Origin of the sequence: Ancylobacter sp. Lp-2 (assembly GCF_020523795.1) — a bacterium.
Classification (GTDB): domain Bacteria; phylum Pseudomonadota; class Alphaproteobacteria; order Rhizobiales; family Xanthobacteraceae; genus Ancylobacter.
On sequence record NZ_JAJALI010000002.1, the window covers coordinates 625946 to 682726 of the forward strand.

General features: G+C 69.5%; 52 protein-coding genes and 1 tRNA gene (2 of these 53 only partly in view). 41 read left to right on the top strand and 12 right to left on the bottom strand.

Features of this window, described 5'->3' with window-relative positions:
- The 22 genes from LGR54_RS07515 to LGR54_RS07620 all read left to right on the top strand — a co-directional run.
- Positions 1–157: the end of a UxaA family hydrolase gene (locus tag LGR54_RS07515; protein ID WP_230361321.1), read on the top strand. The gene continues 1367 nt to the left of window position 1, outside the view; only the last 157 of its 1524 coding nucleotides appear in the window; its start codon lies beyond the left edge, outside the window; the stop codon is at positions 155–157.
- 90 nt (positions 158–247) lie between these two features.
- Complete coding sequence (locus LGR54_RS07520) at positions 248–604, top strand: winged helix-turn-helix domain-containing protein (RefSeq protein WP_230361501.1); 357 nt, start codon at positions 248–250, stop codon at positions 602–604.
- A 145-nt stretch (positions 605–749) separates the two neighbouring features.
- Positions 750–1163, top strand: coding sequence for a VOC family protein (locus LGR54_RS07525; protein WP_230361322.1), 414 nt, complete (start codon positions 750–752; stop codon positions 1161–1163).
- Between the two features lie 12 nt (positions 1164–1175).
- A complete protein-coding gene (locus tag LGR54_RS07530; protein WP_230361323.1) occupies positions 1176–2261 on the top strand; it encodes an exo-alpha-sialidase in 1086 nt (361 codons plus the stop codon).
- A 112-nt stretch (positions 2262–2373) separates the two neighbouring features.
- Positions 2374–2694: a MoaD/ThiS family protein gene (locus LGR54_RS07535; RefSeq protein ID WP_230361324.1), complete on the top strand. Its 321-nt coding sequence runs from the start codon at positions 2374–2376 to the stop codon at positions 2692–2694.
- Between the two features lie 25 nt (positions 2695–2719).
- The gene (locus LGR54_RS07540) at positions 2720–3091 is read left to right on the top strand and encodes a YciI family protein (RefSeq protein WP_230361325.1); all 372 of its coding nucleotides are present in this window, start codon (positions 2720–2722) and stop codon (positions 3089–3091) included.
- Positions 3091–4350, top strand: a complete 1260-nt coding sequence (locus LGR54_RS07545) for an RNA polymerase sigma factor (RefSeq protein WP_230361326.1) — start codon at positions 3091–3093, stop codon at positions 4348–4350. The genes LGR54_RS07540 and LGR54_RS07545 overlap by 1 nt, the downstream gene beginning before the upstream one ends.
- 230 nt (positions 4351–4580) lie before the next feature.
- A complete protein-coding gene (locus LGR54_RS07550) occupies positions 4581–5729 on the top strand; it encodes a transporter substrate-binding domain-containing protein (protein ID WP_370638155.1) in 1149 nt (382 codons plus the stop codon).
- On the top strand, positions 5729–6385 hold the full coding sequence (locus LGR54_RS07555; protein ID WP_230361327.1) for an ANTAR domain-containing response regulator: 657 nt from the start codon (positions 5729–5731) through the stop codon (positions 6383–6385). The genes LGR54_RS07550 and LGR54_RS07555 overlap by 1 nt, the downstream gene beginning before the upstream one ends.
- Before the next feature lie 19 nt (positions 6386–6404).
- Entirely contained in the window at positions 6405–7655 is a 1251-nt protein-coding gene (locus LGR54_RS07560; protein WP_230361328.1) for an urea ABC transporter substrate-binding protein, read from the top strand.
- A 159-nt stretch (positions 7656–7814) separates the two neighbouring features.
- The gene (locus tag LGR54_RS07565; RefSeq protein ID WP_230361329.1) at positions 7815–8687 is read left to right on the top strand and encodes a branched-chain amino acid ABC transporter permease; all 873 of its coding nucleotides are present in this window, start codon (positions 7815–7817) and stop codon (positions 8685–8687) included.
- A 19-nt stretch (positions 8688–8706) separates the two neighbouring features.
- Positions 8707–9771, top strand: a complete 1065-nt coding sequence (locus LGR54_RS07570; protein ID WP_230361330.1) for a branched-chain amino acid ABC transporter permease — start codon at positions 8707–8709, stop codon at positions 9769–9771.
- Positions 9771–10526 carry an ABC transporter ATP-binding protein gene (locus LGR54_RS07575; RefSeq protein ID WP_230361331.1) on the top strand — a complete coding sequence of 252 codons (756 nt, stop codon included), beginning with the start codon at positions 9771–9773 and terminating at the stop codon, positions 10524–10526. Before LGR54_RS07570 ends, LGR54_RS07575 begins: the two co-directional genes overlap by 1 nt.
- Complete coding sequence (locus LGR54_RS07580; RefSeq protein ID WP_230361332.1) at positions 10519–11232, top strand: ABC transporter ATP-binding protein; 714 nt, start codon at positions 10519–10521, stop codon at positions 11230–11232. Before LGR54_RS07575 ends, LGR54_RS07580 begins: the two co-directional genes overlap by 8 nt.
- Before the next feature lie 29 nt (positions 11233–11261).
- Positions 11262–12251: an acetamidase/formamidase family protein gene (locus LGR54_RS07585; protein WP_230361333.1), complete on the top strand. Its 990-nt coding sequence runs from the start codon at positions 11262–11264 to the stop codon at positions 12249–12251.
- A gap of 342 nt (positions 12252–12593) precedes the next feature.
- Entirely contained in the window at positions 12594–14315 is a 1722-nt protein-coding gene (locus LGR54_RS07590) for a nitrilase-related carbon-nitrogen hydrolase (RefSeq protein WP_230361334.1), read from the top strand.
- Between the two features lie 199 nt (positions 14316–14514).
- Positions 14515–15162, top strand: coding sequence for a GntR family transcriptional regulator (locus tag LGR54_RS07595; RefSeq protein WP_230361335.1), 648 nt, complete (start codon positions 14515–14517; stop codon positions 15160–15162).
- Between the two features lie 69 nt (positions 15163–15231).
- Positions 15232–16110, top strand: a complete 879-nt coding sequence (gene ehuB / locus LGR54_RS07600) for an ectoine/hydroxyectoine ABC transporter substrate-binding protein EhuB (protein ID WP_230361336.1) — start codon at positions 15232–15234, stop codon at positions 16108–16110.
- A 79-nt stretch (positions 16111–16189) separates the two neighbouring features.
- Positions 16190–16864: an ectoine/hydroxyectoine ABC transporter permease subunit EhuC gene (gene ehuC, locus LGR54_RS07605; RefSeq protein WP_230361337.1), complete on the top strand. Its 675-nt coding sequence runs from the start codon at positions 16190–16192 to the stop codon at positions 16862–16864.
- A complete protein-coding gene (gene ehuD / locus LGR54_RS07610) occupies positions 16861–17517 on the top strand; it encodes an ectoine/hydroxyectoine ABC transporter permease subunit EhuD (protein ID WP_230361338.1) in 657 nt (218 codons plus the stop codon). Before ehuC ends, ehuD begins: the two co-directional genes overlap by 4 nt.
- Positions 17501–18301 (top strand): amino acid ABC transporter ATP-binding protein, encoded by an 801-nt coding sequence (locus tag LGR54_RS07615; protein WP_304511994.1) that lies wholly within the window; start codon positions 17501–17503, stop codon positions 18299–18301. Before ehuD ends, LGR54_RS07615 begins: the two co-directional genes overlap by 17 nt.
- 5 nt (positions 18302–18306) lie before the next feature.
- The gene (locus tag LGR54_RS07620; protein WP_230361339.1) at positions 18307–19473 is read left to right on the top strand and encodes an aminotransferase class V-fold PLP-dependent enzyme; all 1167 of its coding nucleotides are present in this window, start codon (positions 18307–18309) and stop codon (positions 19471–19473) included.
- Between the two features lie 32 nt (positions 19474–19505).
- On the opposite strand, the gene LGR54_RS07625 is transcribed toward LGR54_RS07620, so the two are convergent.
- Together LGR54_RS07625 and LGR54_RS07630 are read right to left on the bottom strand one after the other, a co-directional pair.
- Positions 19506–20894, bottom strand: coding sequence for an amidase (locus tag LGR54_RS07625; protein ID WP_230361340.1), 1389 nt, complete (start codon positions 20892–20894; stop codon positions 19506–19508).
- The gene (locus LGR54_RS07630) at positions 20891–21076 is read right to left on the bottom strand and encodes a hypothetical protein (protein ID WP_230361341.1); all 186 of its coding nucleotides are present in this window, start codon (positions 21074–21076) and stop codon (positions 20891–20893) included. The genes LGR54_RS07625 and LGR54_RS07630 overlap by 4 nt, the downstream gene beginning before the upstream one ends.
- 117 nt (positions 21077–21193) lie before the next feature.
- On the opposite strand from LGR54_RS07630, the gene LGR54_RS07635 reads away from it, so the two are divergent.
- From LGR54_RS07635 to LGR54_RS25995, 13 genes are all read left to right on the top strand, one after another.
- Positions 21194–22384 (top strand): Xaa-Pro peptidase family protein, encoded by a 1191-nt coding sequence (locus LGR54_RS07635; protein ID WP_230361342.1) that lies wholly within the window; start codon positions 21194–21196, stop codon positions 22382–22384.
- 350 nt (positions 22385–22734) lie between these two features.
- Positions 22735–23757: an iron ABC transporter substrate-binding protein gene (locus tag LGR54_RS07640; protein ID WP_230361343.1), complete on the top strand. Its 1023-nt coding sequence runs from the start codon at positions 22735–22737 to the stop codon at positions 23755–23757.
- Between the two features lie 45 nt (positions 23758–23802).
- Complete coding sequence (locus tag LGR54_RS07645; RefSeq protein WP_230361344.1) at positions 23803–25425, top strand: iron ABC transporter permease; 1623 nt, start codon at positions 23803–23805, stop codon at positions 25423–25425.
- Positions 25422–26471, top strand: a complete 1050-nt coding sequence (locus LGR54_RS07650; RefSeq protein WP_230361345.1) for an ABC transporter ATP-binding protein — start codon at positions 25422–25424, stop codon at positions 26469–26471. Before LGR54_RS07645 ends, LGR54_RS07650 begins: the two co-directional genes overlap by 4 nt.
- Positions 26472–26709: 238 nt before the next feature.
- Entirely contained in the window at positions 26710–28500 is a 1791-nt protein-coding gene (locus LGR54_RS07655; RefSeq protein WP_230361346.1) for a class I SAM-dependent methyltransferase, read from the top strand.
- Between the two features lie 320 nt (positions 28501–28820).
- The gene (locus tag LGR54_RS07660) at positions 28821–30560 is read left to right on the top strand and encodes a lipopolysaccharide assembly protein LapB (protein WP_230361347.1); all 1740 of its coding nucleotides are present in this window, start codon (positions 28821–28823) and stop codon (positions 30558–30560) included.
- Entirely contained in the window at positions 30557–31822 is a 1266-nt protein-coding gene (locus LGR54_RS07665; RefSeq protein WP_230361348.1) for a polysaccharide pyruvyl transferase family protein, read from the top strand. The genes LGR54_RS07660 and LGR54_RS07665 overlap by 4 nt, the downstream gene beginning before the upstream one ends.
- An 18-nt stretch (positions 31823–31840) precedes the next feature.
- On the top strand, positions 31841–32125 hold the full coding sequence (locus LGR54_RS07670) for an acyl carrier protein (RefSeq protein ID WP_230361349.1): 285 nt from the start codon (positions 31841–31843) through the stop codon (positions 32123–32125).
- Positions 32122–33003, top strand: coding sequence for a glycosyltransferase family A protein (locus LGR54_RS07675; protein ID WP_230361350.1), 882 nt, complete (start codon positions 32122–32124; stop codon positions 33001–33003). The genes LGR54_RS07670 and LGR54_RS07675 overlap by 4 nt, the downstream gene beginning before the upstream one ends.
- 2 nt (positions 33004–33005) lie before the next feature.
- On the top strand, positions 33006–33875 hold the full coding sequence (locus LGR54_RS07680) for a phytanoyl-CoA dioxygenase family protein (RefSeq protein ID WP_230361351.1): 870 nt from the start codon (positions 33006–33008) through the stop codon (positions 33873–33875).
- Positions 33872–35536, top strand: a complete 1665-nt coding sequence (locus LGR54_RS07685; RefSeq protein ID WP_230361352.1) for an AMP-binding protein — start codon at positions 33872–33874, stop codon at positions 35534–35536. Before LGR54_RS07680 ends, LGR54_RS07685 begins: the two co-directional genes overlap by 4 nt.
- On the top strand, positions 35521–36372 hold the full coding sequence (locus LGR54_RS07690) for a phytanoyl-CoA dioxygenase family protein (RefSeq protein WP_230361353.1): 852 nt from the start codon (positions 35521–35523) through the stop codon (positions 36370–36372). The genes LGR54_RS07685 and LGR54_RS07690 overlap by 16 nt, the downstream gene beginning before the upstream one ends.
- A complete protein-coding gene (locus LGR54_RS25995; protein ID WP_230361354.1) occupies positions 36369–37520 on the top strand; it encodes a cytochrome P450 in 1152 nt (383 codons plus the stop codon). The genes LGR54_RS07690 and LGR54_RS25995 overlap by 4 nt, the downstream gene beginning before the upstream one ends.
- A gap of 17 nt (positions 37521–37537) precedes the next feature.
- Here the strand turns inward: LGR54_RS25995 and LGR54_RS07700 are convergent, their stop codons facing one another.
- Positions 37538–40582, bottom strand: a complete 3045-nt coding sequence (locus tag LGR54_RS07700) for a glycosyltransferase (protein ID WP_230361355.1) — start codon at positions 40580–40582, stop codon at positions 37538–37540.
- A gap of 200 nt (positions 40583–40782) precedes the next feature.
- On the opposite strand from LGR54_RS07700, the gene LGR54_RS07705 reads away from it, so the two are divergent.
- The 3 genes from LGR54_RS07705 to LGR54_RS07715 all read left to right on the top strand — a co-directional run bounded on the left by LGR54_RS07705 (position 40783) and on the right by LGR54_RS07715 (position 44959).
- Positions 40783–42039, top strand: coding sequence for a polysaccharide pyruvyl transferase family protein (locus tag LGR54_RS07705; RefSeq protein WP_230361356.1), 1257 nt, complete (start codon positions 40783–40785; stop codon positions 42037–42039).
- A 46-nt stretch (positions 42040–42085) separates the two neighbouring features.
- The gene (locus LGR54_RS07710; RefSeq protein WP_230361357.1) at positions 42086–42754 is read left to right on the top strand and encodes a class I SAM-dependent methyltransferase; all 669 of its coding nucleotides are present in this window, start codon (positions 42086–42088) and stop codon (positions 42752–42754) included.
- A 222-nt stretch (positions 42755–42976) separates the two neighbouring features.
- The gene (locus LGR54_RS07715) at positions 42977–44959 is read left to right on the top strand and encodes a DEAD/DEAH box helicase (RefSeq protein WP_230361504.1); all 1983 of its coding nucleotides are present in this window, start codon (positions 42977–42979) and stop codon (positions 44957–44959) included.
- A gap of 48 nt (positions 44960–45007) precedes the next feature.
- Here the strand turns inward: LGR54_RS07715 and LGR54_RS07720 are convergent, their stop codons facing one another.
- The 7 genes from LGR54_RS07720 to LGR54_RS07750 form a co-directional block, all read right to left on the bottom strand.
- Positions 45008–46654, bottom strand: coding sequence for an ABC transporter permease (locus LGR54_RS07720; protein ID WP_370638156.1), 1647 nt, complete (start codon positions 46652–46654; stop codon positions 45008–45010).
- A 132-nt stretch (positions 46655–46786) separates the two neighbouring features.
- Positions 46787–47809, bottom strand: coding sequence for an extracellular solute-binding protein (locus LGR54_RS07725; protein WP_370638157.1), 1023 nt, complete (start codon positions 47807–47809; stop codon positions 46787–46789).
- Positions 47810–48001: 192 nt separating this feature from the next.
- A complete protein-coding gene (locus tag LGR54_RS07730; RefSeq protein WP_230361358.1) occupies positions 48002–49054 on the bottom strand; it encodes an ABC transporter ATP-binding protein in 1053 nt (350 codons plus the stop codon).
- 165 nt (positions 49055–49219) lie between these two features.
- Positions 49220–50515, bottom strand: coding sequence for a solute carrier family 23 protein (locus LGR54_RS07735; RefSeq protein WP_230361359.1), 1296 nt, complete (start codon positions 50513–50515; stop codon positions 49220–49222).
- Positions 50516–51326: 811 nt separating this feature from the next.
- Positions 51327–51418: transfer RNA gene (locus LGR54_RS07740), tRNA-Ser, on the bottom strand.
- Positions 51419–51694: 276 nt separating this feature from the next.
- Positions 51695–52402, bottom strand: a complete 708-nt coding sequence (locus LGR54_RS07745; protein WP_230361360.1) for a hypothetical protein — start codon at positions 52400–52402, stop codon at positions 51695–51697.
- 147 nt (positions 52403–52549) lie between these two features.
- The gene (locus LGR54_RS07750; protein WP_230361361.1) at positions 52550–53260 is read right to left on the bottom strand and encodes a glutathione S-transferase family protein; all 711 of its coding nucleotides are present in this window, start codon (positions 53258–53260) and stop codon (positions 52550–52552) included.
- A 330-nt stretch (positions 53261–53590) separates the two neighbouring features.
- On the opposite strand from LGR54_RS07750, the gene LGR54_RS07755 reads away from it, so the two are divergent.
- On the top strand, positions 53591–53899 hold the full coding sequence (locus tag LGR54_RS07755) for a hypothetical protein (protein ID WP_230361362.1): 309 nt from the start codon (positions 53591–53593) through the stop codon (positions 53897–53899).
- Between the two features lie 105 nt (positions 53900–54004).
- Here the strand turns inward: LGR54_RS07755 and LGR54_RS07760 are convergent, their stop codons facing one another.
- Both LGR54_RS07760 and gatB read right to left on the bottom strand, forming a co-directional pair.
- Entirely contained in the window at positions 54005–54526 is a 522-nt protein-coding gene (locus LGR54_RS07760; protein WP_230361363.1) for a GNAT family N-acetyltransferase, read from the bottom strand.
- A gap of 15 nt (positions 54527–54541) precedes the next feature.
- On the bottom strand, positions 54542–56035 hold the full coding sequence (gene gatB / locus LGR54_RS07765) for an Asp-tRNA(Asn)/Glu-tRNA(Gln) amidotransferase subunit GatB (RefSeq protein ID WP_230361364.1): 1494 nt from the start codon (positions 56033–56035) through the stop codon (positions 54542–54544).
- Between the two features lie 106 nt (positions 56036–56141).
- Here gatB and LGR54_RS07770 point away from each other — a divergent pair, with 106 nt between their 5' ends.
- Positions 56142–56699 carry a Uma2 family endonuclease gene (locus tag LGR54_RS07770; RefSeq protein WP_230361365.1) on the top strand — a complete coding sequence of 186 codons (558 nt, stop codon included), beginning with the start codon at positions 56142–56144 and terminating at the stop codon, positions 56697–56699.
- A 34-nt stretch (positions 56700–56733) separates the two neighbouring features.
- Positions 56734–56781, top strand: the 5' portion of a protein-coding gene (locus LGR54_RS07775; protein ID WP_230361366.1) for a GFA family protein. 357 nt of this gene lie beyond the right edge of the window; the window shows 48 of its 405 coding nt (coding positions 1–48); its start codon is at positions 56734–56736; its stop codon lies beyond the right edge, outside the window.

Below are 56781 nucleotides of genomic sequence, written 5' to 3' on the forward strand. Positions count from 1 at the left end.
TTGCGGCGACATCATCGACGGCGTCTCCATCGAGGAGAAGGGCCGGGAGATCTTCCAGCTGGTGCTGGACATCGCCTCCGGCACCCGCTCGAAATCGGAGCTGCTCGGCTATGGCCGCAACGAGTTCGTGCCCTGGCAGCTCGGCGCGGTGATGTAGCGGAGCGACGGGAGCGCGGCGGCGGGAATTGACGCCGCCGCTTTCGCGGGCATGCTGTCCGGCGACCTTCTCGACCAGCACCCGGATTCCATGGCCTCGCTCTCCATCCGCATCGATCTCGATTCCGAAGGCCGCATCGGGCCGGGCAAGATCGCGCTGCTCGAAGCCATCGCCCGCACCGGCTCGATCTCGGCGGCCGGGCGGGCGATGGAGATGTCCTACCGGCGCGCCTGGGACCTCGTCGACGAACTCGGCCGGATCTTCGGCACGCCGGTCGTCCTCTCGCAGACCGGCGGCAAGCATGGCGGCGGCGCCCGGCTGACCCCGTTCGGCACCGAGCTCGTCGAGCGCTACCGGCAGATCGAGGAACTGGCCGCCGCCGCCGCGCGCGCCCATCTCGACGCGCTACAGGCGCATGCCGCGCCGCCCCCGCCGGATGCCGGCTGAGCGCCACCGCGCGCCCGACGACGAATCTTGCGAAAAATTCCTGCCGTGATGTCGGGTTACGCTGCGCCCGTTCGTCCTCGCGTCATCGGTGCCGGCCGGAAGGGCCGAAGCGCCGGCGCAAGAGGATCGACCAGGGAGCGAAATCATGAACGTGCAGGCTTATCTGATGTTCAACGGCCGCACCGAAGAGGCCATCGACTTCTACAAGAAGGCCGTCGGCGCCGAAGTCACCGCGCTGATGCGCTTCAGCGACGCGCCGGAGCCGCCGCCGCCCGACATGGTCCCGGAGGGCTGGGGCGCCAAGATCATGCATTCCAGCTTCAAGGTCGGCGACGCCGAGCTGATGGCCTCCGACGGCTGCCAGTCCGACGGCGCGGCGTTCGCCGGCATCTCGCTGGCGCTGTCGGTCAAGTCCCCCGAGGAGGCGCAGGCGAAATTCGCCGCGCTTTCCGATGGCGGCAAGGTGACCATGCCGCTCGCCAAGACCTTCTTCTCGCCCGCCTTCGGCACGCTGACCGATCGTTTCGGCGTGTCGTGGATGATCGTCACCAACGAGTAGCGGGAGGGTGCCATGGGCAAGCAGGTCTTCCTCCTGGTCGGCACCCGCAAGGGCGCGTTCATCCTCGCGAGCGACGCCTCGCGCCGCTCCTGGGAGGTGCGCGGCCCGTTCTGCGAGACGTGGCCGACCAACCATGTCGTCGCCGATCCGGCGAGCGGCACCGTCTATGCCGGCGGCGGCAATGAGTGGTTCGGCCCGGCGGTGTGGAAGTCCACCGACTTCGGCGCCAGCTGGACGCACTCGAGCCAGGGCCTCGCCTATGAGGCCGGACAGCAGCCGGTGAAGGCGGTGTGGAGCCTCGCCGCCGGCGAGGATGGCAGCCTCTATGCCGGCGTCGAGCCGGCCGGGCTGTTCCGCAGCACCGATGGCGGCGAAAGCTGGACGCATGTCGACGGGTTGCAGAAGCATCCGACGCGGCCGGAATGGAACCCCGGCGGCGCCGGGCTGATCCTGCACTCGCTGGTGCTCGATCCCGCCGACCGCGACAGGATCTGGGTCGGCATCTCCGCCGCCGGCGTGTTCGCCACCGAGAATGGCGGCGCGAGCTGGGAGACCCGCAATCGCGGTACCCGTGCCGACTACATGCCGGAGGGACAGAACTATCCCGAATTCGGCCAGTGCGTGCACTGCCTCGTCAAGGCGCCGGGCGAGGGCGGGCGGCTCTACCAGCAGAACCATTGCGGCATGTACCGCTCCGACGATGGCGGCCGGCGATGGGAGAGCATCGAGACCGGCCTGCCCTCCTCCTTCGGCTTCCCGGCCGCCGCGCATCCGCGCGACCCGGACAGCCTCTATCTCATCCCGCTGAACGGCGACATCAAGGGCCGCTTCATGCCGGAGGGCAATACCGCCGTGTGGCGCACCCGCGACGCCGGGCGGAGCTGGCAGGCCATGCGCACGGGCCTGCCGCAGGGCGGCGCCTATTTCAACGTGTTGCGCCAGGCGATGGCGACCGACACCATGGAGCCGGCCGGGGTGTATTTCGGCACCAATGCCGGCGGGCTCTATGCCAGCATCGACGAGGGCGAAAGCTGGGACTGCGTCGCGCCGCACCTTCCCACCATCACCTCGGTGGAGACGCTGGTGATCGAGCGCTAGAGCATGCCCGGTGAATCACGGTTCACCGGGCATGCTCCAGATTGTTGTTCTGACGCATTTTCTTCACGCGAACCGGTACCCGCTTCGCTCGAAAATGCTCACGGAGGCTCGGATGGGCGAGGACGCGCTGCGGGAACGACCGGACGAAGCGTCGGCACCGCTGCCGGCCCCGGTGTTGGTGCGCCTGCCGGCGCATCTCATCGTGCTGTTTCCCGGCGCCGAGCGGCTGGTGTCGCTCCGCGCCGGCAACGTCGCGGAGCTGATGGACGGGCTCGACGCCCGCTGGCCGGGCATGCGCGAGCGGCTCTGCGACGAGACCCCGGCGATCCGCCGGCACATCAACGTGTTCGTCGACGGGCGCCGCGCCCGGCTGTCGACGCCGCTCGCCCCCGGCGCGGACGTCTTCGTGATCACCGCGATCAGCGGTGGCTGACCCCCGGCAAACCGAAAGGCAGCCCATGTTCTACGCCCTACTTTGCTACCATCAGGAAGACGTCGTCTGCGCCTGGACCAAGGAGGAGGACGAGGCGGTGATGCGCAAGCTCGCCGTCGTGCAGGAGCGCCTCGCCAAGGAGGGCCGGCTCGGCCCGGTGGCGCGGCTGCTGCCGACCACCGCCGCCACCACGCTGCGCAAGGACCAGGACCCACCGCTGGTGCTCGACGGCCCGTTCGCCGAGACCAAGGAGCAGTTGCTCGGCTTCTATCTGCTCGACTGCGCCGACCTCGAGGAAGCGCTCGGCATCGCCCGCGAGCTCGGCGCCGCCAATCCGGGCGGCTCCTACGAGATCCGCCCGGTCGGCCTGTTCGTCGACGGCGGCGCGAGGCCGTGATGGACGAGGCGCGCTGGATCGGCACCACCCTTGCCGCCGCGCGCCCGCAGGCGCTCGCCGCGCTGCTGCGCTATTTCCGCGACCTCGACCTCGCCGAGGAGGCGTACCAGGAGGCGTGCCTGCGGGCGCTGCGGACCTGGCCGCAGAACGGCCCGCCGCGCGATGCCGCCGCCTGGCTGGTGTTCGTCGGCCGTAACGTCGCGCTCGATTCGGTGCGCCGCCGGGCGAAGCAGACCGAGCTGCCGCCGGAGGACCTGCTCTCCGACACCGGTGACGCCGAGGCGGAGATCGCTGAGCGGCTGGACGGCGCGGATTACCGTGACGACGTGCTGCGGCTGCTGTTCATCTGCTGCCACCCGGACCTGCCGGCGACGCAGCAGATCGCGCTGGCGCTGCGCATCGTCTCCGGCCTCAGCGTGAAGCAGATCGCCCGCGCTTTCCTGGTCGGCGAGGCGGCGATGGAGCAGCGCATCACCCGCGCCAAGGCGCGCATCGGCCGTGCCCAGGCAAACGGCACCGGCGTGCCGTTCGAGTCGCCGGGCGCGGTGGAGCGCGCCGCGCGGCTCGGCGCGGTGGCGGCGATGATCTACCTCGTGTTCAACGAGGGTTATTCCGCCGCCGGTGACACCTCCGGCGCCCGCGAGCCGCTATGCGAGGAGGCGATCCGCCTTGCCCGCCTGCTGCTGCGGCTGTTCCCCGCCGAACCGGAGATCATGGGGCTCGCCGCGCTCATGCTGCTGCAGCACGCCCGCGCCGGCACCCGGTTCGACGCCGACGGCGCGCCGGTGCTGCTCGACCGGCAGGATCGCGGCCTGTGGAACCGGCCGATGATCGCCGAGGGGCTCGCTTTGCTCGACAAGGCGATGCGTCACCGCCAGCCCGGCCCCTACCAGGTGCAGGCGGCGATCGCCGCGCTGCATGCGCGGGCGCCGACACCGGAGGAGACCGACTGGGCGCAGATCGACCTGCTCTACGGCACGCTGGAGATCATGCAGCCCTCGCCGGTGGTGACGCTCAACCGCGCTGTGGCGGTCGCCAAGCTGCGCGGGCCGGAGGCGGCGCTCGCCATGGTCGAGCCGCTCGGCGACAAGCTGGCCGGCTATTTCCACTATCACGGCCTGCGCGGCGCGCTGCTGATGCAGCTCGGCCGGACGCGGGAAGCCCGCGACGGCTTCATGACCGCGATCGGCCTCGCCGGCACCGCGGCGGAGGCGGCGCACATACGCAGCCATCTCGACGGGCTGCGCGACGCCCCATAGGCCGGGCGGGGAAAATTGTGCAACGGATGTTCCCGAGAGGAAAACCGCTTGACAAAAAGGCGACTTCACGCGAGCCTAAGAAACGAGCGACGGGCAAGGATGCCTAATGTCGCGGCAATTTGGTGAACATTTCCAACGACGGCGCCCGTCTTGAGGCGCTGCGGGTTGGTGGCAAAGGCGCCCACGGTCAATCGACCGGCGGGCGCTTTTTGTTTTGGTCGGAGCGCAGAGTGTCGAAGCACTACCGCATAGGGGTCATGTTCTCGACCACGGGACCCTACAGCGTCGTTCCGCATTCCATGCTGAACGGGGCGCTGCTGGCGGTTGCCGAGCAGGCGGCGCCCGGCGTCACCATCGAGCCGGTGGTGGTCAATCCGGGCGGCGAGCTCACGCGCTATGCCGAGCTCAGCCGCGACTTGCTGCAATCCGGCATCCGCCACGTGGTCGGCTGCTACACCTCCTCCAGCCGCAAGGAGGTGATCCCCTATTTCGAGAAGCACGACGCGCTGCTGTGGTACCCCTCGCATTACGAGGGCTTCGAGAGCTCCAACAACGTCATCTACACCGGCGCCTCGCCGAACCAGCACGTGCTGCCGCTGGTCGATCACATGCTCGCCCATGTCGGGTCGAGCGCCTTCTGCATCGGCTCCAACTACATCTGGGCGTGGGAGAACACCCGCATCTTCCGCGAGGCGATGATGGCGCGCGGCGCGCGGGTGCTGGCCGAGCGTTACGTGCCGGTCGGCGACACCGAGTTCGACCAGGTGGTCGAGGCGATCCTCGAGGCGCGGCCGAGCTTCGTGTTCAACAACCTCATCGGCACCAGCAACTACGCGTTCTTCCGCGCTTTCCGCGCCGCCTGCCTCGCCCGCGGCATCGACCAGCCGCGCATCATCCCGGTCGCGAGCTGCACGCTGTCGGAGCCGGAGCTGGAAGAGATCGGCGCCGAGGCGGTGGACGGGCACCTGAGCTCCAGCGTGTACTTCTCCTCGCTCTCATCGCCGGCCAGCCTCGCCTTCACCCGCGCCTATCGCGAGCGGTTTCCGGGCGGCCCGTCCTCCTCGGCCGACGCCGAGGCCTCCTATATCGCGATGAAGCTGCTGATCCTGGCGCTGGCGGATGCAGGCACCGACGATGTCGAGGCGGTGAAGGACGCGGCGACGCGCCAGCATCTCCTCGCCCCGCAGGGCGAGGTGCGCATCGACCCGCAGACGCTGCACGCCTATCTCACGCCGCGCATCGGCATCTCCACCGCCGCCGCCCGCTTCGACGTCCTCGTCGAGGCCCCCGGCCCGGTGCGACCGGACCCCTATCTCGTGCAGTCTTCGCCGCGCTATGCAGTCGCTCCCCGCAACACGTCGCTGAAGGTGGTGAAGTGATGGCTCCTCGACTGCTCCAGAACTTCAATGGCGGCCGGGCGCATATCGTCACGTCCAACCCCACCGCCGTCGAGGCGCTGCACGTCACGCTCGGCAAGCTCGGGGTGAGCGCCTGCTTTCCCGCTTTGATCGACGGGCGCGCCGACCTCGACCCCGCGACGCTACAAGCTGAGCGCGACATCCTGTTCGTCGACGGCGACCTCGACAACCCGCTCGCCCTCGACATCGACGCCGGCTCGCGCCAGCCGCCGGTGCCGGTGATCGGCCTTGTCGGCGTCGAGGCGCCGAGCCGGCTGAAGCACCTAGTCAATCTCGGGGCGACGGCGTTCCTGCGCAAGCCGGTGCAGGGCGGCGCGGTCTACACCGCCCTGTTCCTCGGTATCAACCAGTTCCTGTTGCGCGGCGACCTCCGGGCGCGGCTCGACGACATGGATCGCCGCCGGCGCGGACGCCGCGCGGTGGTGAAGGCCATCATCGCCCACATGCAGGATGCGGGCGTCGATGACGACGAAGCCTATGAATGTCTTCGCCGCGAAAGCATGCGCTCGCGGCAGAGCCTCGAAGACTATTGCGAAGCCTTCATGAAGAAGCGGGCCGGCATTCACGGCCAGACGACGCAACCGCGCCTCATCGGACGAAGCGCGGAAAGAAGATAACCTTTCACAGGAGAGTAAGATGACTGGGAAGACCATGCGGGGGCTGCGTGCCGCAGCCCTCTCGGGGACGCTTTTGCTCGGCGTCGCCCACAGCTTCACGCCCGCCCTGGCCGCCGATCCGATCAAGCTCGGTGTGCTCGAGGATCAGTCCGGCGACTTCGCCGCCGCCACCATCGGCAAGGTGCACGCCATCCAGCTCGCCGCCGACGAGATCAACAAGGCCGGCGGCATCGACGGCCGCCCGCTGGAACTGGTGATCTACGACACCCAGTCCGACAACACCCGCTACCAGGAGTTCATGCGCCGTGTGCTCCAGCGCGACAAGGTCGACGCGGTGTTCGCCGGCTTCTCATCGGCCTCGCGCGAGGCCTACCGCCCGATTGTCAACCAGTTCGACGGGCTCGCCTTCTACAACAACCAGTATGAGGGCGGCGTCTGCGACGCCAACATGATCGTCACCGGCGCGGTGCCCGAGCAGCAGTTCTCCACCCTCATCCCGTGGATGATGGAGAAGTACGGCAAGAAGGTCTACACGCTCGCCGCCGACTATAATTTCGGCCAGATCTCCGCCGAATGGGTGCGCAACATCGTCAAGGAGCACGGCGGCGAGATGGTCGGCGAGGACTTCATCCCGCTTGGCGTGTCGCAGTTCTCGCAGAACATCCAGAACATCCAGAAGGCCAAGCCCGACTTCGTGGTGACGCTGCTGGTCGGCACCGCGCAGGCCTCCTATTACGAGCAGGCCGCTGCCGCCAGCGTGAACCTGCCGATGGCCTCCTCGGTGAATGTCGGCCAGGGCTATGAGCACAAGCGGTTCAAGCCGCCGTCGCTCAAGGACATGTACGTCACCACCAACTACATCGAGGAAGTCGATACCCCGGCCTCCAAGGCGTTCTTCGCCAAGTTCAAGGCGAAGTTCCCCGACGAGCCCTATGTCAACCAGGAAGCCGAGAACTCCTACCTCGCCGTCTATCTCTACAAGCAGATGGTGGAGCGGGCGAAGTCGACCAAGCGCGACGACCTGCGCAAGGAGATCGCCAAGGGCGACGTCTGCATGGACGCGCCGGAAGGCAAGGTCTGCCTCGATCCCAAGAGCCAGCACATGTCGCACACCATCTACCTGGCGAAGGTGGGCGAGGATCACTCGATCTCCTTCCCGAAGGTCTGGCAGGACATCAAGCCGTACTGGCTGGGCGAAGCCGGCTGCGACCTGACCAAGAGCGACCCGAGCGCGCAGTACACGCCCTCGAACCCGCCGCCGAAGCCCTGATAGCGGCGGCTCCGACGACAGCACTTCGGGCCTGACCGGTTCCCCGGTCCGGCCCGCCCTCTCGCGCGGCGGCGTCCCCTTGTCCGTCGCGCCCGTTGCCCCGGCCGACCCCCTCAAGCCGGGGCAACCCTTTCCTTCCAGCACAAGGCCGCTTCGCCGATGGATGTCGGAACCCTCGCCTTCTCCGCGCTCTACCAGTTCGGCGACGCCTTCGCCTTCCTGGTGCTGTCCGCCTGCGGGCTCGCCGTCATCTTCGGGATGATGGGCGTGATCAACCTCGCCCATGGCGAATTCATCATGTGCGGTGCCTATGTCACCGTCTCCGCCGCTCATGCCGGCCTGCCGCTGCCGCTGGCCATCGTGCTGGGCGCCCTGGTCGCCGGCATGGTCGGCGCGCTGGTGGAGATCGTCGTGGTCCGGCATCTCTACGACCGGCCACTCGACACCATCGTCGCCACCTGGGGCCTCAGCCTGATCGGCACCCAGGGCACGCTGATCCTGCTCGGCTCCACCATGGCCGGCGTCGGCACGCCGTTCGGCAGCTTCCAGGTCGGCGCCTATTCCTATTCGCTCTACCGCCTCGTGCTGTTCGTCATGGCCGTGGTGGTGCTCGCCGGGCTCTACGCGCTGTTCAACTGGACGCGCTTCGGCGTCATGGCCCGCGCCACCATCCAGGTGCCGCACATGGCGGCGGCGCTCGGCGTCGACACCCGCCGCGTCTACAGCCTCACCTTCGCGCTGGGCGCCGGCCTCGCCGGCCTCGCCGGCGGGCTCTACGCGCCGACCATGACGCTGGTGCCGACCATGGGCACCACCTTCATCATGGAAGCCTTCGTCACCGTGGTGGTCGGCGGCGCCGACGTCTTCCTCGGCACCGCGCCGGCGGCGGCGCTGCTCGCCGTGGTGAAGGCCACCATGACCTCCTGGTACGGCCAGCTCTTCGGCCAGATCGGCCTGCTGGTGGCCGTCATCGTCGTCATCCGGGTGCTGCCGCGCGGCATTTCCGGCTTCCTTCTGCGCGAGCGCGCCTGAGCGGGAACACGAGACACACATGAACGCGCTTACCCGCTTCCTCCGCCGCCTCGAAGGGCCGCAGACGCTGGGACGCGGCCCGCTCTTCTGGGCCGGCTTCCTCGTCACGCTCGCCGCCGCCTGCGCCTATCCGCTGTTCTCGGACGGCTACACGGTCGGCAACACGGTGTATTTCTTCACCTGGATCTTCATGGCGCTCGGCCTCTGCCTGATCTGGGGCTATGGCGGCTCGCTGAGCTTCGGGCAGACCGCCTTCTTCGGCATCGCCGGCTACAGCTACGGCATCCTCACCATCAATTTCGGCGCCGCCTACGGCTTCACCTTCGTGGCGCTGGTGTTCGCGGTGGCGGTCGCGGCGCTGTTCGCGGCGCTGCTCGGCTACTTCCTGTTCTTCGGGCGGATCTCCGGCGTGTTCCTCGGCATCGTCACTTTGTCGGTGACGCTGGTGCTGGAGCGCTTCATGGCGCAGACCGCCGGCCCGGAATGGCGCATCGGCGCCGCCCGGCTCAACGGCTTCAACGGCATGAGCAACATGCCACCGCTCACCTTGCCCTGGCCCGGCGGCGACATCGTGCTGTTCCCCGACGTCGAGCTCTATTACGTCGTGCTCGCCATGCTGGTCGTCGTCTATCTCGGCCTGCGCATCCTGGTGAACTCGCCGTTCGGCAACGTGCTGGTCGCCATCCGCGAGAATCCCGAGCGCGCCGAGATGCTCGGCTACGACATCCGCAAGTACCAGCTCGGTACCTTCGTCATCGGCGCGGCGCTGGCCGGCCTGTCGGGCGTGCTCTACACCAGCTGGGGCCAGTACATCACGCCGTCCAGCATGGGCATGACCGCCGCCGCTTTGCCCATCGTCTGGGTCGCGGTCGGCGGACGCTCCGACCTCACCACGACGCTGATCGGCACCGTCACCGTGCTCGCGGTGTTCCAGGCGCTCACCATCCACGGCAGCCAGTACGCGCTGGTGGTGATGGGCGTGATGCTGGTGCTCACCGTGCTGCTGGCGCCGAGCGGCCTCATCTTTGCGCTCGCCAGGCTCGTTGCTCGTCCCTTCACTAAACGCCTGCCGGGAGACGCGTGATGCCGCTGATCGAGACCCGGGCCCTCAACAAGCGCTTCGGCGGCCTGCACGTCACCAACAATGTCGACCTCGCGCTGGAGACCGGCGAGGTGCACTGCCTCATCGGGCCGAACGGCGCCGGCAAGTCGACGCTGTTCCGGCTGATCCTCGGCGAACACCTGCCGAGCTCGGGGGCCATCCTGTTCGCCGGCGAGGACATCACCGCGCTCAAATCCTTCCAGCGCATCCGCCGCGGCATGAGCGTGAAGTTCCAGGTGCCCGGCATCTTCAAGGCGCTGAGCGTGCGGCAGAACCTCGAAATCGCGATGCAGCACCATTACGAGCCCGCGCATCTCGCCGAGGAGATCGACAAGCTGCTCGCCTTCCTCAACCTCGCCGCCGATGCCGGCCGACTCGCCGGCAATCTCAGCCATGGCCAGAAGCAGTGGCTGGAGATCGGCATGGCGATCAGCCTCAAGCCGCGCCTGCTGCTGCTCGACGAGCCGACCGCCGGCATGTCGCCGGAGGAGACCCACGCCACCGGCGAGATGATCCAGCGCCTCAACGCCGACGGTATGACGGTGCTGGCGGTGGAGCACGACATGGCCTTCGTACGGCAGGTCGCCCACAAGGTCACGGTGCTGCATCTCGGCAAGGTTTTTGCTCAAGGCTCGATCGACGACATCGTCGCCAATGAGGACGTCGCCGCGATCTATCTCGGCCAGACGACGGCTCACGCGACGGCCCATCAGCAGCCGGGAGGGCTCCATGCGTAAGGAAGTCATGCTCTCCACCCTCGGCCTCCGGGCCGGCTATGGCGGCAAGCCGGTGCTGCAGGGCCTCGACCTCGAAGTGCGCGAGGGCGAGATCGTCGCGGTGATCGGCCGCAACGGCGTCGGCAAGTCGACGCTGATGAAGAGCCTGATCGGCCTCGTCCCCACCATGGACGGCTCCATCGTCTATCAGGGCAGCAAGGTCGAAGGGCTCTCCGCCTTCAAGCGGGCGCGGCTCGGCATCGGCTACGTGCCGCAGGGCCGCGACGTGTTCCCGCGCCTCACCGTGGGCGAGAACATCGCGGTCGGCGGCCTGCGGGCCGGCGGCGTCTCCGAGGCCGACCGCAAGCGGGTGCTCGGCTACTTCCCGATCCTGGAGGAGCGCTGGGGCCAGCGCGCCGGCACCATGTCCGGCGGCCAGCAGCAGCAGCTCGCCATCGGCCGGGTGCTGGTCGCCAACCCGTCGTTGATCCTGCTCGACGAGCCCTCCGAGGGCATCCAGCCGAACATCGTGCAGGACATCGCCCGCATCATGGTCCAGCTCAACAAGGACACCGGGGTCACCGTCGTCCTCGTCGAGCAGAACATCGACATGATCCGGGCGATGGCCCAGCGCTGCTACGTCATGGACAAGGGCCGCATCGTCGCCGCGCTCGGGCGCGAGGAGCTCGCCGACGGCGAGGCCATGCGCCGCCATCTCGCCGTCTAACCGAGACAGCCACTTTCAAGGAGAACAGCATGTCCTGGCTCGAAAACTCCATCATGGCGCGCAAGGGCCTTGCCAAGGGCAAGGAAGGCGCGCTCCACACCCTCACCGAGGCGGAGCAGGGTACCTACCACTATGTCTACGGCCCCTATGTCGACCCGGTGCTGAAGGTCCAGCCCGGCGCGGTGGTCGCCGCCGAGACGCACGACGCCTTCGAGGGCAAGATCAAGCACGAGACCGACAACCCGCTCGAGATCCTGAACTTCCCCTATCTCAACCCGCAGAACGGCCCGATCTTCGTCGAGGGCGCGGAAAAGGGCGACACGCTCGCCGTCCACATCCGCAGCATCGTCCCGCGCGGCGAACAGCCGGTCGGCACCACGCTGATCATGCCGGATTTCGGCGGCCTGGTGCCGACCAAGGACACGGCGATGCTCAACGCGCCGCTGCCGATCAAGGTCAAGAAGCTGCATGTCGACGCCGAGACCGGCACCAGGTGGAGCGACAAGCTCACCCTGCCCTATGTGCCGTTCATCGGCACCATCGGCACCTCGCCGGAGATCGAGGCGATCACCTCGCTGCAGCCGGACTATTACGGCGGCAACATGGACCTGCCGGACGTTGGCGTCGACGCGGTGATCTACCTGCCGGTGAACACCAAGGGCGGCCTGCTCTATCTCGGCGACTGCCACGCCACCCAGGGCGACGGCGAATTGTGCGGCGTAGCGCTGGAGCACCCGACCGTCACCACGATCCAGATCGACCTGATCAAGGGCTGGACCATCCACACGCCGCGACTGGAGACCAAGGACTTCATCATGTCCATCGGCTCCACCCGCCCGATGGAGGACGCCACCCGCATGGCCTATCGCGACCTGATCCGCTGGATGGCCGCCGATTTCGGCTTCGACGAGATCGAGGCCTACATGCTGCTGACCCAGTGCGGCCGCGTGCGCCTGGGCAACATGGTGGACCCCAAATACACGATGGGCGCCTCGATCCTGAAGTCGTATCTCGGCTGAGGAGCGACGGCCGAGCGACCTGCTCGCTCTCCCCGCACCGAACTCGGCTGTTGCCGAGTTCGGCCTCCGGCCAGATCAAAACCGGACGCGTCCGATTTTGCTGGAGAGGGGTGGGGTAAGGGGTCTTCTTCGGCTCCCAATGTCGTCGCCACTCACCGACCCGCTTCGCGGGCCGCCTCTCCGCCGAGGCCGGATGTTTCCGGCTTCGGCCTTGCCGGAACCGAACTCGGCAACAGCCGCGTTCGGGTGGGGAGAGGAAAAGCGTCTCAACAGATTGCCCAAAACCACGGCGCGCGCCCCCCCGCGACACGCCGGACGCCCCTTCTTGCCCGGAGAACGCCGATGACCACCCCGCTGAAGGTCGCCACCGTCCAGTTCGAACCGACCATGTTCGAGAAGGAGCGCAACATCGCCCGCCTCCTCGACCTGGTCGGCGAGGCCGCGCAGGCCGGCGCGAAACTGATCGTGACGCCGGAAATGGGCACCACCGGCTATTGCTGGTTCGACCGCGACGAGGTCGCCCCCTTCGTCGAGCCGGTGCCGGGCGCCACCACCGAGCGCTTCGCCGCGCTGGCGCGCCAGCACGGCTGCTACATCGTCGTCGGCATGCCCGAGGTCGATGCGACCACCAACCTCTATTACAACGCCGCCGTGCTGATCGGTCCGCAAGGCGTGGTCGGCACCCACCGCAAGACGCATCCCTACATCTCCGAACCGAAATGGTCGGCGCTGGGCGATCTCGGCCACCAGGTGTTCGACACCCCCATCGGCCGTATCGCCATGCTGGTGTGCATGGACATCCATTTCGTCGAGACCGCCCGGCTCGCCGGGCTCGGCGGCGCCGACATCATCTGCCACATCTCCAACTGGCTGGCCGAGCGCACGCCGGCGCCCTACTGGATCACCCGCGCGGTGGAGAACAGCTGCTACCTGATCGAGGCCAATCGCTGGGGGCTGGAGCGCACGGTGCAGTTCTCCGGTGGCAGCTGCGTCATCGGGCCGGACGGTGCCATCGAGGCGGTGATCGATTCCGGCGACGGCGTCGCCTATGCCGAACTCGACCTCGAACGCGCCCGCGAGCGGCGCATGCTCGGCGAGAAGGTGTTCGAGCAGCGCCGGCCGGAGCTCTACATGGAGCTGCCGACCCACACGCATAGCTGGAACCCGCTCGATTTCTTCAAGCTGTACGGCCACCGGCCGCTGCCGCCGGGCCGGCGCTCGCGCGTCGCCGTCGCGCAGTTCGCGCCGACCGGCGACGTCGGCGCCAACCTCGCCCGCATCGACGACCTGGCGGGACAGGCGGCGCGCGAACAGCGCGCCGAACTGGTGGTGTTTCCCGAGCGCGCCGTCACCGGGCTCGACGCCCCCGCCGCCGAGCGGCTCGACGGGCCGGCGGTCGCCCGGCTGGTCGCCATCGCCGCGCGCCACGGCCTGCACCTCGTCGCCGGCCTCGCCGAGGAGGCGGACGGCGCCTTGTACAACAGTGCCGTGCTGGTCGGGCCGCAGGGGGTGATCGGCAGCTACCGCAAGACCCATCTCGATGCCTCCGACCACAATTGGGCGACGCCGGGCGAGGAATGGGGCGTGTTCGACACCGCCTTCGGGCGCGTCGGCCTGCTGATCGGCCACGACGCCGCCTTCCCCGAGGCCGGGCGCGTGCTGGCGCTGCGCGGCTGCGACCTCGTCGCCTGCCCGGCGGCGCTGCGCGGCAGCCTGACCGCGCCGCATGCCGGCTCCAAGGTGGCGCAGAACTACCCGATCCCCACCGGCGCCGACCCGCATCACTGGCACCTGATGCGCGCCCGCGCCGGCGAGAACAATGTGCATCTCGCCTTCGCCAACGTGCTCGATCCCGCCGCCGGCTATCACGGCAAGAGCGGCGTGTTCGGGCCGGACACCTTCGAGTTCCCGCGCCGCGAGGCGATCCTCGGCGAGGGCGAAGGCATCATCACGACAGCCATCGACACCTCCAACCTCGACACGCCCTACCCGACCAATGTGGTGCGCCGCAAGGATCTGGTGGCGATGCGCCAGCCGCACCATTACGTGCCGCTGATCCGCTGAACGCCGGCGCGCACGGGCGCGCCGCACCATCGATGTCGACGCACGGCCATGCCCGGTGCGGCGCCCCTGAGCGCCCGCATCGGGCGTGGCCGCATCGTTTTCGCTGACCAATTTCGCTCCACCGGCTGACGCTTTTTTGGCCTTGCCTTCGGCATGCGCCTCCAAGAAACATACTGGAGATATATCTCAAGGATCTCAGATGCCCCGCCCCGATCTGCGCACCATGGTGCTGGAAACGCTGCGCAGCGACATTCTCGACCAGCGGATCCCGGTGGGCGAGATCCTGCTGGAGAAGGAGGTCGCCACCCGGCTGTCGGTGAGCAAGACCCCGGTGCGCGAGGCGCTGGCGCTGCTGTGCCAGGAAGGGCTGGTGCAGCTGTTCCCGCGTCGCGGCTACGTCGTGCGCGGGCTGAGCCTCAGGGACGTGCTCGACACGTTCGACCTGCGGGTGATCCTGGAGGGTGCCGCCGCCGAGCGGGCGGCGCTGCACCTCACCGTCGCCGAGCTCGATCTGCTGGCCGACCTCTGCGAGCACGATTGCTGCCGCACCTCGTCGCTCGACGACAGCGGCCAGCGTACGGACATGGCGCACAGCCTCGACTTCCACCTGATCATCGCCCGCGGCAGCCGCAACCAGCTGCTGGCCGACGACGTCGAGCGCCTGCTCCGGGCGTCGCGCCGGATCACCGCCATCGGCTTCACCTATGGCCATCACGCCGGCATCGTCGAGGCGCTGCGCGCGCGCGATCCGGCCGCCAGCCGCAAGGCGATGGAAGACCACATCATCGCCGGCCGCCAGTTGGCGTTGCAGACCCTGGCCCAGCGCCATGACGAGATCGCCGGCTGACCGCCGCCGAGAAAGAGAGTGCCGAACGGCACCAATTCAAAAAGCAACCTTCCGACAGAGGAGCCTTCCATGACGTTTTCCATCGACCGCCGCGGCCTTCTCAAGCTGGGTGCCGGCGCCGGCCTCATCGGCACCGGGCTCGGCAGCCTCATCGCCGCCCCGCGCGCCGAGGCCGCCGCCCTGCCCGCCACCCTCAAGGTCGGCCTGTCCAACCAGCTGCCCTACGCCTTCCTCGACGACAAGGGCGTGCTCACCGGCCAGTCGCCCGACGTGCTGAAGGCGGCGATGGAAGGCAGCGGCGTCACCAAGGTCGAGCCGGTGGTCGCCGAGTTCAGCGCCCTCATTCCCGGCCTGCTGGCCAAGCGCTTCGACGTGATCTGCACCGGGCTCTACATCCGCCCGAAGCGCTGCGAGGTGCTGGCCTATGGCAACCCGGATTCGATGAGCCGCGAGACCATGGTGGTGAAGGCCGGCAACCCGCTCGGCATCAAGAGCCTCGACGACGTCAAGAAGAACCCGGCCATCAAGATGGCGGTGCTGCGCGGCGGCGTCGAGGAGGCCTATGCCAAGGCCGCCGGCGTGCCGGAATCGCAGTGGGTGGTGCTGCCCGACACCGCGCCGCTGCTGGCCGCCGTGCAGGGCGGGCGCGCCGACGTCGCCTTCTGCTCGCTGGTCATCATCTACCCGACGCTGCAGACCATGACGGATTCCGGCCTGGAGATCGTCAAGGACTTCGCCGACCCGATCGTCGACGGCAAGCCGGCGATCGACTACGCCGCCATGGGCTTCCGCAAGGAGGACAATGCGCTGCGCGAGGCCTATGACGCCGGCCTCGCCAAGCTGATCGCCTCGGGCCAGCTTGCCGCGATCAACAAGAAGTACGGCCTGCCGGAGGCGCTGTCCCCGATCGCCTCGACCCCCACCTCGGCCGAGCTCTGCAAGGCCTGAGGCACGGCATCCGTCCTCGGATCGCGACGACCTCCCGTCCGGCCCGCCCCGGCCGGACGGGAGCCAACGACATCGGACCATGGAAACACTGTTCACCACCGTCATCGCCCTCATCCCCCGCCTCCTCGACGGGGCGGTGACCACCGTTGCCATCACGCTGCTGACCGCGCCGGTCGCGGCGCTGCTGGCGCTGATCGCCGGCCTCGCCCGGCTGTCGCACGTCAAGGCGGTAGCGGCGGCGGCGGTCGTCTATGTCGAACTGTTCCGCGGCACCTCGCTGCTGGTGCAGCTGTTCTTTATGTTCTACGTGCTGCCGCTGATCGGCATCGAACTGTCGCCCTGGACCACCGGCATCGCCACGCTGGCGCTGAATTTCGGCTCCTATGGCTCGGAGATCGTGCGCGGCGCACTGCTCGCCGTGCCGCGCGGGCAGATCGAGGCGGCGCTGGTGCTGCACATGCCGCCGAGCCAGGTGCTGCGCCGGGTGCTGCTGCCGCAGGCGCTGCCGGCGATGCTGCCGCCCTTCGGCAACCAGCTGGTCGAGCTGGTCAAGGCGACCTCGCTCCTGTCGCTGATCACCATTTCCGACCTCGCCTTCGTCGGCAACGCGCTGGCGCAGACCACCGGCCGGGTGACCATGGTCTATGTGCTGCTGCTGCTGATCTACTTCGCCATCGCCTACACGCTGACCCTGGCGGTGCGGGCGCTGGAGCGCCGCTATGGCGCGGGCGCAACCGTGGCGGGCGCGCGATGATGTTCCAGCTCGACTATGCCAGCGAGTTGCTGCCGATCCTGCTGAAAGCCTCGCTGGTCACGCTCGCCGCGACGCTGGGCGGCATGGCACTGGCGCTGGTGCTCGGCCTCGCTTTGGCGCTGCTGCGGCGCTCGCCGCATGCCGTCCTGCGCCGGCCGGCCTCGATGTTCGTCGAATTCGTGCGCTCGACACCGCTGCTGATCCAGATCTTCTTCATCTACTACGTGCTGCCGCTCTACGGCGTGCGCATCCCGACCGTCGCCTGCGGCATCGTCGCGCTCGGCCTGCACTACGCCACCTACACGGCGGAAGTGTACCGCGCCGGCATCGAGGCGGTCCCGCGCGGGCAATGGGAGGCGGGACGCGCGCTCAGCCTGCCGGCCTACCGCATCTGGCGCCACATCGTGCTGCCGCAGGCGCTGCCGCCGGTGGTGCCGGCGCTCGGCAACTATCTCATCGCCATGTTCAAGGAGACGCCGCTGCTCGCCGTCATCGGCGTGCACGAACTGCTCGGCACCGCGCTGCAGGAGGCGAGCCAGACCTACCGCTATTACGAGCCGCTGACGCTGGTCGGGCTGATCTTCCTCGCCTTCAGCCTCGTCGCCGCCCTCATCCTGCGCCGCGTGGAGGTGCGTCTTGCCGACCGCTCCTGACGCCCCGCGCTTCACCCCGCCGCTGAACGCCCTCAAGCTCACCGGCATCCGCAAGACCTTCGGCGGCACCACCATCCTGTCCGGCTTCTCGCTCGACGTGCCGGAGGGCCAGCGGCTGGCGCTGATCGGCGGCTCGGGCTCGGGCAAGACCACCGTGCTGCGCCTCATCGCCGGCCTCGAACGGCCAGATGCCGGCGAGATCGAGCTGTTCGGCCGCCAGCTGCCCTATCGCCGCTTCGCCGGCCGGCTGGTCCCCGACGATCCGCCCGAGGCGCGCGAGCTGCGCCGCCCGATCGGCATGGTGTTCCAGCACTTCAACCTGTTCCAGCACCTCACCGCGCTGGAGAACGTGATCGAGGCGCCCATCCATGTGCTCGGCCAGCCGCCGGCGGAGGCGCGACGGGCGGCGCTGGCGCTGCTCGACAGCGTCGGGCTCGCCGATCTCGCCGACCGCTACCCCCGGCAGCTGTCCGGCGGCCAGCAGCAGCGCGTCGCCATCGTGCGGGCGCTGGCGCTGAAGCCGCGCGTGCTGCTGTTCGACGAGGTGACGGCCTCGCTCGACCCGGAAAAGGTCGCCGAGGTGCTGGCGGTGATCCGCCGGCTCGCCGCCGACGACCGCGTCACCATGATCATCGTCACCCACGAAATGGGCTTCGCCCGCGAGGTCGCCGACCGGGTGGTGTTCATGCAGCGCGGCGTCATCGTCGAGGACGCGCCGGCCACCGCCTTCTTCGCCGCCCCGCAAGACCCGCGCAGCCGCGCCTTCCTCAACCTTGCGAGTTGACGACCATGGCCGCTGAAGACACCGATACCGCCTCCCTGCCGGACGCCCCCGCCGCCCCGCTGCTGCCGCGCACGGAGTTCGTCGGCCTGCCCGACGGCGTCAGCCATCTCTATGCCGGCGGCGAGGCGCCGGTGCTGCGCGCGGTGCTCGACGCGCTCGCCGACTACGCCGCCGACAAGAGCGGCGGCGGGCCGGGCCGGCGCCGCATGGAGGAGCGGGTGGAAGCCGCCCGCGCGGCACTCGGCCGTCGCCTCCGCCTGCCGCATCCCGAGCGGCGGCTCGCCTTCACGGCGAGCGTCAGCCACGCCATGGACCTCGCCGCCCGCGCGCTAACGATGACGCCCGGCGACATCGTCATGCTCGACGACGAATTCCCCTCGCTGCCCCTCGCCTTCGCCGGCCGACCCGCCGAAGCCGGTGCGCTGCGCTTCGTGCCTGCCGGCGAGGGAGCCGAACAGCGGCTGATCGCCGCCATCGGACCGCGTACCCGGGCGGTGTGCGTCAGCCATGTCAGCTTCCTCACCGGCCGGCGGCTCGACCTCGCCCCGCTCGCCGCCACCTGCCGGGCGGCCGGCGCCGCGCTGCTGGTCGACGTCTCGCATGCGGCGGGAGTGGTCGAGATTCCCGTCGAGTGTTGCGATATCCTCGTCGCCTGCACCCATAAATTCCTGCTCGGCCTGCACGGCGCCGGCTTCCTCTACTGGAACGAGGAGCGGCTCGGCCCCTGCCCCGTCGTCGCGCCGGGCTGGAACTCGGCGGCGCGCTACCGGGTCGCCGATGGCCGGCTCGACTGGGCGCCGCGCGACGGCATGGCGGCGATCGAGGCCGGCAACCCGAATTTCGGGTCGCTCTACGCGCTCAAGGCGGCGCTGGACCGGGTCGACGCCCTGCCGCTCCGAGCGGTCGAGTCTCACGCGCTCGCCCTCGCCGGCCGGCTGAAGGCGATGCTCGCCGCGCGCGACATCCCGCTCTGGACACCGATGGAGGCCGGCCATGCCGGCTCCAGCGTCGCCATCCCCTGCGCTGAGGCCGGAGCGGTGGCCGCCCGGCTGGCGGAGGAAGGGCTGCTGGTCGCCGCCAGCGACGGGCGGCTGCGGCTGTCCTTCCACCTGCACAATGCGCGCGACGACGTCGACCGCGCCGCTACGGCGCTGGCGGCGGTGTTGCCGTGAGCGACGCCGGTCCCGCGCCGCTCACCAGTGCCTCAGACGCCCGGCGGTATCTGGCGGTGATGCCCGGTCTGCCGCTGATAGGCGGCGGCGAGCGCCAGCAGCGTCGGCTCGCCGAAGGGGCGACCCACCAGTTGCAGCCCGACCGGCAGGCTGCGCCGGGAAAAGCCAGCCGGGAAGGCCAGCGCCGGCACGCCGAGATAATTGGCCGGCCGCATGAAGCGGCTGATCGACTGGATCAGCGCCTCGGCATCGGGGCCACCGCCAATATCGGTCTCCGCCAGCGTCGGCGCATCGAACGGCGCGACCGGCGTCAGCACCGCGTCGAACCCGTCGAGGGCGGCGAGATGGGCGGCGAGCGCCGCCCCACGTCCGCGCAGCGCCTGGAGATAGTCCTGCGCCGAATAGCCGAGGCCGTTCAGCAGGCGGTTGCGAATCTGCGGATCATAGGGCGCGTCGGTGAACAGGCGCTCGCGATGCTGGCTCGCCGCCTCGCTGGCGACCAGCACCAGTTGCGCCGCGCTCAGCCCGTCCTGGTCCGGCAGCTCGACTGGCCGGATCTCGACGCCGAGCCGCTCCAGCACCCGCGCGCAGGCCTCCAGCGCCTCGGCGACGTCGGGCGACAGGCCGTCGGTGTAGAAGGCCGTCGGCAGCCCCACCCGCAGCCCGGCGACCGGCGCGCCGCAGGCGGCGACATAATGGGCGCCCGGCGCCGGCTCGGCGGTCGGGTCGCGCGGATCGGTGCCCACCAGCGGCGCGAGCAGCGCGGCGACGTCCTCGGCGGAGCGCGCCATCGGGCTGATGGTGTCGAGGCTGAAGGACAGCGGCATGGCACCCGCGCGGGAGACCAGCCCGCTGGTCGGCTTCAGCCCGGTCACGCCGCAGAAATGCGCCGGCAGCCGGATCGAGCCGCCGGTATCCGAACCGAGCGCGCCATGCACCAGCCCCGCCGCGACCGCCGCGCCCGGCCCGGAGGACGAGCCGCCGGTGATGTGCGCCGGATTCCACGGATTGCGCGCCGGGCCGAGAAAGGCGTTGTGGCCGGTGCTGTTATGGGCGAACTCCGCCATGTGCAGCGTGCCGAGATCGAGCGCGCCCGCCGCGTCGAGCCGTTGCAGCACGGTGGCGGTTCCCTCCGCCGCGACGCCGGCGAACAGCCGCGAGCCGCAGGTGGTGACGCGACCGTCGCGGTGGAACATGTCCTTGTGCGCCAGCGCCACGCCGCCGAGCGGGCCTTCGGGCGCCCTCTCCGCCGCCGCGCCGGCCTCCTCGCCATCATGGCGCACGAAGGCGTTGAGGTGACGCAGCCGGTGTTCGGCGTCGGTGAACTCCTCGACCAAAGCGGCGGCCCGCACCGACCCTTCCGCGATCCCTCTGGCGACCACGCGTACCGGCAGCCAGCGCGGCGAGACGCTGCCGCTCATCGCTTCTCTCCCTGCCGCAACACGGCGAGGAAATCGGCCGGCTCGCTGCCGAAGGCGGGACGCAGCAATCCGGCGGCCAGCCGCGCCCGCGTCGCGCTCACCACGGCTTCCACCGCCCTCGCCCGGCCATGCGGGATCGGGCCCGCCTGCGGCCCGGGGGGGACCTCCCTGTCGTCATCCATGCTCGACACTCCCATTCAGCCTCTCGATACCCCCTCATTACATGAAACGTCGAGATATCATCAAGTATTTATAAGTATAAATACAAGAAAATTAGACAATAGAAGGAAGTTATAAAAATGGAATCAAGAAATCCATATGGCTGGAAGGAGCGCAGCGCGGTCCTTGAACTTGATTTCGACGAGAGCGAATTCCGCTCCCGCATCCGGTCGGTGCAGACGCGCCTTGAGGCGCTGGATCTCGACGCGCTGCTGGTCTGGGAGGAGGGCGCGAACGGCAGCAATGTCCGCTATCTCAGCGGCTTCTACATGCCGCCCACCTGGATCGGCGGCTCTCTGGTGCTGGTCGGTCGCGAGGGCGACCCGGTGCTCGTCACCAGCGCGGTGGCGCATGGCGAGCCGATGCACTCCAACATCCAGACCACCTGGCTGCGCGACGTGCGCGCCGTCGGGCTGGACTATGCCGAGGTGATCGCCGCCGTCGCCGGTCTCGCGGCGGGGTGGCGGCCGGGACGGCGCATCGGCGTCGCCGGCTTCGACCGCCTGCCCTACGCGCTGCGCGTCGGGCTCGACGCGGCGCTGGAGGGCCATCGCCTTCTTGACGATGGCGGGCTGATGAAGGCGCAGCGGGTCATCAAGTCGCCGGCGGAGATCGCGCTGCTGCGCCGGCTCGGCGCCATCACCGCCGCCGGCATGGACGCCGCCATGGCGGCGGTGGCGCCGGGCGTCACCGAATCGGAGGTGGCGGCGGCGGCGCATCGCGGCTGCATGGCCGCCGGCGCCGAGCAGATGACGTTCGGCTGCTTCGTCGGCTCCGGCAAGCGTGGCGCGCTGAAGAACATGCCGCCGCGGCCGGACCGCAGGATCCTGCCCGACCAGCTCGTCGTCATCGACCTCGGCTGCAAGCTGGGCGGCTACCAGTCCGACATGTCGCGCAACGTCGTCGCCGGCCAGCCGGCGGCCGATGTCGCCGCCATGGTCGAGACCTGCCGGCGCGCGCTCGACGCCGGCAAGGCGATGATCCGCCCCGGCGTCGCCGACCGCGACATCGTCGCCGCCATGCGCGAGCTCATCGCCGGCGCCGGCTTCGCGCCGTGGGACTGGTCGATCTGCCACGGCTACGGTCTCGACCTGGTGGAGACGCCGACCTTCGCCGCCTCCGAGCCGACGATCATCGAGGCCGGCATGTGCTTCTATGTCGAGCCGATGATCATCCCCCCCGAAATCGGGGCGATCTGCATCGAAGACATGATCGTGGTGACGGAAGACGGCTTCGAGAACCTCACCCCGGTGCGCACCGCCGCCTGGTGAGTCCGCGCCGCCTATCGCGGCGACGGCAGCGCCATCCGGCAGCGCGTCTCCGGCCGCCCTGCTCCGCAACAGTCGGAGCGGGGCGGCGGCCTCCCGGTTGCCCGAACGCCGCCGCGGCAATGCAGCCTCGGCGTCCCCGACCGGCAGCGAAGATCCCGCATCGCAAACACTGACGGCCGCTGCGAAGCATATCCCGCGAGAGGCGCATCATTTCTTTAGAAACATTCCAATTGATTTCACATAGTCGTTTTCATCGTGATCCGACTACAGCTGCTCATTGAAAGGCTCTTGCCGGAATTCTATAGCTCCCTCCACCGAAGTGCTTCACTGCATGTTTTCCTGGAGGTTGCATGAAAATGTCCGCTCATCGCCTGGCCGGCCTTGCCGCGCTCGCCATGCTGCTCGGCGCCGCTGCGCCGGCCGTCGGACAGACCTCGGGGGCCTCCGCCGGCATCGTTGTCTACAACGCCCAGCATGAGAGCCTCGGGCGCGAATGGACCGAGGCCTTCACCAAGGCGACCGGCATACCCGTCACCATGCGCCAGGGCAGCGACATGCAGCTCGCCAACCAGCTCATCGCGGAAGGCGACGCCTCCCCTGCCGACGTCTTCCTGACCGAGAATTCGCCGGCCATGACGCTGGCGGACAGCGCCGGCCTGTTCGCTCCGGTCGATCCGGCCACGCTCGCGCAGGTGCCGGCGGCGTTCCGCCCCTCCGACGGGCGATGGATCGGCATCGCCGCCCGCTCCACCGTCTTCGCCTATGACAAGACCAAGCTGAGCGAGGACAAGCTGCCCAAATCGATCATGGATCTGGCGGATCCGGCCTGGAAGGGCCGCTGGGGCGCGGCGCCGGCCGGGGCCGACTTCCAGGCCATCGTCAGCGCCATGCTGGACCTGAAGGGTGAGGAGGCGACGCTCGCCTGGCTGAAGGCGCTCAAGGCGAACGCCCTGCCCTACAAGGGCAACAGCATCGCCATGAAGGCGGTCAATGCCGGCGAGATCGAAGGCGCCATCATCTATCACTACTACTGGTTCGGCGATCAGGCGAAGACCGGCGAGAACAGCAACAACGTCGCCCTGCATTATTTCCGCCACGAGGACCCCGGCGCGTTCGTCAGCATTTCCGGCGGCGGCGTGCTGAAGTCGAGCCTGCACCAGAAGGAAGCGCAGGCGCTGCTCGCCTTCATCACCGGCAAGGCCGGGCAGGACACCCTCAAGGACGGCACCTCCTACGAATACGCCGTCGGCAAGGATGCCGCCTCCAACGCCAAGCTGGTCCCGCTCTCCGATTTGCAGGCGCCGAAGATCGATCCCTCGAAGCTCAACAGCCGAAAGGTGACCGAACTGATGACCGCCGCCGGACTGATCTGAGCCGGCCACCTCCCCTCATCGGGGCGGCGGCCCTCCCTACCTCGGATGGGCACCAGCTTGCGGCACGACGACGGCTCACTCGCCTCCCTTCCTCCCGCCGACGGGATCGTCGCGACGACGATGCTGCGCCGTGCGCCGCGCCTGCCCTATGCCCTCGCCCGCCATCCCCTGGTGCATCTTGCCGCGGCGCTGGTGGCGCTGGCCAGCCTGCTGCCGCTCGGCTTCGTCGTCGCCACGACCTGGGAGGTCGGCTGGGAGACGGTGCGCGAGCTGGTGTTCCGTCCCCGCGTCGGTGAACTCCTGGTCAACACCGTGCTGCTGGAGGCCACCAGCGTGCCGATCGCCATCGTTGTGGCGGTAGCGCTCGCCTGGCTCACCGAGCGCACCGACCTGCCCTTCGCGCGGCTGTGGTCGTGGCTGGCGGTCGCCCCGCTCGCGGTGCCGGCCTTCGTGCATTCCTATGCCTGGATCAGCCTCGCCCCCGGCATGCGCGGCCTATGGAGCGCCACCTTCGTCTCGGTGATCGCCTATTTCCCGTTCCTCTATTTGCCGGTGGCGGCGACGCTGCGCCGGCTCGACCCCGCGATCGAGGACGCCGCCGCCTCGCTCGGGCTCGGGCCGTGGCGGGTGTTCTTCCGCGCCATCCTGCCGCAACTGCGCATCGCCATCTGCGGCGGCTCGCTGCTGATCGGCCTGCATCTGCTGTCGGAATACGGGCTCTATGTGATGATCCGGTTCGACACCTTCGCCACCGCGATCGTCGACCAGTTCCAGTCCGCCTATAACAGCCCGGCCGCCAACATGCTGGGCGGGGTGCTGATCGCCTGCTGCCTGCTTCTCATCGGCCTGGAGGCGCTGCTGCGCGGCGGCGAGCGCTACGCCCGGGTCGGCGCCGGCTCGGCCCGGCCGGCGGCGCGGCGCGCGCTCGGCCAATGGCGGCTGCCGGCACTCATCCTGCCGGTGGTGATGGCCGCGCTCACGCTCGGTGTGCCGCTGTGGACGCTGGCGCGCTGGATCGTCCTCGGCGGCACCGCGATCTGGCCGGCCGAGGTGCTGGTCACCCTCCTGCAGACCATGGCGCTGGCGCTCGCCGGCGGGGCGCTCGCCACGCTCGCCGCCGCGCCGATGGCCTGGCTGTCGGTACGCGTGCCGGGCCGCATCCAGCGGGTGCTGGAAGCCTGCCACTATTATGTCGGCTCGCTGCCGGGCGTGGTGGTGGCGCTGGCGCTGGTCAGCCTCACCGTCCAGTATTTCCTGCCGCTCTACCAGACCTATGCGACGCTGCTCGTCGCCTATGTGCTGCTGTTCCTGCCGCGCGCCATGGTTGGGCTGCACGCCAGCATCGCCCAGGCGCCGGTGGAGTTGGAGCGTGCCGCCCAGGCGCTCGGCCGCACGCCGGCGCAGGCGGTGCGGCAGGTCACGCTGCGGCTCGCCGCACCCGGCGTGGCGGCCAGCCTCGCTCTGGTGGCGCTCGGCATCACTAACGAACTGACCGCGACGCTGATGCTGGCGCCGAACGGCGTCGAGACGCTGTCGACCCGCTTCTGGTCGCTCACCAGCGAGATCGACTATGTCGCCGCCGCGCCCTATGCGGTGATGATGGTGGCGCTGTCGCTGCCGCTCACCCTGTTGCTCCATGCCCAATCGACGCGGGTGGCCGGCCAATGACCCTGCTCACCATAGACGGCCTCGGCAAAAGCTACGGCCAGGTCACCGCGCTCGACGACGTGTCGCTGCGCGTCGAGGCCGGCCGGCGCACGGCGGTGGTCGGCCCATCCGGCTCCGGCAAGACCACGCTGCTGCGCCTCATTGCCGGCTTCGAGGCGCCGGACCGGGGGCGCATCGAGTTCGACGGCGTGCTGATGGCCGATGGCCCGGCGCATGTGCCGGCGCACAGGCGCGGCATCGGCATCGTGGCGCAGGACGGAGCCCTGTTCCCGCATCTGAGCGTCGCCGAGAATATCGGCTTCGGCATTCCGCGTGGCACGCCGGATCGCGAGCGGCAGATCGCCGAGCTGCTCGACATGGTGGAACTCGACCGGCCGATGCTGGAGCGCCGCCCGCACCAGCTGTCGGGCGGCCAGCAGCAACGGGTGGCGCTGGCCCGCGCGCTCGGCCGCAAGCCGCGGCTGATCCTGCTCGACGAGCCGTTCTCCGCGCTCGACACCGGCCTGCGCGAGAACATGCGCAAGGCGGTGGCGCGGGTGCTGCAGGCGGCCGGCATCACTACCATCCTCGTCACCCACGACCAGACCGAGGCGCTGTCCTTCGCCGACCAGGTGGCGGTGTTGCGCGGCGGCCGCCTCGTCCAGGCCGGCACGCCGCGCGCGCTCTATCTCCAGCCGCGCGACCGCGAGACCGCGCTGTTCCTCGGCGACGCGGTGCTGCTGCCGGCGCTCGCCCGCGACGGCCATGCCGACTGCGCGCTGGGATCGGTGCCGATCCGGCCCGACCGGCAGGGACGCGTCGAGCTCATGCTGCGGCCGGAGCAGATCCGCCTCGTCCACGAGGAAACCGATGGCGCCGGCATTGGCCGGGTGATCGATGTCGAGTTCGGCGGCGCGGTCTGCACGGTGACGGTGGCGCTGGAGGGAACCTCCCTCCCCCTGCTGACGATCAAGACCTCCAGCCTGGCGCCGCCGGGTCCCGGCGACCGCGTCCGCCTCGACATCGACGGATCGGCGCACGTGCTCGATGCCGCAGAGGCGGCCTAGGCGGGCGGATGGGCGGGCCGCCAAGCCGCCGCGGCCAACCCGCCCCGACGAGGGCCGATGCCGCCGACGCGCGCTTGTGCTTGCGCGTCGGGCTCGTCCTGCTGATCTAATGCCGGATACTGATCGAACCCTCCTGTGCCGAGATGATTCGTAGCCCGCTCCTTCCCGTGCCCCTTTGCCGCGAGGCCATGCCCCGCATCCCCGCCGGTCGCCGGCCGGGCTGTCGCATGTTCCGGACATGATGGCGGACGCCGGTTCCCCGATCGTCACCGCCTCCTCGAGCGAGGAGCTGATCGACGCCCTCGCCGAGGCGCCGGAGGGAACGGTCGTCGCGCTCGATGCCCCGCATTACCACCTCGCCACCACGCTGGCGCTGACCCGGCGGCTGACGCTGCGCGGTGTGCGGGCGGAACCGCCGATCCTCAGCTTCTCGGATGGGCGCTATGCTTTGTCGGTGCAGGCGGCGGGCTGCCGGCTCGAGGCGCTCGCCATTACCGGTCTCGGCCACCGCAGCACGGTGCTCGTCGAGGTCGCCGCGGATGATTGCACCCTCGACCGGATCCTGCTGCTGCGCGCCCAGGGCGGCGGCATCCGCGTGGAAGGCTGCCGGGGCTTCGCGGCGCTGGCGCTCATCGCCGAGGATCTCGGCCAGGAAGTGCTGTCCGCCTTCGGCTGTCGCGACCTGCGCATCGCGGTGCGCGGACGCGCCATCGCCCGGCGCGTGGCCGGCCCCGCCATCCGTCTCGTCGACTGCCGGGGCTTTTCGCTCGACGCCGATATCGACGACGTGCATGGCAGCGCCGTGACCGTGGAACAGATCGACGCCGCTTGCGCCGGTCTCGACGGCCAGCTGATCATCCGCGCGCATCAGGTCCAGCGCGCCCTGTCCCTGCTGGGGCGGCGGGAGGCGCCGGCCCACGCGCTTCGCGCACAGGTCAGCGTGCGGAACTGGACGGATTGCGCCGTGCTGCTCTCCAACGCCCGCGACGTCGACCTTCAATTGTCCGTCGATACGGTCGAGCAACCGGCCGTGGTTCGGCTCAATGGCGGGTTCGGCCTGCGCGACAGCACGATCCTCGTCACCTCGCCGGAGCCCGGGAACGCGGTGACGGCGGCGGACCTCGTCTCTGGTACCGGGCGCAGCGAGAACAACGACATACGGCACCGCACGAGAGCGCCCGAGATCGAAACCGTCCCGGCACGCTTGCTGCCCCCTGCCCTCGACCAGCGGCTGAGCGAGATCGGGAACGCCGGCTTCCATGTCTACGACGTGCCCGGCCGGTGCAGCCTCTGCGGCTGGGAAGGCCCGTTCCGCCGCACCCACCCGAGCGAGCGCGAAACCTTCGCCTGCGGGGCCTGCCGCGCGGCGCTGCGCTATCGCGGCCAGGCGGAGGTCCTGCTCGATCAGCTCGGGCAGGGACGCTTCGCTACGCAGGGGCGCTTCGCCACGCTTGCCGAGCTGGCGGAAGGCGGAGGCCTGACGGGGCTGGCGGTGTTCGAGCCGGGCGTCTCGGGACCGCTGAGGCCGTGGCTGCGCCGGGCCGGTCTCTACGAACAATCCTTCTACGACCCGGCACTGCCGAGCGGAACGCGGCGGGACGGCCTCGTCTGCCAGGATCTGATGGCGACGTCCTTCGCCGACGCGAGCTTCGATCTCGTCGTCACCTCCGACATCTTCGAGCACATTCGCAAGCCGTTTGCCGCCTTCGCCGAGATCGGCCGCATCCTCAAGCCCGGCGGAATGCACATCTGGACCGTGCCGCTCGGCATGCCGCCGCCGGACGAGACGCGCGCCCGCGTGGACACCAGCGAAGCCCAGGACCGGATGATCCTGCCGCCCGTCTATCATGGCTCGGGCACCGACGGGCTCTCCCTCGTCTATACGGATTTCGGCCGTGACATCGGCCGTCTCCTCGCCGCCATGGGACTTCCGACCCACGCGGTGCGGCACGGGCTTCGCGACCATGTCGCGGGCGTGACCTTCGTCTCGGTAAAGGCGCCTGCCAGCGAGGAAACTCCGGCCGGATAGACCGCGACCGGATCGGCCTGCCGCGCCCCGCACGCCGTGGCGACACGGGCGCGGCCGCCCTAGCGGAAGGCCGGACGCCCTCGTTACGCCGTGGCCTTGCCGAAACACTGCCAAGCTCATGCAATTCCCGGCAAAATAGCGCATGGGAGAAGGCCGCTGACCGTCTTTACAAACCGTGGCCCTCCCGCTTTATTGTCAGCGCTTTCAATCTGATTTGATTGTAGAAATTGCGCGTTTCTACGAATGGCCACGGTGTCGACGCCCCCGGTAGAAAGGCGCGGCATGGGCGGTTCGTGACGGGTGACAGGCAGGACCGCGAGTTGTCGCAGATAGCTTCGGGACAGGACGCTTCGAGCCCTCCCCCCTCTTCCCTCGCCGCCGAGACCGCCGCCATCGAGGCGCTGGTCAAGGAACGGCCGTCGCCACGCGAACTCGGCGAACGCCTCCTTGCCGCGCGCCGACGCTGGCCGGACGATCTGCGCCTGCAGTTGATCGAGGGCGCCTGGCTCGAATCCGAGGCCCGCATCGACGAGGCGCTCGCGGGCTACCGCGCGGCGCAGCGCGCCCATCCCGCCAATCCCTGGCCAGGGGTGCGGCTGGTGGAACTGCTGCTGCGCCAGCGTCGCAACGAGGAGGCGCGCGCCGCCTTCCGCGACACCGTATGGGCCGGCACGGCGCCGGAGAGCACCCGCACCGGCCTGCTCTCCCGCACGGCGGCGACGATCGCCGGGCTGCCGGGCCGCCGCGCCTATCTTGAAGGCCTGCTGCGGCAGACGCCGGACGATCGCTTCCCCCTGCTCAAGCTCGCCGCGCTGAGCTTTCGCGAGCAGGACCGGGCGACCACCGAGCAGTTGTTCGCGCAGGCCCGGGCGCTGGGGCCGCTGACCGACGAAAGCCGGCTCATCGAGCTTGAGCTCCATCTCGCCCAGGCCCGCTTCGAAGAGGCCGATGCGCTCGCCAGCGCACTTCAGGCCCGCAACCCCGACCGCGTGGAATTCGCCCGCCGCGCCATCCAGACCGCCATCTTCACCCGGCAGACCCAGGCGATGGTCGACCGGCTCGACGCGGCGCTCACCCGTTGGCCCGACGATTGGCTGCTGCTGTTCCGCTACAATCGCTGCCCCTTGCCGGGCGAGGTCGACCGCCGCCTGTTCGCGGCGCTGACCGAACGGGCGGAGGCGCTGGCATCCAATGACCGTTGGTCGTTCCAATACGCCATCGCCGGGCTGCGCCACGGCCGGGTGGCAGAGGCCATCGAGACCATTCGGCGCCTCGCCGGGTCCGAGCCGGTCGGCAACATGGCGGGGCCGCTGGCCACGGCCCTCACGGCGCATCCGCCCGCGACCTGGTCGAATGCGCGGGCGATCAGCCATGCCTGCGACGACGACGTGCAGGTCGTGACGAGGCCGGACGCGGCGGCGACGGTGGTGCTGTTCTCCAGTGTCGTCGGCGGCCTAGGCTACCTGCCTTTCGGCCTTGCCGACGGCCTGCTGGCCCAGCGCCCGGTCAATGTCGTCTATCTGCGCGACCTCAACCACCGCAGCTTCACCGCCGGCGTGCGCTCGCTCGGCCCGGATCAGGCGGCGATGATCGCCGGCCTGCGTCGGATCACCGGCGATCTCGGCGTGCCGGTCGTCACCATGGGCTCCTCCATCGCCGGCGTCGCGGCCATACGCTGCGCGGCGATGATGGGGGCCGGCGCCGCCATTTCCTTTGCCGGGCCGGTCAATCTCGGCATGGAGGCGTCGGACGACACGCCGCCACCGCCGACCTCCGCCTCGAACGGCACCCGCGCCGCGCTATTCTCCAGCATCACCGAGGCCGATCTCGGCATCGTCGAGCTCATCCGCGCCGCGCCGGGCACCAACATCCACCAGTGCTTCGGCGCCGGCTTCGCGCCGGACGTCGACGCCGCGCGGCTGCTCGACGGGCTCGCCAATGTCCGGCTGCATCCGGTGGCGGACTGCGCCGATCATTTCGTCATCGAGCACGTGATCGCCGACGGGCGTTTCCTGGCGATCCTCGACGACGCGATGACCGACCTCGGAGCCGCGCGATGAGCGGTTCCGATCTCGTGCTGATCTCCGGCATGTTCGACATGAACAATTACGGCGATCTGCTGTTTCCTCTGGTCGCCGGCCACCGCCTCGCCCAGGCGGGCTATCGCGTCGCGCCGGTGGCGCCGGCAGGGGGACGGGCGAATTTCGTCGACGCCCTGCCCAGCTTCGACATCGCCACGATGCTGTCGGGAGATATCGACCCGGCCGGCATCGTCATAGGCGGCGGGTACATCGTCCATGCCAACTCGCTCGCCTTCCTCGACCATTACATCGGCGAGGAGGCCGGCAACTGGTCGGGTCTCGGCCTGTGGCTCGGCGCCACGCTTGCCGCGGCGCTGCGGGACATTCCCCTGGCGTGGAATGCGCCGGGGGTGCCGCACCCGTTCTCCAGCCGCCAGCGCACGGTAATCGCCGCCGCCCTGCGCGCCGCCTCCTATGTCGCGGTGCGCGACGAGGGCAGCGCGCGGTTGCTGGCGGCACCGGCCGATGTCGAGGTCGCGTTGGTGCCGGACCCCATCGCCGATCTGCCCCGGCTCTGGCCGAAGGCCGGCCTTGCCGCGCCGTATCGGGAGCTGCTCGCGCGCAAGGACCTCGCCCCGGAGACGAGGCTGCTCGCCGTCCATGTGCGCAACCGCTCCATCGCCGGTCTGGACCGCCGCGACTTCGCTGACGCCCTGCGCGCCTTCGCCGACGCGCAGGGGCTGGTGCCGATGCTGGTCGCGGTCGGCCAGAGCCATGACGATCCGGCGGTGGCCCGCGAGCTCGCCGGCCATCTCGGCGACCGATGCCTGCTGCTCGACGACCCGCCGAGCCTGCGTGAGATCACCGCCGCCTTCGCTCACAGCGCCCTCTATGTCGGGGCCTCGCTGCATGGCTACATCGTCGCCTCGACCTATGGCGTGCCGGGCGTGCTGGTCGGCCGTCCCAGCTACAACAAGTTCCCCGGCTTCCTCGCCCATACCGGACGCGGCCAGGACCTCGCGCGCAGCTGGGACGAGGCGTGGCGCCTCGCGGCGGGCCGGCAGGGCGAAACCGGCTCCTTCGTCCCGGCGTCCGTCGCCGTTGCGCTCGACCAGCACTGGGCTCGTCTCGTCGCCGCGCTCGCGGTCCGGTCGGAACGCGGCCCGCAGCGCCGGGCTTTCGCTCTTGAGCTGATGCGCAGCGCCGTCGCCACGGAAGGCCCCGGCTGGGCATTGGCCCCCCTGCTCACCCGCCGCATGCGCGCCGAACCGGCCGGCGGCGGCGACCCGTTCGGCATTTGACATGAAGAGAGGTGATCCATGGACCGACGTCTTCCCTGCGACCGCGAAACGCTGCGCAGCTGGATGGTGAACTATATCGGCGGCGTCTTGACCTTGCCGGACGGCGTTCCCACCGACCAGACCTTCGACACCTACGGCTTCGACAGCGTCGAGGCGGTGGTGATGGCCGGGGTGATGGAGGAGGAGTTCGGCACGCAGGTCGATCCGGTCCAGCTGTTCGAGCAGCCAAGCATCGACGCCTTCTCCGCCGCCTTCTCCAGCGATGGCGGCTCGGTTGCGGCGGCGACGGAGACGCGCGCGTGAGCCGTCCCGCCGTCTCGGTCGTCCTCGTCAGCTATGAGATGCAGCGGGAGCTGCCGCGGACCCTGCGTTCGCTGGCCTCCCCGTATCAGGCGGGACTGTGCCGGGACGAGGTGGAGATCATCGTCGTCGACAACGGCTCGTCGCCCCCGCCCGGCGACGCCGACGTCGCCAGCCTCGACGCCGATATCCGCCTGCTGCGCCAGCCGCAGCCGACGGCCTCGCCGGTGCCGGCGATCAATGCCGGCCTGGCCGCCGCCCGCGCCGATCTCGTCGGCGTGTGGATCGACGGTGCCCGCCTCGCCTCGCCGGGCCTGCTCGCCGCCTGCCTCGCGGCCTCCCGCCTGCATCCGCGCCCGGTGATCGCGACACTGAACTACCAGCTCGGCCCGGCGTTGCAGTTCGACAGCGTCAGCCACGGCTACGACCGCGCCGCCGAGGACAAGCTGCTCGACGGCATCGGCTGGCCGCAGGACGGCTACCGGCTGTTCGACGTCGCGACCAGCGAGCTGCGCGCCGGACCCGAGGGGCCGATGCTGGAGAGCAACGCGCTGTTCCTGCCGCGCACGCTATGGGACGAGCTGGGCGGCTATGACGGCGCCTTCGTCGAGCCCGGCGGCGGGGTGGTCAATCCCGACACCTATCTGCGCGCCTGCGCCCTGCCGGACGTCCAGCAGATCCGCATCCTCGGCGAAGGCACCTTCCACCAGATCCATGGCGGGATTTCCACCAGCACGCCGCAGAGCGCGATGGACGTGCTGCGCGAAGGCAGCCGGCTTTATCTGCAACGCCGCGGCCGCCCGCTCCGGACGACACGCGATCCCGGCTGGCTGTTCGACGCCCGCCGCAAAGCGGTGGTGAACGCCGCACCAGGAGGATGAACATGCCCGAGACGCTCGCTCCGGCCGCCACCGGCGCCCCCTCCCTCGATGCGGCGACGGTCGCCCGCTTCCGGCAACAGGGCTATCTGTCGCCGCTCACGGTGATGAGCGAAGCCGAGATGGCGGACAACCTCCGGCAGCTCGACGAGATAGAGGCCCAGCGGGCCGGCCGGCTGCTGCCCCAGCACAATGTGAAGGTGCACCTGCTGGCGCCGTTCCTGTGGGACATCGTGCATCACCCCGCGATCCTCGACCGGGTGGAGGCGCTGCTCGGTCCGGACCTGCTGTGCTGGGCGGCAAGCTTCTTCGACAAGAAGCCCGGCACGACGCAGCATGTGCCCTGGCACCAGGACGCCACCTATTGGGGCCTGTCGGCACCGGAGGCGCTGACCGCCTGGGTCGCCTTCACGCCGTCGGTGGTGGCCAATGGCTGCATGCGCGTCAGCCCCGGCACCCATCACGTCGCCCTTGCCCATGTCGACACCGGCGACAACGACGTCATGCTGCCGGGCCGCGAGGAGATCGAGGTGGAGGTCGACGAGGCGCATGCCGTCGACATCGTGCTGCACCCCGGCGAGATGTCGCTGCACGACGTGCTGCTGGTACACGGCTCGCAGGCCAACACCTCCGGCCTCAGGCGCTGCGGCTTCGCCATCCGCTACATTCCCGGCCATCTGACCTCGACCGGGACGACGCGCGCCAGCGCCACTCTGGTGCGGGGGCGCGACCACGGGCATTTCGACCTTGAGCAGCGGCCGGAAGCGCCGTTCCATCCCGAGGCGCTGAAGCGCTATAACGGGGTGCTACGCCAGTGGATGCGAACCGTGCTGCCCAATATGGGCAAGGACGCCCAGCCCGGATCGCAGCCGTGACACCCCTCCCCGCTCCCGCCAGCATCACCCTGCCGGAATGGCTCGAGGACCACGCCCGCCGGCGTGGCGACCACGTCGCCATCCGCTTCCTCCAGCGCGGGGAAGCGGTCACGGCGCAGGCGAGCTATGCCGAGCTCGCGGCGGCGGTCGCGGCGATGGCCGGCGGCCTGTTCCGCGCCGGGCTCGCCGGCGCGCCGGTGGTGCTGGCGCTGCCGCCCGGCCTCGATCTCATCATCGCGCTGCTCGCCTGCCTGCGTGCCGGTGCCATCGCCGTGCCGGTGCCCTTCCCGGCGACCGGCGACGAGGCCCGCCAGCGCCTCGCCTCGGTGATCGCCGATCTCGGTTCGGGCGCCATCCTTGCCGCCCCGGACGCGGCGATCGACGCCGGACGCCTGCGGCGGATCGATCCCGCCGCGCTCGATGCCGCCCCGGTGGCTGTTCCGCTGCCGCACCCGGATATGCCGGCGGTGATCCAGTACAGCTCCGGCTCGACGCAGACGCCGCGCGGCATCGTCGTCAGCCATGCCAACCTCGTCGCCAACGAGGCGATGATCGCCGAGGTGTTCGGCAGCGGCCCGGAGATCGTCGCGGTGAACTGGCTGCCGCCGCATCACGACATGGGCCTGTTCGGCGCCATCCTGCACCCGCTCTTCCTCGGCGGCACCGCCGTGCTGATGCCGCCCTTCGCCTTCATCCAGAAACCGCTGCGCTGGCTGGAGGCGATCGCCCGCCATGGCGGCACCATCGCCGGGGCACCGAATTTCGGCTACGAGCTGTGCCTGCGCCGTGTGACGCCGGAACGGGCTGCGGCACTGGATCTCTCCAGCCTCGGCGTCGCCTTCTGCGGTGCCGAGCCGATCCGCGCCGAGAGCCTGCACCGTTTCGCGGCGTATTTCGCCGCCGCCGGCTTCGACGCCGCCGCCCTGGTGCCCTGCTACGGCCTTGCCGAGGCGACGCTGCTCGCCACCTCGACCCGCAAGGGCACCGGCCTGCGCGAGATCGTCCGCGACGGCGAGCCGGACGGTCGCCGCCACGTCGCCTGTGGCACCGCCCCGACGGGCTCGCGCGTCACCATACGCGATCTGGACGACGGGACGCCGCTGGCGCCCGGCGAGGCCGGGGAGGTCTGCATCGAGGGGCCGCATGTGGCGATGGGCCTGTGGCACGGCGCCACCGCGACCGTCGTGCCGCTGCCCGAGCTCGACGGCGACGGCCAGGAGCGCTGGCTGCGCACCGGCGACATCGGCGCGCTCACCGCCGACGGGCTGGTGGTTCTCGACCGGATCAAGGACGTCGTCATCGTCTACGGGCGCAACATCTATGCGGCCGATGCCGAGGCCGCCGCCCTCGATGCCGGAGGGCCGGTACTGGCGGCGGCCGCCGCCGTGGCGCTGTCGGATGCCGGGGGCGAACGCCTGGCGCTGCTGTGCGAGGTGGCGCGGGCCGAGCGCCGCACGCTCGACCTCGCCGCTTTGCGCCGGCAAGTCGCCGAAATGGTCGCCACCCGTTGCGGTGCGCTGCCGACCGTTGAATTTCTCGGCTTCGGGGCGCTGCCGCGCACCACGAGCGGCAAGATCCGCCGCCAGGCGGCACGTCAGGCCCTGGCCGAGGGACTGCTGAACCTGCTGCCGGTGGAGGATGAAAAATGGGCAAGCGCCTGACGGATGCCGAGATCGAGACCTTCCACCGCGACGGCGTGGTGTTCCCGGTGCGCGTCTTCTCCGAGGAGGAGATGGCGGGGAAGCTGGCGGCGCTCGAAGCCATCGAGGCCAGCCGCGCCGGCCGCCTGCCGCCCTCGATGAACGCCAAGCCGCATCTGCTGCTGCCCTGGCTGTGGGACATCGTGCACCACCCCGCCCTCCTCGACGCGGTGGAGGACGTGCTCGGCCCCGACCTCCTGTGCTGGGGCACCAGCTTCATCGCCAAGAACGGCCCGAGCGAGCGCTACGTCACCTGGCACCAGGACCAGACGCATTGGAGCCTCACGGCGCCGCGCGCCGTCACCGCCTGGCTGGCCTTCACCCCGAGCTCGCCCGCCAATGGCGGCGTGCGCATGGTGCCCGGCAGCAACCGCACCATCCTCGAGCACCGCGATAGCGGCGACGGGCTCAACATGCTCGGCCGCCGCGAGGAGGTGATCGCCGAGGTCGACGAGAACGACGCCATCGACGTGGTCCTCGGCCCCGGCGAGATGTCGCTGCACGACCCGTTGATCGTCCATGGCTCGCCGGCCAACCTCTCGACGACGCGCCGCATCGGCTTCGCCATCCGCTACATCCCGGCCGACATCGCCCAGCGCGACGGCATCCGCAACTTCGCCACCTGGGTACGCGGCCGCGACCACGGGCATTTCGAACCCGAGCACGCGCCGGCAGCCCCCTTCCATCCCGACGCGGTGCGCCATCACGCCCAGTCGATCCGGCAGAGCATGGCGGTGATCTTCGACAAGGCCGGGAACGGCGAGAGCCGGCCGGCGGGGGCGGAGCCGGGCGCGTGAGCGTCGCCTTCACCGATCCCGACGCCCTCATTCTGCCGGCCGGCCCACCGAGCCTCGATCCACGCGACCGCATCTGGACCATGAGCCGCCATGTCGACGTGGCGGCGGTGCTGCGCTCGCCGGCCTTCCGGGCGGCGGGCGTGGCGGAGCGGATCGACCGCATCGCCAGCCGCGCGGGCCGCGACTATACCGACCTGCTCGCGCTGCTGCGCGAGACCATGCTGTTCCAGAACGACGGCAAGCACGCCCGCGCCCGTTCGGTGGTGCGTCTGCTCGTCCAGCGCGCCCAGGCCGAATGGACGCCCGCCGCCCTGCGCGAGCGGGCGCGCCGCATCGTCGACGGACTACCCGAACGCGGCGTGAGCGATGTCGTGCCCGCCCTCGCCGAGCCGTTGCCGACGCGGGTGCTCGCCGCGGCGCTCGGCCTGCCGCCGGACCAGTGCGCGTATCTGCGCGAGCAGGCGCTCACGGTGACCGGCGCGTGGTTGCCCGGCGCGGCGATGCGCGAGCTCGACGGTTTCGAGGCCGCCGCCGGCCTGCTGCGCGCGGCGATGCTCCCCTTCAACACCGCCGGAAGCCGCATCGCCGATCTCGGCACCGGCGATTCCGACGACGAAGCCGCCGATCTCGCCGCCTTCCTGCTCATCGCCGGCGCCGACACCATCGCCGGCACGGTGGCGGCAGCGCTCGACCTGCTCGCCCGCCATCGCGACTGGCAGCCCCGGCTCAGGCAGGATCCCTCGCTGATGCCGGGCTTCATCCGCGAGACTCTCCGCCTCGCCGGGCCGTTGCGGCGCCTCAATCGCCGCATCGCCGTCGACGCCATCGACATTGGCGGCGCGGCGATCGCGCCGGGCGACATGATCGTCCTGCAGATCGACCGGGCTCATCGCGACCCCGACGCCTTTCCTGATCCCGAGCACATCGATCCCTCCCGCAAGGGCGCGGCGCTGCTGGCCTTCGGGGGCGGCGCGCATATCTGCCAGGGGCCGCTTATCGGCGCGCTGGAGGTCGAGGCGATGGTGGGCGCCGCCGTGGAGCGCTTCGCGTTCGCCCCGACAACCGAGCGCGGCCACCTGCTCGCCCATGCGGACTGGCGGGTCTTCACCCGACTGCCGCTCGCGCTGGAGCCCGCTCCTCCGGCGTGAGCGAACCGCCCCGCCGGCTACGCCTTCAGCCGCTTGTCGATCAGCCGGACGATGGTGTTCACCCTCTGCTCCCAGGTCAACCGCCGCGGCAGCGGCGCCGGCTTGGGCGACGGCTCGGCCAGCACCCGCTCCACCGCGGCGATGAAGCCGTCGGCATCGGCGGCCAGCGCGATCCGGTCGGCCACCTCGCCGATATTGGCCACCGGCGTCGCCACCACCGGCAGCCCCACCGAGAGATAGACGTAGAGCTTCAGCGGGTTCATCGAGCGGCTGAGCGCATTGTCGAGATGCGGCATGATCGCCACGTCGAACATGCGCATGTAGTCGAGCGCCTCCTCATAGGGGCGCACGCCGAGGAAATGCACATTGGGCAGGCCGCGCAGCCGGATGACCTCCGGCCGGCCATGCGCCGAGCCGATCAGCACCACATGCCAGTCGGGACGCTGCCGGGCGAGGCTTTCCAGGAGGTCGACATCGACCCGCGAGCGCAGATTGCCGACATAGCCGAGCAGCGGCCCCCGGAGCCGCGCCAGTTCGCCCGCCCGCGCCCGGCGTCCCGGCGCCAGCCGCTCCCCGGCATTGGGCACCACATGGATGTCCGGCCGGAATTCCGAGAAATCCTGCCGCTGGCTCTCGCAATTGGTAATCACCAGATCGACGCGCCTGAGCGTCTGCGCATAGCTGTCCTCGAAGATCGCCCGCGCCGCGTCCGAGACCATCTGGCGCTGATCGTCGATGAGATCGGCGATGGCCAACGGAAAGCCGACCTCGTCATGCAGCCGGGGATAGTCCGTCACTACCGGCGCCACGAAGCTGATCGCCCGGCCCCCCACGCCGGCCTCGCGCAGCACGGTGCGCACCCAGGCGGGGTAGTCGTCCGGCGGCGGCAGGTCGACGCCGAGGAAGCGATGGGTGGGGCGTTCGTTGCGATGCACGAAGACGCGGCGGGCCACCTTGCCGTCGTCCTTGGTGCGCAGGAACCGGCCGATGACATTGGCCACCATCAGATTGGTCTGGTCCTCGACCCCGCGCTCGGGATCGCCGCGCGAGCCGATGAAGGGACCGCTGACCGGCGCATCGAACTGGACGATCCGCCCGATGCGCGGATGGCTGGCCAGATGGCGCAGCAGCATGTCGTGCCGCCGGCCATAGATGCCGGTGTCGTTCTGCTTCCAGAAATAGGCGATGTCGATCGGCTGCTCGCGCAGCACCGCCGGAGCGACGATCTCGTCGCGCAGCCAGCCCGGCGCCACCGACGGAAGCTTGACGTCGAAGCGGCTCGACAGCTCGCGCAGCAGCACACTAGCCTCGGACGGCCAGCTGCGACCGGCGGCGCCGGCCTCCGCGATCGCCGTGCCGAGCCTCTCCCGATTGGCGGCATAGCTGTGCTCCGCCATGTAATAGGCTTGGCGCCGCGCCGGGTCGCCGGGGCTGCCCCCCTCGGCGACCTCGGTGAGAAAGGCCTTCAGATCGGCATCCGACCCGATCCGCGAGACCACGTCCGCGGGCAGGTCGGCAAAGGGCGGCACATGGTTCACCGCGAGGCTGATGCCGGCCGCCAGCGCATCCGACAGCTTCGCCGGGATCTGGTAGTTGGACACGGGCGAGGCCGGATCCTGGATCAGGCACACCGCGTCGGCCATCCCCACCAGGGCCGGCAAATCGTGAAACGGCTGCGGCGGGAACACGTCGACGCGCGCCGCCTTCGACTGGCAGAGCGCGACGATCTCCCGGTCCTTGTCGGTCGCGCCGATGATGCACAGCACCAGCCGTGCATCGCCGACCGCTTCCAGCGCCTCGGCGAGCTTCACCACGCCCTTATGCGCCCGCGGCGTGCCGAGAAACAGCAGCACGCGGTCCTCCGGACCGTAGCCGTAGCGCCGCCGCAGCTCGTCGCGCACGGCTTTGTCACCGGTGAACAGCGCCTCGTCGCGCGCATGGCGGACGATGGTGCCGCCAAACCGCTGCTGCAGCGCGATATTGGAAACCAGCGTGCCGTCGAACAACGGCACCAGCGTCTCGGAAACGCGCGTCCAGTTCTCGGCGAAGGGAATGTCGAGATCGGCGGCGGTCTGCGGAAGGTCCGACAAAGCCATCGGCTCACCATTGCCGACGAAGGCGAGCTCATGGTCGTCGATGTCGATCAGCACCGGGCAGCCCCAGCGATGCTTCATCAGCAGACCCAGCACGATGCCGGGCAGGCGAGGCTTCACCACCACCACGACGTCGGGCTTCACCCGCAGCGCCTCCCGGCGGGCCTGCGACAGGAATTCGGCGGTGGAGCCGCTGGGAAAGGCGCGGATGCGCATACGCGCCGTGCGCAACGGCTCCCACACCTCGGTGCCGAAGCGCGGGAACAGCGCGCCGACCATCTCGACGTCATAGTCCCTGGCCAGCAGGTCGGCGACGACATAGGCGCGCCCGGCGCAATTATGCCCGAGATCCCAGCACACCACGATGGCCTTGGGGCGCGCGGGCGGCGGCTCCCGCAGCACCTCGCCGGCCTGGAGCTGCACCGGCTCGCCGCGGGAAACCTTCCGGACCGCATCGAGCCCGAGGCTGGCGATGTGGACCTCGCTGGCTTCCGGGTGCAGCTTGACGACCAGCCGATAGGAACGCGCGCTGTCGAAATGGCGCAGCCCGACCTCGACCTCCAGGGTGTCGCCCTTGAACTCCTTCGCGCCGGCCAGGCGCAGGAAGTCGCCCGTCGCGAGCTTGTCGTCCACCTCCTGGAGGCCGACCCACGCCACGCTGCGCCCGGCGTCGCTGCCCGGCGCGAGTTGCAGGCTGAGCCGCAGGCGATATTCGTCCTCGCGACCGCGCAGTCCCTCGATGTCGATGGGGCAGCCCAGGCGCGCGCGGGTCACTCCCCGGCGCCAGGACAGCGTGAGCCCGCCGCTGTCATCGACGCTCAGCCGGCTCGGCGGCCCCTTTTCCGGCCCCCAGACCTCAACGACCCAGCTATTCGGCAGCCGCATGCTGCGGCCGCGGGACGTCGCCACGAAACCGGCGGGCGGCAGCGATTCGAGCAAGGGCAGACAAATCTCGGAATGCACATTCATGCAGTGGACACCACGAGGTCACGTCGCATCCCGGCATCCCCGCTCGATGTCGAATGATACGATTTTAGAATTAAATTTAAATGGAAATAGAATCAGACACACCCGAGTATTCTTTTCGCATGCTTCGTGAGCCTCTTGAACTTGGGTGTTCGACTTATTGATATAGGTTCGCGAAATTTGGCAGGATCGCATTCCACCACATGTCCACCGAAACGGCTTCGCTCCCCCCCGTGCAGGACCCTCTACAAATCCTGCTCACCGGTACCTTCGACGTCCGCAATTACGGCGACCTGCTGTTTCCGCTGCTCGCGGCGCAGCGGCTCGCCCCGTTCGGCATCGAGGTGACCGCCTGTTCGCCGTCCGGCGTCGCCACCGGATGGGCGGACACCATGCCGCCGCTTCCGGTGAGCGCGCTGATGCAGCCGCCCTTTCCGCTGAAGGGCATCCTGGTCGGCGGCGGCAACATCGTGCATGCGCGCGACAGCCGGCTGACCGACTACAAGCTCGGCGACCTGTCTTCCTGGGCCTATGCCGCGCTCTGGCTCGGGGCGAGCATCGCCGGAGCGGTGCACAACGTGCCGGTGGCATGGAACGCCCCCGGCGTTCCCAATCCGCTGCCGGATCGCCTGCGCGACCACGTGCTGATTCAGCAGCTTGCCGAGGCGGCCGACTATGTCGCCGTCCGCGATGCGGCCAGCCGCGCCAATCTCGGGCGTGCCGCCCCCCTCGCCCGCATCGTGCCGGATACCGCCGCCGCGCTGGCCGCGCTGTGGCCGCGCCGGTCGCTCGAGGCGGATTTCGCCGCGCTGGTCGAGCGCAAGGCGATGCCGCGGGAGGCGCGCTTCATGACCGTCCACGTCAAGGCGCGCTCGGTGACCACGAGCCTGCCGCAGCTCGCCACCGAGATCGAGGCGTTCGCCGCCGCCCGCGGCCTGGTTCCGATCCTGCTCGCCCTCGCCCCCTGCCATGACGACGACGCCACCGCGCGCCATCTCGGGCGTTTCATGACCGGCCCGCGCATCGTCGCCGACGATACGCGGGGCCTGCGCGAGATCGCCGGCGCCATCGCCCATGCCGAGCTGCATCTGGGCAGCTCGATGCACGGCTACGTCACCGCGGCCGCCTATGACGTGCCCTCGGTGCTGGTGGCACGGCCGGCGCTGGCCAAATTCGAGGGCTTTCTCGGGCATATCGGGCGTGACGCGGATCGCGTCGCCGACTGGTCGCACGCCTTCCCCCGAGCCGCCGAACAGCTCGCGGCACCGTCGGACGCGCCGCTCATTCCCGCCGCCGTTCTCGCGGCGCTCGACGACCATTGGGCGCAGGTGGCGCAGGCCCTGCTGCATCCGCCACGCACGATGGTGGAGCGTGCCCGCTTCCTGCGCAGCTTCGTCCGTTGCAGCGTCGAGCGCGACGGCTGGGGCCCCACGCTCCACTCCCAGCTCGACGCCTCCTGAACTCCCGGCGCTGCCGCGCCATCCCTCCAGCTCATAGCGACCCGTCATGCTCGAAAAAGCCCAGGATCCGCGATACGCCACCATCTCGCGGCCGGCCCCCCACGCCATCGACCTCCTTGGGAAGATGATGGAGGAGCGCCCCCAACCCATCGTGGCCGAGGTCGGCGTCGGCGTCGGCGCGACATCGGCCGAGCTCTGCCGCCGGCTGGATGGCGCCGGCCAGATCCATTTCTTCGACTATGGGGAGCGCATCACCGATCTGCTGGCCGATCTCCAGGGCCTCGGCTTCAGCAACATCCATGGGCACGCCAACAGCCGCCGGTTCCTCGACAGCTACGCCTGGACCCTCGGCAAGCTGGTGCTGGAACGCCGCGCGGCAAACGCCGGCAATGCCGCGATGTTCGACTTCATCTTCTTCGACGGTGCCCATGCCTATCACCACGATGCGTCCTCGACCGTGCTGCTGAAGGAGCTGCTGCGTCCCGGCGGCGTGCTGCTCATGGACGATTACGACTGGAGCTTCGCCAAGTCGCCGACCATGCGGCAGAACTCGAATCCGCCGCTGGAGAAGCTTTTCACCGACGAGCAGATCGAGACCTGCCACGTGAAGTTCATCTGCGACCTGTTCCTCGACAACGATCCCGCCTACCAGCGGCTCGACATCGGCTACACGCCGCCGCACGAGCACCGGCGCGCCTATCGCAAGGCCGGGTGACGGCCGGCCCCGCCGCCGGGTCGGCCAGGCCGGCGGGATGCCGGGCGGGCGCGGAGACGCCGCAATTCTGCATGCGCGGGGCGCCTACGGCGGAATCGTGCCGTAGCGGCCGTGGCGTCCCGGCGCCGGCTCGATTAAGAAGGGTGTTCCTGACCCTTTCCGATGGCTTCCGTTCGACGCCTGACGACATTTGCGAGATAGGCGGAACCAGCCGTGCCGTTCATGACCACCAACCCGGCGCTCGCCCGCGCCCTGGCCGAACGCGACTACAACAACCCGACCCCGGTGCAGCTTGCCGTGCTGGCACCCGAGGCGTCGGGCCGCGACCTCTTGGTCTCGGCGCAGACCGGCTCCGGCAAGACCGTCGCCTATGGCCTCGCCATGGCCGAGACGCTGCTCGGCACCGAGGAGCGCTTCGCCGCCGCCTCCGCGCCGCTGGCGCTGGTGGTGGCGCCCACCCGCGAGCTGGCGCTGCAGGTGCAGCGCGAATTCGCGTGGCTTTATGCGGCGACCGGCGCGCGCGTCGTCTCCTGCGTCGGCGGCATGGATCCGCGCGCCGAGCAGCGCCTGCTCAACCAGGGCGCCCATATCGTCGTCGGCACGCCGGGACGTCTGCGAGATCATCTCGAACGCGGCCGGCTCGACCTCTCCGCCCTGCGGGTCGCCGTGCTCGACGAGGCCGACGAGATGCTCGACCTCGGCTTCCGCGAGGACCTCGAATTCATCCTCGACGCCACGCCGCCGGAGCGGCAGAGCCTGCTGTTCTCCGCCACCATGCCGCGCGGCATCACCACGCTGGCGAAGAACTACCAGCGCGACGCGCTGCGCATCGAGGTGGCGACCGCCGAGGGCGGCCACGCCGACATCGAATACCGCACCATCCGCGTCGCCCCGACCGAGATCGACCATGCGGTCGTGAACGTGCTGCGCTTCTACGACACGCCGACCGCCATCGTGTTCTGCAACACCCGCGAGGCGGTGCGGCGCCTGCATGCCATGCTGCAGGAGCGGCAATTCTCCGCCGTGGCGCTGTCCGGCGAGCTGAGCCAGAACGAACGCAATCATGCGCTCCAGGCCCTGCGCGATGGCCGGGCGCGGGTCTGCGTCGCCACCGACGTCGCGGCGCGCGGCATCGACCTGCCCAATCTCGGCCTCGTCATCCATGCCGACCTGCCGAACGACGCTGAGAGCCTGCAGCACCGCAGCGGCCGCACCGGGCGCGCCGGCCGCAAGGGCGTGAGCGTGCTGCTGGTGCCGCCGTTCCGCCGCCGCCGCACCGAGGACCTGATGCGCGGCATCGGCGTCGTCCCGGTCTGGTCGGGCCCGCCGACCGCCGAGGAGATTCGCGGGCTCGACCATGAGCGCATGCTGCTCGACCCAGTGCTCACCGACGATCCCGGCGAGGACGACGTCGCCGCCGCCCAGACGCTGCTCGCCGCGCATTCGCCCGAGCACATCGCCGCCGCCTTGGTGCGGCTGTATCGCGCCGGCCTGCCGGCTCCCGAGGAGGTCGCCGATCCCGGTGAGCCGCGCAATGTGCGCGATCGCGGCACCCAGCGCGACTTCGGCGGCCCGTCCGGCGAGGGCGGCAGCGCCTGGTTCCGCCTCAATATCGGCCGCCGCAACAATGCCGATCCCCGCTGGCTGCTGCCGCTGATCTGCCGGCGCGGAAACGTGACGCGCAAGGATATCGGCGCCATCCGCATCTTCGACGAGGAGACCGCCTTCGAGGTCGGCCTCGCCGCCGCCGACCGCTTCGGCAAGGCCGTGCGCAAGGCGGAAGGCGGCGACGTCACCATCGAGCCGTTGCCCGGCGGCCCGTCGTCGGACCGCTCCGAGCGTCCCGCCCGCGGCAAGCCGATGCGCGGCAAACCGCGCCACGATGCGCCGCGCCATGATGCGCCGCGCAGCGACGCCCCGCGCAGCGACAAGCCGTGGCACGATGCCCCGCCGGCCGAGAAGCCGTTCCGGGACAAGGGCTTCCACGACCGGCCCGCCGCGGGAAAACCCGCGCGCGGCAAGAAGGCGCACGGCAAGGCCGCGTTCGACAAACCGGCGTTCGACAAGCCCGCCTTCGACAAGCCCTCGTTCGACAAGCCGCGCGGCGGCAAGCCGACGGGTGCGGGCGCCGGCGAGCGCCCGCCCAAGCGCAATCGGCCGGATGGCTTCGACGGCAAGCCGAAGGCAAAGCGGCCGCGCCCCTGAGCGTCGGCAGATCGCCCGGACCGAAGGCGAAGTCCGGCGGCCGGGCGGTCACGTATCGGCCCGGCCGAGCCGCGCAAGCACGATGACCGGCAGGATACCGATCGCCACGATCAACAGCGCGGCGATCGACGCCTCCTCATAGGTTCCCCGGGCGGCCTCTCCGTAGAGATGGGTGGCCAGGGTTTCGAAATTCAGCGGGCGCAGCAGCAGCGTCGCCGGCAGTTCCTTCGTGCAATCGACGAAGACCAGGAGACCGGCGGAAGCGAGCGCCGCCTTGGTCAACGGCAGGTGGACACTGCGGAACACCCCGGTCGAGGTCCGGCCGAGCATGCGCGCCGCATGATCCAGCGACGGCGAGATGCGGCTGAAGCCGGCTTCGATTCCGCCAGTGGAGATCGCCATGAAGCGCACGCAATAGGCCAGCACGAGCGCCCCGCCGGAGCCGAGCAGCAGCAGCCCGGTCGAGATCCCCGTCACCCGTTCGAAAGCGTCTCCCACGAAGCGGTCGAACAGGCCGACCGGGGCGAGCAGGCCGATGGCCAGCACGGTTCCCGGCACCGCATAGCCGAGCGTCGAGGCCCTCGCGGCCGCCGAGGTGACGCGCCCGGGAGAGGTGCGCGCCGCGTGGGCGATGAGCAGGCCGCAGAGCAGCACGACGAGGGTGGCGACGGCGGACACGACGAAGGTATTGACGATCTCGTCGGCGATGCGCGGCGAAATGCCGGCAAAGCGGTACCGCTTATAGGCCTCGATGCCGAGATAGGCCGCCGGAGCGACGAAGCCGAGCGCGATCGGCAGGAAGCAGAGGGCGAAGGCGCCCGCCGCCTTCCATCCCGTCAGGGGCGCGGCCGCCATGACCCGCGGCCTCTGCGCCGCGGTCGCGTAGCGCTGGTTGCGGCGGGCATGGCGCTCGAGCACCACCAGCATCACCACCAGCACCAGCATGGACAGCGAGATCTGCGCGGCGCCGGGCATGTCGGAGCGGCTCACCCACGCCGTGTAGACGGAAACGGTCAGCGTCCTCACGCCGAGGAATTCGGAGGCGCCGACGTCGTTCAGCGTCTCCATCAGCGCCAGGCTGACGCCGACGGCGATGGCCGGCCGCGCCAGCGGCAGGGCCACGCGGGGCAGAACCGCGCCGCGACGAATACCGAGCGTCCGCGCCACTTCCACCAGGTTGGCGGCCTGCGTCAGGAACATGGCCCGGGTGGTGAAGTACACATAGGGGTAGAGCACCAGGCTCAGCAGCAGGATGCAGCCCCAGATCGAGCGGATATCGGGAAGCCGGAACTCACGCGCATTGGAATAGCCAAGCAGGCTTCGCAGCCCGCCCTGCACGGCGCCGACTGGATGGAGAATGTCGAGATAGGCATAGGCGATGATGTAGGTGGGGACCGCGAGCGGCAGCAGCAGCGCCCATTCGAGAAGGCGCCGGCCGGCGAAGTCATAGGCCGTGACCAGCCACGCCGTCGTCGTGCCGATCAGCGTGACCAGCACGCCCACCCCCAGCAGCAGCACGAAGCTGTCCGCCAGCGCCGCCGGGAGCACATGGCGGATCATGTGCGGCCAGAGGCCGGCGCTGCCGCGGAAGGCGATGACGACGAGGGCGAGGACGGGAAGGCAGATCAGGCCGGCGATCGCGACGGTGGCGATACGCCATCCCATGCCGGAACGGGTCCGGGACACGAACTTCATCGACACGGCATCCGAAACATTCGTGGGAAAGCGCACGGCGCGAGACGCCTCACGGCGACGGTGGGAGCGTCGCCCGCCGTAATGTCGGGACGGGTAGGCGGCGGCCCGAAGGCCGTCGCCCGCCGCCGGGCGTCAGTTGTCGAATCCGACCTTTTCGGCCAGCTTGCTGGCCTGCTTGCGGAACTTCACGCCCTCGGCGATGTCGATCGTGTCCGGCTTGAGCACGCCATATTCGGCGAGCAGCGGATCGACCTTGGCCTTCGCGTTGACCGGGTACTCGTAATTGCCTTCCGCGTAGAGCTTCTGGGCCTCTTCGGAGACGAGGTATTCCAGCAGCTTCACCGCCTCCGCCTTGTTCGGCGCGTGGCGGGCGACCGCAGCACCGGTGATGTTGACCTGCGTTCCGCCCTTCTCGAAGGTCGGCAGCACCAGCTTGACGGCCTTGGCCCACTCCTGCTGCTCCGGCCCGCCCTTACCGCTGCGCATCAGGCCGATATAGTAGGAGTTGGCGACGCCGATCTCGCAGAGGCCGCCCTTGATGTCGCGCGCCACGTCGCGGTCGCCGCCGCCGGCCTTGCGGGCGAGGTTCGCCTTCAGCCCGGTGAGCCACTTCTCCGCGGCCTCCTCGCCATGATGGGCGATATAGGAGCCGATCAGCGCCACATTGTAGGGATGCTGGCCGGCGCGGATGCAGATCTTGCCCTTCCAGGCCGGATCGGCGAGCTGCTCATAGGTGATGGCGCCGAGAGCGAGGTCCTTCGCCGCGTAGACGCTGCGCGCGCGCATCGAAAGCGCGAACCAGTTGCCGTTCGGATCCCTCAGTGTGGCGGGAATGACGCCGGTCAGCACCTCCGACTGGACGCCCTGCGTCAGCCCCTGGTCGACCAGGTCGACGAGGTTGCCGGCATCGACCGTCATCAGTACGTCGGCGGGCGAGCGATCGCCTTCGGAGGCGACGCGTTCGGCCAGCCCGTCCTTGAGGAAGATGGTGTTGACCTTCACCCCGGTGGAGGTGGTGAAGGAATCGAGCAGCGGCTGGATCAGCCCCGGCTCGCGGGTCGTGTAGAGGTTCAGTTCGGCGGCGACGGCCCCTTGCGAAACCCCGAGCGCGACGAGCGCCGACCCCAGCAACATCCCCTTGAACATCGTTCCCATCGCAAGCGGCTCCTTGGCGGTTGACAGATGGACGGGCGAGCGCCGCCGTCCGGCCAAGATGGGAGCAACCACAGTCAGGGGATGTCGTAAAGCCGATATTACGCAAGGTAACAAGCCATCTTGGGCCGATCCCCTCACATTATCGTAATAATAACAAGAATTATTCTAATTAAAATCCAATAGCTCCACTGACTAGAAGACGAAGACACCTTCCTGCGGCACCAGCAGGCGGGTCTTGTCGCCGACGCTGAGCGAGCGACGCTCGGTCGAGCGGATCCGCAACGGCTCGGGGAGCGCCGATACGTGCAGCTTGATCTGCTCGATCTCGCCCATCAGCGCGCAATCGACCACCGTGCAGTCGATGCCGTCGTCCTCGGGGCTCAGCCGCAGGCTCTGCGGCCGGATATAGACCGTCGCCGGCTGGCCGTCGGCAAATCCCGGAGCCTGGAACCGCCCCAGCGGCGTCTGTGCGAACCCGTCGCGGCACGAGGCCGGCAGCTTGTTGAAGGTGCAGAAGAACTCGGCCACATAGGCGTTGGACGGCCGGTCGTAGAGATCACGGCCGCTTCCGGCCTGGACGATCCGTCCCGCCCGCATGAGCACCACGCGGTCGCCGGTGGAGAGCGCCTCCTCCGGATCATGCGTCACCATGATCACGGTGGTTCCGAGGTCGCGCAGCAGGGCGATCGTCTCCAGGCGGATGCCGTCGCGCAGGCCCCGGTCGAGATTGGAGAACGGCTCGTCCATGAGCAGGATGCGCGGCTGCGGCACCAGCGCCCGCGCGAGCGCCACCCGCTGCTGTTCCCCGCCCGACAGCATGTGGGGAAAGCGCTGCGCCAGATGTTCGAGGCCGAGCCGCCCGACGATCTCGTCGCAGCGCTGGCGCCGGGCATCGCGGTCGAGCCGCCTCAGGCCGAACAGGATGTTGTCGATCACGTTCAGATGCGGGAACAGCGCATAGTCCTGAAACATGAAGCCGATATTGCGCGCCTCCGGCTCGACATGCCCGTCGGGGCCGGCGATTTCGCGGCCGTCGAGCAGCACCCGCCCGGCATCCGGCGGATCGATGCCGGCGATGACGCGCAGGAGCGAGGACTTCCCGCATCCCGATTGGCCCACGAGGCAGACCACCTCGCCCGGAGCCACCGCCAGCGAAATGTCGTCGAGAGCCGTCACCGCGCCGAACCGCCGGCAAATCCCCCGAAGCTCGAGACCGGCATGGGAGAGGGGCAGCTGGATGTTCATGACGTGCCTTTCGCCTTGCGTCGTACCGCGCCTGCGGCACGGCGGGGTCTGTTCCCACCCCGCACCGGAACGGCGCCGGCAGGATTCCGCTCGTTTGTCGCTCATTCCCATAGCAGCATCTGGACGGCCGGCCCGCCAGTCCCCGGACACGACCGGCCGTCGCGCTCACGGCGTGGCGGGATCGCGGGCTCCCCGGCCGATGCCCAGCAGCTGGTAGAGCACCAGCGCCGCCAGCGTCGACGTGCCGATACCTCCGAGGGCAAAGCCGCCGATGTTCAGGGTGAAATCTCCCGCCCCGAAGATCAGCGCGACGCCGACGGTGAAGAGGTTGCGCGGATCGGAGAAATCGACCCGGTTGTCCACCCAGATCCGTGCCATGGCCGAGGCGATCAGGCCGAAGACGGAAACGGCGAGCCCGGCGAGGACCGGCGCCGGAATGGTCTGCAGGAGCGCGCCGAATTTCGGCGACAGGCCGAGCAGGATCGCGATCAGCGCCGCGATGGGAAAGATCAGCGTTGAATAGACCTTGGTCATGGCCATCACGCCGATGTTCTCGGCATAGGTGGTGACGCCGGTGCCGCCGCCGAAGCCCGCCAGGATGGTGGCAAGGCTGTCGCCGAGGAAGCCCCGCCCGATATAGGGATCCATATTGTAGCCGGTGATCGAGCCGAGAGCCTTGATGTGCCCGAGATTCTCCGCCACCAGCACGATGGCCACCGGCGCGATCAGGCTGATCGCCGCCCAGTCGAACACCGGGCTGGTGAAGTTCGGCACCCCGAACCAGGGCGCGGCGACGACCGAGTGGAAATCGATGGCCGGCACCACGCCGAGCAGGTTGCCTCCCACCAGCGCGAGGAGATAGCCGAAGCCCAGCGCGATCAGCACCGCCACGCGGCGCGTGGCGCGCGGCCCGTAGGTCGCCACCACCGCCATGCACAGCACGGTTGCCAGCGCGATGCCCAGATGCGCGTAGCTCCCCTTCAGCTGACTGACCGCCACCGGCGCGAGGTTGAGGCCGATGGAGACGCCGATGGCGCCGGTCACCGCCGGCGGCATTAGCTTCTCGACCCAGGCCGAGCCGACCGCCATCACGATCAGCGCGATGACGGCATAGACCAGCCCGGCCGCGATGATCCCGCCCAGCGCCACCGCGAGATTGGGATTGCTCCCCCCGCCGGCGAAGCCCGTGGCCGCCATGACCACGGCGATGAAGGCGAAGGACGAGCCGAGATAGCTGGGCACCCGCCCGCCGGTGGTCAGGAAGAAGATCAGCGTCCCGACGCCGGAGAAGAACACCGCCACATTGGGATCGAAGCCCATGAGCAGCGGCGCGAGGATGGTCGACCCCGACATGGCGAGCAGATGCTGCAGGCTCATGGGCAGGGCGGCGGACAGGGGGAGTCTCTCGTCGGGCATCACCGTGGTCGCGGTGGCTCGGCGCCAGGCGGGAAAGTAGCTCATCACGCGCATCTCGAATGGAGGGGGAGCACGGGTCGCCTCCGCCTTCTGCCGCATCCGATGGACGCGTCGGGTCGAAGCCGGAATCGCCACAAGGTAGCGTTGTGTTGGTCCGAGTGCCACGCCCCAGGCGACCGCACGCCCGCTTGGACCTGCGTCCCGATGTCGGAGGGCGCGCCTGCGGGAGTGGCCAGCCACGCCTCGCATCCGGCACTGCCACGAGGAGCAGCAGCGCAGAATCCCCTGCGGCGGCAGTGGAAACCGGCGGCGTCTCTCCGCCGGTCTATGCCGCCATGCGGGCCGCGAGCCGGGCCCGGCTGCACGCGGGCAACCGCCGCGCCCACGTCACCCGTAGAAGGTCCAGCTCGGCGATCGGCGCATCGGGAGCGTCCCGCCAATTGTCGAAAGCCCGGCGCGCCTCATCGCCCGCGAAGGTCTCGGCCGGGACGCATTGGAGAGGTGGGCCAGATAGTCGAACGACCAATCAGCCATGTCGAATTTCCAAAACTACAGAATTTTCAACCGGATAGACGGCAGCGTCGGCTTCAGACTCGCCGAAAGCTCCGACCCGTTGCACGTCCTGCGTGGCTATCGTGGCGCGTATATCGCCTGCCAGGGCAGGGCTGCGGCCTGCACCGCCACCCTATCGGACGCGCCCGGGAGCCGGCGTCGAGTGCGGGAGGCGAAGTGTCAGGAGGCGACGGCCCGGCCGGAGCGCACGGCCTCCGGGAAAGGCCGGCAGGCCCCCCACCGGGGAAGCGCCCTTCAGCGCCATCGCGCGATCAAGCCAAAATATTGATCTTAAAGGGAAAATTGGCGGAGACGGAGGGATTCGAACCCTCGAGACCCTTGTAGGGGTCTGCTCATTTAGCAAACGAGTGCCTTCAGCCTCTCGGCCACGTCTCCTGTCAGCCGAGCCTGCCCGCCTGAACGACGAAGCACACCTTGCGACGGCGATCTGTCTAGGTATCGCGGCCGGTCTGGTCAAGGCCCAACCGCGTTATCAAGTGCCGTCTCCCGCGCTTCGCATGAAGAAAGCGCGACAATCCGCCGGCCGCCCCTGTCCCGGCAAGCGGCGGCGTCCCCCGTGGCCCGGCCCCGCAAAAGCGCATTCCCGGTCCGGGACGAAGCGTGCGGCACGTTCGTCGAGCCGAGGACGTCGGCGGCTACGAGGTCCCCGATCTAGTGCAGTCCGACCAGCCGCTTCATCCGCAGCGCCACGCAGATCACCAGCGCGCAGCCGATCGGGAACACCAGCTCGTTCACCGCCACGCCGACCAGCCGGGCGGCGGGAATCGCCGCGCCGGTCTGAGCCGCTCGCCACAGGTTCAGCCCCGTCATCGCGGCGGCGGCCGCCAGCCCTACCACGGCGCCGAGCAGCAGATAGCTGCGGATGCCGGTGACCTCGCGTTGCGACAGATAGCCGAGCAGCGCGCCCAGCGCGGCGTATTCGGCGCCCCGGATGGCGCAGACCAGATAGAAGAAGCCGTCGATTCCCGCCGGGGTGAGGCCCAGCGCCGCCTGCACGGTGCGCTGCGCGCCCTTGGCGAGGCCCCAGGCCACCGGGCCGGACAGCAGCCCGAGCAGGCCCATCACCAGCGAACGGTCGCGCCCGGCCACCGTGCCCACTGCGAGGCCGATGCAGACCAGGATCGCCCAGCTCACCCCCTGCGCGAAATCGGCCAGCACCGCCACGCCCGGCCAGCCGGCACCGAAGCCGAGGGCGAACGCGATAGTCAGGAGCTGCACGACAATGCCGAGCAGCACCGCCATCCAGGCGACCCGCACGGCGCGCTGCACCGCCTCGGCGGCGATGGAGCCGGCGATTCCCTCGGCATAGTCGTCGGAGATCGCGGCTGGCCCGCCGCCGATCGGATCCATATCCGTCATCGCACGCCCGCCATCGCTCGCTCGCAGCGTCCCGCCTTCGGGTCACGTTGCGTCACGGCACTGAGGTTAGCGCATCCCGCCGGGAAACGGAACGAATCTCGCGAGGCGCGGGCGGCCCGTCGCCAGCCCGTCGCCGCGAGAAAAGCCTCAGCGGGCGCGTTGACCGAACAGCACCTTCTGCGCGTCCTTGTCGGTGGCGAGATCCACCTTGTTGCGGTCCTCGGCGTTCACCGACAGCCCGCGCTTCACCGCCGGGCGAGCCAGCATGCGCGCCAGCCAGGCCTTGAGGTTGGGGAACTCCTCGATGTTCTGCCCCTGCCGCTCCCACAGCTTCGACCAGCCGATGCAGGCCATGTCGGCGATGGAATAGTCGCCGGCGAGGAAGTCGCGGTCGGCGAGGCGGCGGTTCATCACCCCGTAGAGACGGTGCGTCTCGTTGGTGTAGCGGTCGATGGCGTAGGGCAGCTTTTCCGGCGCGTAGATGCGGAAATGGTGGGTCTGGCCGGCCATCGGCCCCAGCCCGCCCATCTGCCAGAACAGCCACTGGTCGACCTCGACCCGCCCGCGCTCGTCGGCGGGGTAGAACAGGCCGGTCTTGCGGCCGAGATACTGCAGGATGGCCCCGGACTCGAACACCGAGATCGGCGCGCCGTCCGGCCCCTGCGGGTCGACGATGGCGGGAATCTTGTTGTTGGGCGAGATGGCGAGGAACTCGGGCTTGAACTGATCGCCCTTGGCGATGTTCACCGGGACGACCTCGTAGGGCAACCCGCACTCTTCCAGCATGATGCTGATCTTCCAGCCGTTCGGAGTCGGCCAGTAATAGAGCTGGATCGGGTTCGTCTGAAGTTCGGCCATGGGCGCGCGGCCCTCCACAGTCCCGCCCCCTTTTGGGCGTCTCGCCAACAGAACTAGGGCCGCGCGCGGCGGCTGGCAAGCGGGCGCGCGGCGGTGGGGCCGCCTGGCCGCCGCTGCCCGCCCGACGGGCGTTTGATCGGGCACGGGCCGACGATCGCCCAGCGCCCCTGCCGCTGCGGCATGAATTGGGACAGATTCCGCAAAGTATTCGAAGAGCACATGCGTGTAATGACACAACTTCTTCCTTGAGCGGACGAAGTTGCGACATGGACGGCGCGCTATCCTTTGCCCCGTCCGCCGCTCCTGGCGGACAGCATGGAGGACCAGCACATGACACGCAGCCTCTTTACCGGCCGCCACCTGTTCACTGGAATCGCCACCGCGGCCTTCGTCGTCACCTCCGCCGCGGCGTTCGCCGCCAGCCCCGCCCCGACCGCCCCGGCCGCCGCAGCGCCGGCCGCCACCGCCGCCGATGCCGGCCAGCCGGCCACGTCCGGCACCGCCGCCAAACCGGCCAAGCTGGCACAGCAGACCAAGCTGAAGAATTGCGAGAAGCAGTGGAGCGCCGGCGAGAAGGGCGGCAAGCTCAACGACATGACGCGCAAGGCGTTCCTGTCGAGCTGCGTCAAGGGCGCCTGACGCCCGCCACCGGTATACAGGACGGGAACGGCGCCCTCTCCCGCGCGACGTTCCCGTCGCCGCCACCATCGCCGCCGAGGCGGTCAGCCCGAGCGTGGGCCGGCCTCACAGCTCCTGCTTGAAGCCGTCGAGCCGCTTCTCGAAGCCGGCGCGCTCGTAGAAGCGGTGGGCATCGGTCCGCTTCTTGTGCGAGACCAGCTGCAGCGACACCGCCCCGCTCCGGCGCGCCTCGTCCTTGGCGAACGCCATCATCGCCGAGCCGACGCCGAGCCCGCGCGCCTCGGGGTGCACCTGCACCGCCTCGGCGATGGCGATCAGCGTGCCGTGGCGGGTCAGCGCCCGCATCAGCATCAGCTGGAAGGTGCCGAGCACCCTCCCCTGCGCCCGCGCCACATAGAGCGTGGCGCGCGGATCGGCGGCGATGGCCTCGAAGGCCCGCTCATAGTCGGGAAAATCCGCCGGGTCGGCGCTGTCGCGGGCACCGAACATCGTCTCGCGCGCGAGGATGTCGACGATGGCCCGCAGGTCCTCCCGCCGCGCCTCCTCGATGATCACCGCGCCGTCAACACCCGGATCGCTCGCGGCCGCGCCGCCGACGCCGGTGTCCGCCTGCCCGCTCGTGCTCATCGCCGCCCGCCGTGTTCAGATGCCGAGCTTGCCCTTGAGCAGGTCGTTCACCGCCTGCGGGTTGGCCTTGCCGCCGGTCTGCTTCATCACCTGACCGACGAACCAACCGAGCATGGTCGGCTTGGCGATCACCTGCGCCACCTTGTCGGGGTTGGCGGCGATGATGGCGTCGACCGCCGCCTCGATGGCGCCGGTGTCGGTCACCTGCTTCATGCCGCGCGCCTCGACGATGGCACGGGGGTCGCCGTCCTTCTCCTCGCCGATGATGATCACCAGCACGTCCTTGGCGATCTTGCCGGAGATGGTCTGGTCGGCGATCAGGTCGACGAGGCCGGCGATCTGCGCCGGGGTGATGTGGGTGTCGGACACCGAAAGCCCGGCCGAGTTCGCGAAGGCCGAGACGTCGCCCATGATCCAGTTGGCCACCGCCTTGGCGTCGCGCTTCGCACCATTATGGGCGACGGCGGCCTCGTAATAATCGGCGGTCGCCTTCTCGGCCACCAGCACGTCGGCGTCATAGGACGAGAGGCCGTAGTCGCTGACGAAGCGCGCCTTCTTCTCGTCCGGCAGCTCCGGCAGGTGCGCCGCGAGGTCGTCGACGAAGCCCTGCGAGAATTCCAGCGGCAGCAGGTCCGGATCAGGGAAGTAGCGGTAGTCGTGCGCCTCTTCCTTGGAGCGCATGGAACGGGTCTCGCCCCTGTTGGGGTCGAACAGCCGCGTCTCCTGGTCGATGCTGCCGCCATCCTCGATGATGCCGATCTGGCGGCGTGCCTCGACCTCGACCGCCTGGCCGATGAAGCGGATCGAGTTGACGTTCTTGATCTCGCAGCGCGTGCCGAAATCGTCTCCGGGCTTGCGCACGGAGACGTTGACGTCGGCGCGCAGATTGCCCTTCTCCATGTCGCCGTCGCAGGTGCCGAGATAGCGCAGGATGGTGCGCAGCTTGGTCACATAGGCCTTGGCTTCCTCGGAGGAGCGCAGGTCCGGCTTGGAGACGATCTCCATCAGCGCCACGCCCGAGCGGTTGAGGTCGACCAGCGACTGGGTGGGCGAGAGGTCGTGGATCGACTTGCCGGCATCCTGCTCCAGATGCAGGCGCTCGATGCCGACCTCGATCTGCCCGTCCGCCGTGTCGACCAGCACCACGCCCTCGCCGACGATCGGGCTCTTGTACTGGCTGATCTGGTAGCCCTGCGGCAGGTCCGGGTAGAAGTAGTTCTTGCGGTCAAACACCGACTTGCGGTGGATCTCGGCCTTGAGGCCCAGCCCGGTGCGCACCGCCTGCTTGACGCATTCCTCGTTGATCACCGGCAGCATGCCGGGCATCGCCGCGTCGACCAGCGAGACATGCGAGTTGGGCTCGCCGCCGAATTCGGTCGAGGCGCCGGAGAACAGCTTGGAATTGGAGGTCACCTGCGCATGGATCTCCATGCCGATGACGACTTCCCAGTCGCCGGTCGCGCCCTTGATCAGCTTCTTCGGGTCGGCAGGGCGGCTATGCATGTTCATGGGTGGCCTCGTCGGGACGGCGGACTTGTGTCGAGCCTGACTACTCCCATGATAGTGTGCATGGCAACCGGAACGGCCGCCTTGCCCGCACGGCGCGGAGATGGACATGAACATCCGTACCGATATACCTCTGACGAAAGAGACGTTCCTGCGCTGGGTCGAGACGCAGGAAGGTCGCTACGAATTCGTCGAGGGCAAGATCATGATGATGACGGGTGCCTCTTGGGGCCATGTGGAGATTGCCGGGAACCTCCAGACCTTGCTGCGGTCCGGGCTCGACCGCTTGCGCTTTGCCGTAGGTCAGTCGGATTTCGCCGTGGAAACAGCCCGCGGCCTTCGCTACCCGGATGTCTTCGTGCAGGCCGCTGGCATCGATCGCCGGGCCTATGTCGCGACCGCCCCCATCCTGCTCGCCGAGATCCTCTCGCCCTCCTCGCTGGAGACCGATCTGCGTCAGAAGGTCGAGGAATACACCGCCCTGCCCTCGCTCTCCGCCTATGTCGTCCTGGCGCAGGACGAGCCGCGGCTCTGGCTGTGGCAGCGCGGCGCGGACGGCGCCTTCCCGCACGCCCCCGAGATGATCGAGGGCACGGATGCCGCGCTGCCGCTCCCCGCGCTCGGCGTCACCCTGAAGCTGGCGGCGATCTATGAAGGCGTGGGCTGAGCCCGGTTTTCCGGGCGCGGAGCGAGGGCGAAGCATGGCGTTGAAGGGAAGCTGCCTGTGCGGCGGCGTGCGCTACGAGATC

Bases quoted from the DNA above. Each gene is read 5' to 3' on its own strand.
- LGR54_RS07520 (WP_230361501.1), top strand. From the start codon at position 248: ATGGCCTCGCTCTCCATCCGCATCGATCTCGATTCCGAAGGCCGCATC.
- LGR54_RS07525 (WP_230361322.1), top strand. From the start codon at position 750: ATGAACGTGCAGGCTTATCTGATGTTCAACGGCCGCACCGAAGAGGCC.
- LGR54_RS07530 (WP_230361323.1), top strand. From the start codon at position 1,176: ATGGGCAAGCAGGTCTTCCTCCTGGTCGGCACCCGCAAGGGCGCGTTC.
- LGR54_RS07535 (WP_230361324.1), top strand. From the start codon at position 2,374: ATGGGCGAGGACGCGCTGCGGGAACGACCGGACGAAGCGTCGGCACCG.
- LGR54_RS07540 (WP_230361325.1), top strand. From the start codon at position 2,720: ATGTTCTACGCCCTACTTTGCTACCATCAGGAAGACGTCGTCTGCGCC.
- LGR54_RS07545 (WP_230361326.1), top strand. From the start codon at position 3,091: ATGGACGAGGCGCGCTGGATCGGCACCACCCTTGCCGCCGCGCGCCCG.
- LGR54_RS07555 (WP_230361327.1), top strand. From the start codon at position 5,729: ATGGCTCCTCGACTGCTCCAGAACTTCAATGGCGGCCGGGCGCATATC.
- LGR54_RS07560 (WP_230361328.1), top strand. From the start codon at position 6,405: ATGACTGGGAAGACCATGCGGGGGCTGCGTGCCGCAGCCCTCTCGGGG.
- LGR54_RS07565 (WP_230361329.1), top strand. From the start codon at position 7,815: ATGGATGTCGGAACCCTCGCCTTCTCCGCGCTCTACCAGTTCGGCGAC.
- LGR54_RS07570 (WP_230361330.1), top strand. From the start codon at position 8,707: ATGAACGCGCTTACCCGCTTCCTCCGCCGCCTCGAAGGGCCGCAGACG.
- LGR54_RS07575 (WP_230361331.1), top strand. From the start codon at position 9,771: ATGCCGCTGATCGAGACCCGGGCCCTCAACAAGCGCTTCGGCGGCCTG.
- LGR54_RS07580 (WP_230361332.1), top strand. From the start codon at position 10,519: ATGCGTAAGGAAGTCATGCTCTCCACCCTCGGCCTCCGGGCCGGCTAT.
- LGR54_RS07585 (WP_230361333.1), top strand. From the start codon at position 11,262: ATGTCCTGGCTCGAAAACTCCATCATGGCGCGCAAGGGCCTTGCCAAG.
- LGR54_RS07590 (WP_230361334.1), top strand. From the start codon at position 12,594: ATGACCACCCCGCTGAAGGTCGCCACCGTCCAGTTCGAACCGACCATG.
- LGR54_RS07595 (WP_230361335.1), top strand. From the start codon at position 14,515: ATGCCCCGCCCCGATCTGCGCACCATGGTGCTGGAAACGCTGCGCAGC.
- ehuB (WP_230361336.1), top strand. From the start codon at position 15,232: ATGACGTTTTCCATCGACCGCCGCGGCCTTCTCAAGCTGGGTGCCGGC.
- ehuC (WP_230361337.1), top strand. From the start codon at position 16,190: ATGGAAACACTGTTCACCACCGTCATCGCCCTCATCCCCCGCCTCCTC.
- ehuD (WP_230361338.1), top strand. From the start codon at position 16,861: ATGATGTTCCAGCTCGACTATGCCAGCGAGTTGCTGCCGATCCTGCTG.
- LGR54_RS07620 (WP_230361339.1), top strand. From the start codon at position 18,307: ATGGCCGCTGAAGACACCGATACCGCCTCCCTGCCGGACGCCCCCGCC.
- LGR54_RS07625 (WP_230361340.1), bottom strand. From the start codon at position 20,894: ATGAGCGGCAGCGTCTCGCCGCGCTGGCTGCCGGTACGCGTGGTCGCC.
- LGR54_RS07630 (WP_230361341.1), bottom strand. From the start codon at position 21,076: ATGGATGACGACAGGGAGGTCCCCCCCGGGCCGCAGGCGGGCCCGATC.
- LGR54_RS07635 (WP_230361342.1), top strand. From the start codon at position 21,194: ATGGAATCAAGAAATCCATATGGCTGGAAGGAGCGCAGCGCGGTCCTT.
- LGR54_RS07640 (WP_230361343.1), top strand. From the start codon at position 22,735: ATGAAAATGTCCGCTCATCGCCTGGCCGGCCTTGCCGCGCTCGCCATG.
- LGR54_RS07645 (WP_230361344.1), top strand. From the start codon at position 23,803: ATGGGCACCAGCTTGCGGCACGACGACGGCTCACTCGCCTCCCTTCCT.
- LGR54_RS07650 (WP_230361345.1), top strand. From the start codon at position 25,422: ATGACCCTGCTCACCATAGACGGCCTCGGCAAAAGCTACGGCCAGGTC.
- LGR54_RS07655 (WP_230361346.1), top strand. From the start codon at position 26,710: ATGATGGCGGACGCCGGTTCCCCGATCGTCACCGCCTCCTCGAGCGAG.
- LGR54_RS07665 (WP_230361348.1), top strand. From the start codon at position 30,557: ATGAGCGGTTCCGATCTCGTGCTGATCTCCGGCATGTTCGACATGAAC.
- LGR54_RS07670 (WP_230361349.1), top strand. From the start codon at position 31,841: ATGGACCGACGTCTTCCCTGCGACCGCGAAACGCTGCGCAGCTGGATG.
- LGR54_RS07680 (WP_230361351.1), top strand. From the start codon at position 33,006: ATGCCCGAGACGCTCGCTCCGGCCGCCACCGGCGCCCCCTCCCTCGAT.
- LGR54_RS07690 (WP_230361353.1), top strand. From the start codon at position 35,521: ATGGGCAAGCGCCTGACGGATGCCGAGATCGAGACCTTCCACCGCGAC.
- LGR54_RS07700 (WP_230361355.1), bottom strand. From the start codon at position 40,582: ATGAATGTGCATTCCGAGATTTGTCTGCCCTTGCTCGAATCGCTGCCG.
- LGR54_RS07705 (WP_230361356.1), top strand. From the start codon at position 40,783: ATGTCCACCGAAACGGCTTCGCTCCCCCCCGTGCAGGACCCTCTACAA.
- LGR54_RS07710 (WP_230361357.1), top strand. From the start codon at position 42,086: ATGCTCGAAAAAGCCCAGGATCCGCGATACGCCACCATCTCGCGGCCG.
- LGR54_RS07715 (WP_230361504.1), top strand. From the start codon at position 42,977: ATGACCACCAACCCGGCGCTCGCCCGCGCCCTGGCCGAACGCGACTAC.
- LGR54_RS07720 (WP_370638156.1), bottom strand. From the start codon at position 46,654: ATGAAGTTCGTGTCCCGGACCCGTTCCGGCATGGGATGGCGTATCGCC.
- LGR54_RS07725 (WP_370638157.1), bottom strand. From the start codon at position 47,809: ATGGGAACGATGTTCAAGGGGATGTTGCTGGGGTCGGCGCTCGTCGCG.
- LGR54_RS07730 (WP_230361358.1), bottom strand. From the start codon at position 49,054: ATGAACATCCAGCTGCCCCTCTCCCATGCCGGTCTCGAGCTTCGGGGG.
- LGR54_RS07735 (WP_230361359.1), bottom strand. From the start codon at position 50,515: ATGAGCTACTTTCCCGCCTGGCGCCGAGCCACCGCGACCACGGTGATG.
- LGR54_RS07745 (WP_230361360.1), bottom strand. From the start codon at position 52,402: ATGACGGATATGGATCCGATCGGCGGCGGGCCAGCCGCGATCTCCGAC.
- LGR54_RS07750 (WP_230361361.1), bottom strand. From the start codon at position 53,260: ATGGCCGAACTTCAGACGAACCCGATCCAGCTCTATTACTGGCCGACT.
- LGR54_RS07755 (WP_230361362.1), top strand. From the start codon at position 53,591: ATGACACGCAGCCTCTTTACCGGCCGCCACCTGTTCACTGGAATCGCC.
- LGR54_RS07760 (WP_230361363.1), bottom strand. From the start codon at position 54,526: ATGAGCACGAGCGGGCAGGCGGACACCGGCGTCGGCGGCGCGGCCGCG.
- gatB (WP_230361364.1), bottom strand. From the start codon at position 56,035: ATGAACATGCATAGCCGCCCTGCCGACCCGAAGAAGCTGATCAAGGGC.
- LGR54_RS07770 (WP_230361365.1), top strand. From the start codon at position 56,142: ATGAACATCCGTACCGATATACCTCTGACGAAAGAGACGTTCCTGCGC.